The organism is Microbacterium sp. NPDC055665, assembly GCF_053618035.1.
Genome location: NZ_JBSHGY010000002.1, coordinates 571,542 through 627,846, shown reverse-complemented (window position 1 = coordinate 627,846; position 56,305 = coordinate 571,542). Strand labels below are relative to the sequence as shown.

Genomic DNA, 56,305 nt, shown 5'->3' with positions numbered 1-56,305 from the left:
TTCCGCCCGCGGCGAGGATGCGGTTCGCGATGCCGTCGAGGCCGCCACCGGGCTGCACCTGCGCGCCGCCGATGCCGTTGTCCTCCACCCGCGCCCAGAGGGTGTTCCCCTCGCGGAGCCGCACGATGACGCGGGCCTCGCTGGCCCTCGAGTGCTTCGCGGCGTTGGTCAGGGACTCGGCGATCGAGAAGTACACGGCGGCCTCGGCCTCTCTTCCAGGCCGCTGGGTCCCTGAGCCTGTCGAAGGGTCCATGCGCACATCGAGGTGCACGGGGATGTGCGACCGGCCGGCGAGTGCCGACAGCGCCGCGTCGAGGCCGCGGTCGTCGAGCACGGAGGCGTGGATGCCGCGGGCGAGCTGCCGCAGTTCGGTGATGGCCGCCTTGGTGGAGGTGTGCGCCTCGTTGATGAGTTCCTTCGCGGTCTCCGGGTCGCTGTCGATCTTCTGCTGCGCGAGCCCGAGCGTCATACCGACCGAGACGAGCCGCGGCTGCACGCCGTCATGCAGGTCGCGCTCGATGCGCGTGCGCTCCACGTCGGCGGCACGCACCGCTCCCTCTCGCTGTGCGGTCGAGGTGCGGACGCGTTCGGTGAGCTCCGTCTCCTTGCTGCGGACCACGATCGCCAGAGAGAGCGTGCGGTGCAGCAGGGCCAGCCCGATCATCCCGACCACCGAGGCCGCGATGCCGAGGATGCCGACCAGCGGCGCCCAGGCGACGGGGATGCCTCCGCCGCCGAAGGGTCCCATCACCGCGTCCGCTGCCGTGAGCGGGGCGAAGGAGATGATGATCGACCATACGAGGCTCCAGGCGAGCCGCAGCACGATGAAGCCGAGCACGGCCGAGATCGCGAAGTTCGCGACCGCGCGCCACATGCGGGGGTCGATCGCCTGGCGTCCGAGGGAGCGCAGCCAGCCGCCGAATCCGGGGCGATCACGCCGCTGCGGTCGCAACGGACTGATGGGCGCACGGTAGAGGGCACCGACACGGGCGACCTCGAACCAGCCGAGCCCGTACAGGGCGTACACGAGGCCGACGAGGAGCACGAGGCCGATGCCGGCGACGAAGAGGAGTCCGAGTCCGGTGCCGAGAAGCCCGCCGAGCATGCCGAAGATGGCGCCGCCGAGCGCGCCGACGCCTGCGAGATGCAGGATCGTGAGGAAGATGCGCAACGGCGGCTTCACCGCCGTTGCGGGAGCCGGGGTCGCTGTCTGAGTGGTCATGGTTCCAAGGTACGGCGGGGCCGACACGCACGACACCGAGTCAACCGGACACTGCGCTTCGGGTTTTCCGTAAACGAACGCGGGTGCTTTCCGCCCCATCGAACGCAGTGTCTGGTTCACTGGCTGCATGACAGCCCACGAAGGAGAACCTCACGGCGCAGGTCTCGGCCAGCGACTGAACTGGTTGCGTGCCGGAGTGCTCGGCGCGAACGACGGAATCGTCTCGGTCGCCTCGCTCGTCGTGGGCGTGGCCGGCGCGACGACCGACAACGCGGCACTCCTCACCGCGGGGATCGCCGGACTCGTCGGCGGGGCGATCTCGATGGCGCTCGGTGAGTACGTGTCGGTGAGCAGCCAGCGCGACAGCGAACGCGCTCTGATCGCGAAGGAGAGGGAAGAGCTGCGCACGATGCCGACCGCGGAACTCGCCGAACTCACCGGGCTCTATCGCGACCGCGGCCTCTCCGAGGAGACGGCGCGTCGGGTCGCCGAGGAGCTCACCGCACACGATGCGCTCTCCGCCCACCTGGAGGTCGAACTGGGCATCGACCAGAACGACCTGGTCAATCCGTGGCACGCGGCGATCTCCTCGGCGGTCGCCTTCACCCTCGGCGCGCTGCTCCCGCTGCTCGCCATCCTGCTGCCACCGCCGGAATGGCGTGTTCCGGTCACCTTCGTCGCCGTGCTCATCGCCCTCGCGATCACCGGCGCGGTGTCTGCCAGGATCGGCGGATCACCCCCGCTGCGGGCATCGATCCGGCTGGTCATCGGCGGGGCGCTCGCTCTCGCCGCGACCTGGCTGATCGGCACGCTCCTCGGAACGACCGGCGTCGTCTGATCCCGAGGGTTCCGAAGGACGACGAAGGGCGGATGCCGCAGCATCCGCCCTTCGTGAATCCGGTTCGAAGACCGAGGATCAGTTCGACATGAAACCGACGAGCAGTCCGCCGGTCACCTTCACTGCGAGGTTGTAGATGCCTGCGACGACGGCGCCGAGCACCGTGAAGACGATCAGGTTCAGAATCGCCACGACGGCGGCGAACGCCATGACCTGCGGCAGGCCGACGACCTCCGACAGCACGAACTCGTTGCCGGTGATGCCGAGCAGGAAGCCCTCGGCGGTCTTCATGATCCCGGTCGCCTGGAGCACCAGGAAGATCAGGAAGAACGCCACCATCGTGACCACGGCGAGAGCGACCGCTCCGAGGAACGAGAGCTTCACGGCCGACCAGAAGTCGACGTAGACCAGACGCAGGCGGACCTGCTTGCCACTGGTCTTGCGTGTCGACTTCTTCGCCAGCTTGTCGGCCACTGTACTCATGCGTCTGTATCCTCGGGGGTCTCTGTCGTCTCAGGTGCCTGGGTCTCGGCATCCTCCGCATCCGCCTCGTCTTCAGCGAGGCCACGCTCGCCATTACGGGCGATGGCGAGGATGCGGTCGGCCTCCGTCGTCCGGGCGAACACCACTCCCATGGTGTCTCGACCCTTCGCAGGGACCTCGGCCACGGCAGAGCGTACCACCTTGCCGCTGGAGAGAACCACCAAGACCTCGTCGTCCTCGGCGACGATCAGACCACCCGCGAGAGTGCCCCGATCGTCGTTCAACTTGGCGACCTTGATGCCTGTTCCCCCGCGTCCCTGGACCCGGTATTCCTCGACCGCGGTGCGCTTCGCGTAACCGCCGTCGGTGACGATGAACACGAACTTCCCCGGGGCGGCGACCGACGCCGACAGCAGGCAGTCCTCGTCGATCTTGAACTTCATGCCCCGCACACCGGCTGTGGCTCGCCCCATCGGACGCAGCGCCTCGTCGGTCGCCTCGAAGCGCACCGACATGCCGCGACGGCTGATGAGGAGGATGTCGTCCTCGGCGTTCACGAGGAGCGCACTGACCAGCTCGTCCTCGTCGTTCAGACGGATCGCGATGACGCCGCCCTGGCGGTTGGTGTCGTACGCCTCGAGGCGGGTCTTCTTGACCAGGCCCTCTCGCGTGGCCAGCACCAGGTACTCGGCGACCTCGTAGTCGCGGATGTCGAGCACCTGGGCGATGCTCTCGTCCGGCTGCAGCGCCAGCAGGTTCGCGACGTGCATGCCCTTGGCGTCGCGCCCGGCCTCCGGCACCTCATAGGTCTTCGCGCGATAGACGCGACCCTTGTCGGTGAAGAACAGCAGCCAGTGGTGCGTCGTCGTCACGAAGAAGTGCTCGACGATGTCGTTCGCACGAAGCTGCGCGCCCTTGACGCCCTTGCCGCCGCGGTGCTGGGAGCGGTAGTTGTCGCTGCGCGTGCGCTTGATGTAGCCCTCGCGCGTGACGGTGACGACCATCTCCTCCTCGGCGATGAGGTCTTCCATCGAGACGTCGCCGTCGAAGCCGTGCAGGATGTGCGTGCGCCGCTCGTCGCCGAAGCGGTCGACGATCCCTGTCAGCTCTTCACGGATGATGGTGCGCTGGCGGCCCTCGTCGGCGAGGATCGACTTGTAGTCGGTGATCTGAGCCTCGAGCTCGTTCGCCTGGTCGATGATCTTCTGACGCTCGAGCGCAGCCAGTCGGCGCAGCTGCATCTGCAGGATCGCCTCGGCCTGGATCTCGTCGATATCGAGGAGCTTCTGGAGTCCCTCGTTCGCATCCGCCGTGGTCTGCGACCGGCGGATGAGCGCGATGACCTCGTCGAGCGCGTCGAGCGCCTTCAGGTATCCGCGCAGGATGTGCATGCGCTTCTCGGCCTCACGCAGACGGAACTCCGTGCGCCGGACGATCACCTCGATCTGGTGGGTGATCCAGTGCGTGATGAAACCGTCGATCGCGAGCGTGCGCGGCACGCCGTCGACGATCGCGAGCATGTTCGCGCCGAAGTTCTCCTGCAGCTGCGTGTGCTTGTAGAGGTTGTTGAGCACGACCTTCGCGACCGCGTCGCGCTTGAGCACGACGACCAGGCGCTGACCCGTGCGGTCGGACGACTCGTCGCGGATGTCGGCGATGCCGGTGATCTTGCCGTCGCGGGCGAGGTCGCCGATCTTCACCGCGACGTTGTCGGGGTTGACCTGGTAGGGCAGCTCGGTGATGACGAGGCAGGTGCGGCCCTGGATCTCTTCGACGTTGACGACGGCGCGCATCGTGATCGAGCCGCGGCCGGTGCGGTACGCCTCGTGGATGCCCTTGGTGCCGAGGATCTGCGCACCGGTCGGGAAGTCCGGGCCGGGCACGCGCTGGATCAGACCGTCGAGCAGCTCCTCACGGGAGATCCCGGGGTTGTCGAGCGCCCAGAGCGCGGCGGCCGAGACCTCACGCAGGTTGTGCGGCGGGATGTTCGTGGCCATACCGACCGCGATGCCGACCGATCCGTTGACGAGCAGGTTCGGGAAGCGGGCCGGGAGGACCGTCGGCTCCTGGGTCTGACCGTCGTAGTTGTCGGTGAAGTCGACCGTGTCCTCTTCGATGTCGCGCACCATCTCGAGCGCGAGCGGGGCCATCTTGGTCTCGGTGTATCGCGGAGCCGCGGCCCCCATGTTGCCGGGGGAGCCGAAGTTGCCCTGGCCGAGAGCCAGCGGGTACCGCAGCGACCACGGCTGCACCAGTCGCACGAGGGCGTCGTAGATCGCCGAGTCGCCGTGCGGGTGGTACTGACCCATGACCTCGCCCACCACACGGGCGCACTTCGAGAACGACTTGTCGGGGCGGAACCCGCCGTCGTACATGCCGTAGATCACACGACGGTGCACGGGCTTGAGGCCATCGCGCACGTCGGGGAGGGCACGCCCGACGATGACCGCCATGGCGTAGTCGAGGTAGCTGCGCTGCATCTCGAACTGGAGGTCGACCTGGTCGATCTTGCCGTGGTCGTGTTCCGGCTCGGTGCGTTCTTCGTCAGTCATCAATCAATCTCTCTGTCACACATCTGGTCTGAGCCCGTGGGGCGTCAGATGTCGAGGAAGCGGACGTCCTTGGCGTTGCGCTGGATGAAGCTGCGTCGGGACTCGACGTCTTCACCCATCAGCACGCTGAAGATCTCGTCGGCGGCGGCGGCGTCCTCGATGGTGATCTGCTGCAGGGTGCGCGTGGTGTGATCCATCGTCGTCTCCCACAGCTCCTTCGGGTTCATCTCACCGAGACCCTTGTAGCGCTGGATGCCGGCATCCTTCGGGATGCGCTTGCCGTTGTCGAGACCGTGCTTGAGCAGAGCGTCGCGCTCGGCGTCGCTGAACACGTACTCGTGCGCGGAGTTCGACCACTTCAGGCGATACAGCGGCGGCATCGCGAGGTATACGAAACCGGCCTCGATGAGTCCACGCATGTAGCGGAACAGCAGCGTGAGCAGCAGCGTGGTGATGTGCTGGCCGTCGACGTCGGCATCCGCCATCAGCACGATCTTGTGATAGCGCGCCTTCTCGATGTCGAACTCTTCGCCGATACCCGTGCCGAAGGCCTGGATCATCGCCTGGACTTCCTTGTTGCCCAGAGCCTTGTCGAGGCGTGCGCGCTCGACGTTGAGGATCTTGCCTCGGAGAGCCAGGATCGCCTGCGTGTGCGGGTCGCGACCCTGCACCGCGGAACCACCGGCCGAGTCACCCTCGACGAGGAAGATCTCGCTGATCGAAGGATCCTTGCTCGTGCAGTCCTTGAGCTTGTCGGGCATGGCTGCCGACTCGAACACGCTCTTGCGGCGCGCGGTCTCACGGGCCTTGCGGGCGGCGAGGCGAGCGGTCGCCGCATCGAGAGCCTTGCGGATGATGTTCTTCGCCTGGACCGGGTTGCGCTCGAACCAGTCTCCGAGCTGGTCGCCTACAACCTTCTGCACGAAGGCCTTGGCCTCGGTGTTGCCGAGCTTGGTCTTGGTCTGACCCTCGAACTGCGGCTCGCCCAGCTTGATCGAGATGACTGCCGTCAGCCCCTCGCGCACGTCGTCGCCGGAGAGGTTGTCGTCCTTCTCCTTGAGGATGTTGTTCGCCCTGGCGTATCTGTTCACCAGAGTGGTCAGGGCGGCACGGAATCCCTCTTCGTGCGTTCCACCCTCGTGGGTGTTGATCGTGTTCGCGTAGGTGAAGACGTTCTCGGTGTACGAGGTGGTCCACTGCATCGCGATCTCGAGAGAGATCTTGCGCTGCGTGTCCTCGGACTCGAACGCGATGATCTCGTCGTTCACGACCTCGGCGTGACGCACCTTGTTGAGGTACTCGACGTAGTCGACGAGGCCGCGCTCGTAGAAGAACACATCGCCGGGCTGCTTCGTGACGGTCGAGCCGTCTTCCTCCACCTCGTAGGCGGAGGACTCGCGCTCGTCCCGCAGCTCGATGCGCAGTCCCTTGTTGAGGAACGCCATCTGCTGGAAGCGCGTGCGCAGCGTGTCGTAATCGAAGTCGATCGATTCGGTGAAGATCGACGCATCGGGCCAGAACGTGATGCTGGTTCCGGTCTCGTCGGTCGCCTCGCCCTTCTCGAGCTTCTGCTGCGGGATGCCGCCCTCGGCGAAGGAGTGCCGCCAGACGAAGCCCTTCTGCTTGACCTCCACGTCGAACCGGGTCGACAGCGCGTTCACCACAGAGGAGCCGACGCCGTGCAGACCACCGGAGACGGCGTAGGCGCCGCCGCCGAACTTTCCACCGGCGTGCAGGATCGTCAGCACGACCTCGACCGTCGACTTGTTCGGGTCGGAGGAGTGCGGGTCGACCGGGATGCCGCGACCGTTGTCGACCACGCGGACGCCGCCGTCGGCGAGCATCGTCACGAGGATCGTGTCGGCATAACCGGCGAGTGCTTCATCGACCGAGTTGTCGACGATCTCGTAGACCAGGTGGTGCAGACCGCGCGGACCCGTGGAGCCGATGTACATACCGGGGCGCTTGCGCACGGCCTCGAGGCCCTCGAGGATCTGGATCGAGTCGGCGCCGTACTCGCCGGGCTGCTTGATCTTGGGGGAGATCGTGTTGCTCGTGGTCTCGGACCCGTCGACGGGGTCGGGGGTGCCCCCGGTGTTGGATTCCGTCTCGTCAGCAGGGGATTCAGGCGTCATCAGAGGGCATTCTCCACATCGATATCACGAACTCCCATTCTAGCGGGGTTTCGTCGGGAAATGCCGCTCAACGGCCGTGTGTGGCCCTCTGAGCGTTGCGGACCCCATTCGTGGTGTCCTACCCGTAGGTGTCGCGCGGGCCCCGCCCTGGAACGACTCTGGGACCCCATTTCCAGGAGGGGACGTCCGGTCCGATGAAGCGGAGGTTCTCGACACCCGCATCCGGATAGCGACGACCGATCTCCGTGAGAATGGTCGCGCGCATGAACTGGAGGTTCTTCGCCCACGCCGTCGAGTCGCACTTCACCGTGAGCAATCCGCGCTCCAGAGACACCGGCTCGGAGTGCTTCGCAGTGTCGGCGCCGGCCAGATCGGCCCACTGCCTGACCAGGTCCTCGCGGGCCAGCGTGATCTGCCAGCCGGAATCCCGACTCAGCTTGTCGAGCACCGCGCCGAGAGCACCCGGGTCGCGTCCGGGGGTGAACGGAGCGTTGTCGTCGTCGGAGACGATGCGGCGCTTACGCTTCCAGCTCTTCGAGCTCGGCTGCAGCCCGCGCAGGCGCAGGTATGTGCCCACGGTCTCCGGCACGTCGGCCGGCGGAGTCGGCGCGGCGTCACTCATCCGCTGCCTCCCGTTCGTCGCTGATCGTCCCGGCGCTGATCCGCACGACGTGAGCGTGCAGCACCTCGGGGATATCCTCCTCCACGGCGGCCGTAACCACGACCTGCTCATATCCGGCAGTGAGGGCGGCGAGCCGCTGCCGCCGGTCGGCATCGAGTTCGGCGAACACGTCGTCGAGGATCAGTACCGGATCGCCGGCGGGGGATTCGCTGCGCAGCAGCTCGGCCGACGCCAGCCGGAGCGCGAGTGCCACCGACCACGATTCACCGTGCGAGGCATACCCCTTCACGGGGAGATCGCGCACGCGCAGCACCAGGTCGTCGCGGTGCGGGCCCGTGAGTGTGAGACCGCGATCGATCTCCTTCGACCGCTTCGCCGCCAGCGATGCGCGGAACACCTCGGCGATGCGCTGTGTGTCGCCGAGTTTGCCGAGGGAGGACGCCTCATCGGCACCCGTCATGTCGTCGTCCTCCTCCGGATCCCCGCCGCTGACCGAAAGCGCCCACTCCAACTGCGGACGATGGTCGGCGCCGGCGATGGCCTCGTACGCGTCGGCCACCGGTTGCTGAAGATCCGCTGCCAGCCGCTGCCGCGCCGTGATGATCTCGGAACCGAGGGCGACGAGCTTGTCGTCCCAGACATCGAGCGTGCTCAGGCCCTCCCCACGGATGCCGCGCGCTCGCGCCGACTTCAGCAGAGCGTTGCGCTGCTTGAGCACACGGTCGTAGTCCGCGAGCACCGCCGAGATTCGAGGAATGCGCTGGATGAGGAGCTGATCCACGAATCGACGACGAGCCGACGGATCGCCCCGCACGATCTGCAGATCCTCCGGGGCGAAGAGCACGACATGCGCGTAGCGCGGAAGCTCGTTCGGCTTCGACGGCGATCCGTTGATGCGGGCCTTATTCGACCCCTGCCGGTTCACCTGGACCTCGGCGAGCACGCGACGCTCGCCATGAGAAAGCCGTGCTCGGATGACAGCGAACTCCTGACCGTCGCGCACCATCGGCGCATCCGACGACACCCGGTGCGAGCCGAGAGTGGCGAGGAAGACCACGGCCTCGGCCAGATTCGTCTTGCCCTGCCCGTTCCGACCGACCAGCACATTGGGACCGCGGTGAAGCGCCAGTTCGGCGGTCGCGTAATTGCGGAAATCGACCAGACTCAGGTGCTCCACAATCACGGAGTCAGCCTACCTTCGGGGTCTGACACTTGTTCTTCTCGGTTTGGTGCTTGTGGGTCGCAGGCGGCGACGCACCCTTCGCTCGCAGAGCGGGTTCCCTCCCACTTCGTGGGCCCCTCCCGATGCTCGCTCCGGGAGCATCGTCCCCTGCGACGGTTCCGTGGATCGTCTTACGGCTCGAGCTCCGGGACCGTCACGGAAGAGGGGGGACGGCGTCTCGCTGCGCTCGACGACTGCGTGCCTTGCCGATCAGCGGAGGAGGAGGTTCGGCTGAAGAAGGTACTTGAACGAATCGAGACCGGCCTGATCGACCGAAGTCTGGCTCGTGATGAGCACCGGGCTGAGCTTGTTCGCGTTGTCGCTCGATGTGAAGGTCACGCGGACGAACTCGCTCTTCACCGCACCGAGCGCCTCGATCAAGTACTGCGGGTTCAGGCCGAGCGTGACCTCTTCGCCGCCCGAGAGGATCGCATCGACCGACTCGGAGGCCCTGGCGTGCTCGCTGCCTGACGCATCCATCGTCACGCTGTCGTTCGAGAACGTGAAACGCAGCGGTGCCGCGCGGTCGAGCACGAGCGACACACGCCGCACGGCCTCGACCAGATCAGCGGTGTTGACGACCGCGTAGTGATCGGTCTGCTCGGGGAAGAGTCGGCGGACCGGCGGGAAGTTGCCCTTGATCAGCAACGACGTGACGGTCTTGTTGCCGGCGGTGAAGGCGATGATCTCGCGATCCCCCGCCCCGGAGAAGGCGATCTGGATGGTGCCGGCGTGGCCGAAGGTCTTGCCGACTTCGAGCAGCGTGCGCGCCGGAACCAGTGCGGTCGCCTCGACGGATTCGCCGTCCCACGGCACGTCGCGGAGCGATACGCGGTAGCGGTCGGTGGCGACCAGGCTCAGGCTGTGACCGGAGACCTCGAGCTGCACACCCGTGAGGACGGGGGTGACGTCGTCGCGCGATGCGGCAAAACCGACCTGCGAGATCGCCGTTCCGAAGTCATCGGCGGGAACGACGCCGGATGATCCGCTCACCTCGGGGATCGACGGGTATTCCTCGACCGGCATGGCAGCCAGGGTGAAGCGGGCGGAGCCGCAGGTGACGGCGATGCCGCCGTCTTCCTCGACCGCGATCTCGATTGGGGCGTTCGGGAGGCGGCTGGCGATGTCGGAGAGAAGCCGACCGTGCACGAGGATCGTGCCCGGTGTGTCGACGGTGGCTTCGATCGTGGTGCGGGCAGAAGCCTCGTAGTCGAATGCCGAGAGCGTGAGTCCGGAACCGTCTGCCTCGATCAGCACTCCGGCCAGGATCGGCTGCGGATTGCGCTGCGGCAGAAGCTTGACGACGAACGAGACAGCCTCGCTGAAGACATCGCGGTTGACCTGAAACCTCACTGGTGCTCCCTTGTCGTCGAACTGTGACGCGTTGTCGTCGGCCCTGCCGGTGCAGGGCTTCCCATGCTAGCCCCCAGTCCGGCTTGTTCCCTACGCCGGAGTTCTTGTCATTCGTTCGACGGTTCTCCCCACCGTCTGGTGATGGGATCGCGCCTTGAAAGACTTAACTCCTTAACGGTGTTAACAGCTGTGGATACTGTGGATAACTCGGTGGATAGCAAGAGCGAGTAGGGAACTACAAGCTTGTCAGTTGTGGAATCCCTGAGGAATCCGGGGGCTAGCGCCTGCTGGGGGTGCGGTGGCTCCTCCACAGTTATCCACAGGTTTGCCCGATTGACCCACATCCGTCCCGATCTGAGTGCCGGTCATCCACAAGTTATCCACATGTGCATAGAAGCATTTATCGGACGCCTCGCCGCCCTGTCAAGACGCGAAAAAGGGACTCGGCACCCCTTCGGATGTCGGGTCCCCCTCGTGCGCGTGATTGCGGCGTCAGCGACGACCGAGCTGCGTGGTGATCTCGGTGACCTGGTTGTAGATCGAGCGGCGCTCCTTCATGAGCTCGCTGATCTTCTTGTACGCGTACATGACGGTGGTGTGGTCACGGTTGCCGAACAGCTGACCGATCTTCGGCAAGGACAGGCTGGTGCGCTCTCGACAGAGGTACATGGCGATCTGACGAGCGGTGGCGATCTGCTGCGACCGACTGGAGCCGTAGAGGTCGTCGACCGTGAGCTTGAAGTACTGTGCGGTGGCCGTGATGATGTCGGTCGGCGAGATGATGTTGTCCTCGGCCGTGTCGATGATGTCGCGGAGCACGGTCTGAGCGAGCGAGATGTCAAGCGCCGACCGGTTCAGGCTGGCGAAGGCCGACACCCGGATGAGGGCGCCCTCGAGCTCGCGGATGTTCGACGAGACGACGGTCGCGATGTACTCCAGGACCTCGTCCGGGATGTGCAGTGCCTCGCTCTGCGCCTTCTTCCGAAGGATGGCGATGCGTGTCTCCAAGTCGGGCGCCTGCACGTCGGTGATCAGACCCCATTCGAAGCGGCTCCGCATCCGATCCTCGAAGCCGGTCAGGTGCTTCGGGGCCACGTCGCTCGTGATCACGACCTGCTTGTTGTGATCGTGCAGCGTGTTGAAGGTGTGGAAGAAGGCTTCCTGCGTCTCCGCACGGCCCTGGAGGAACTGGATGTCGTCGATCAGGAGGATGTCGACGTCGCGGTACCTGGCCTGGAACGCGGCGCCACGGTTGTTCGCGATCGAGTTGATGAAGTCGTTGGTGAACTCCTCACTCGATACGTAACGAACCTTGACCCCGGCGTAGAGGGACTGCGCATAGTCTCCGATCGCGTGGAGGAGGTGCGTCTTCCCGAGTCCGGAGTCGCCGTAGATGAAGAGCGGGTTGTAGGCCTTCGCCGGGGCTTCGGCCACAGCGACGGCCGCGGCGTGTGCGAAGCGGTTGGACTGGCCGATCACGAAGTTGTCGAAGGTGTACTTCGGGTTGAGCCGCGATTCGTGGCGCAGCTGCGTCGGCTGCTCCATGGGGGATTCGACGCGGACCTGCTCGTGCCGCCCGAAGTCGCCGACCGCGATCGGAGCCGCCTGCTGCTCGGCGAGCTCGTGGTTGACCACGACCCGATACGAGGTGACCTCATCGCCGATGTGGGAGAGGGCTTCCATGATCGGCAGCCGGAGACGCTTGTTGATCTGCGCAGCGGTCAGATCGTTCGGCACCTCGAGGTACAGCGTCGCGGACATGACGCCGGCGGGGACGGCCAGACTCAGGAATCCCTGCAGCTGGGGAGTGACGCGATCATCATCGACCAGAAGCTCCTGCACCGTGGTCCAGATCGGGACGTCGGGCTGGGCAGGTGATGACATGACGCTCCGGACGAGGAATCGAGGCGGGGTCGACGTACCGTGCCCCTGTGGATAACTTAGGATGCCACGGTAGTCATCGCGGCTGTGAACGGCAACCTGCCCTTGAAAATACGCGCGCGTGTTGTACTCGCCGGGCGCGCCCCGGTTGTGGATAATGGCTGTGCGGTTCGTGCCGGTGTCCCACCACGGAAGCGCGCAGATTTGCTCTGCGCGCCGGTAAGACGTACCCTAAGTCGGTTGACTTATGCCTTTTTCGGCAGTTCCCCATGTCTCCGGTCGAAGTGAATCCGGTGGCAGCATTCCCGGAGTGATTCCATGAGCAAGCGCACTTTCCAGCCCAACAACCGTCGTCGCGCCAAGAAGCACGGCTTCCGTGCCCGCATGCGCACGCGTGCCGGCCGCGGCATTCTCGCTGCCCGCCGTGCGAAGGGCCGCACCGAGCTCTCTGCGTAGTCCACTGTGCTCGCCCGCCCGTATCGGCTGACCCGCGGGAGCGACTACCGTCTGGTCGTTCGACGCGGATCCCGTTGTGGCGGGGCGCGCGTCATCACCTCGATGCTGACGACGGGCGAGAGCAGAGCCGCAAGGTTCGGATTCATCATCAGCAAGCAGGTGGGCACCGCTGTGGTCCGCAACACCGTGCGTCGGCGACTCAAAGCCGTGTGCGCGGAGGCGCTGCAGCGCGTTCCCGAGGGCACGGATGTCGTCATCCGTGCCCTTCCTGCGTCGGCGACCGCGTCGTTCGCGGAACTCCGCGCCGATGTCGATCGGTGTCTGAGCAGACTCGCGCCCGTGCAGCCCGCGGTGTCGGCATGACCGCGCTGCCCGCCTCTTCCGTCGGGAACGCACACCTGCACACACGAGACCTCGTTCGCAGCATCCCCGTGATCCCCCGCAATCTGGTGCTGGGGTTCCTCACGGCGTACCGCAAGGTCATCTCCCCGATGTACGGAGATGTCTGTGCGTACTACCCCAGCTGTTCCGCCTACGCTGTAGGTGCGGTGCAGCAGCACGGCGCGGTGAAGGGGGCGGTGCTCTCGGCATGGCGCATCCTCCGCTGCAATCCCTGGACCAGCGGTGGCGTCGACGACGTCCGTCCGCATGAACACTTCCGCTACGACCTGACTGCACACGGTTTCGTCGTCCCTTCCCGAAAGGACTGATCGGTGGGTCTTGACCTTCTGCTAGCCAGCTCCACTCCCAGCGATGCCCCTGCTGCGGGTGGCTTCGATCTGATCGGCACCATCCTGTGGCCGCTGAAGTGGGTCGTCGAGCTCATCCTCGTCGCCTGGCACTGGCTCTTCACGGCGGTCGGCCTTCCGGCGGCTTCGGGTATCACCTGGGTGCTGTCGATCGTGGGACTCGTGATCGTCGTGCGCGCTGCGCTGATCCCGCTCTTCGTGAAGCAGATCAAGAGCCAGCGAAAGATGATGGAAATCGCTCCTGAACTGCGAAAAGTTCAGGAGAAGTACCGAGGCAAGAAGGATCAGCTCTCTCGCGAGGCCATGAGCCGCGAGACCATGGCCCTGTACAAGAAGCACGGCACCACGCCGATGTCGAGCTGCCTGCCGCTGCTCGTGCAGATGCCGATCTTCTTCTCGCTCTACAGTGTGCTGAGCGACGTCAGCAAGCACGCGAAGGACGGCATCGGCGGCGTCGGCCTGCTCAGCCCGGAGCTCACGAAGGAGTTCTACGACGCGAAGCTCTTCGGTGTCGCATCGCTGCACGAGACTCTGGGCAACGCCGTCGACGCCCAGAACACCACGGCGATCATCATCCTGGTGACTCTCGTCGTCCTCATGATCGCGTCGCAGTTCTTCACGCAGTTGCAGATCATCTCGAAGAACCTGTCGCCCGAGGCCAAGACCGGCCAGGCGTACCAGATGCAGAAGATCATGCTCTACGTGCTGCCGTTGGGCTTCATCTTCTCCGGTGTCTTCTTCCCGCTGGGCGTCGTCGTGTACTGGTTCATCTCGAACCTCTGGACCATGGGACAGCAGTTCCTCGTCATCCGCGAGATGCCGACTCCCGGCTCTGAAGCCGCGAAGGCCCGTGAGGAGCGACTGGCTCGCAAGGGCAAGGCGATCGACTCCTCGGGCAAGGTCGTTCCGATGGCCGCTTACGAGGCGGAGCAGCAGCGTCTGCTCGAAGAGGCCGAGAAGGCCAAGGCCGAAGCACCGAAGCGTCAGCAGCCGGTGGGCAAGAAGCGTGCGAAGAAGAAGGGGAGCGGTTCATGAGCGAGACCATGACCGAGAACACCGAGCCGACCGTTGCTCAGCTCGAGAACGAAGGCGACGTCGCGGCGGACTACCTCGAGGAGCTCCTCGACATCGCCGACATCGACGGAGACCTGAATCTCGACGTTCGTCAGGGGCGTGCGTACGTCTCGATCGAAGCGGAGGGCGATGGGCTCTCCCTGCTCTCCGCACCCGACACCGTGCAGGCACTGCAGGAGTTGACGCGTTTGGCGGTGCAGAGCAAGACCGGTTCGTTCTCACGACTCATCCTCGACATCGCCGGCTCGCGGGACACTCGCCGCCGTCAGCTCGAGACTCTCGTTGACGCGGCTGCCGCCAAGCTCGACGAGGGTTCCTCGCAGGCATCTCTGCCCTCGATGTCCAGTTATGAGCGCAAGCTCGTGCATGACATCGCGGCGGAGCGCGGGCTCGTCTCCGAGTCGTACGGCGAGGGCGCCGACCGTCACACGGTTCTTCGCCGTCGTTGATGTTTCACGTGAAACATCGGTGCTTCCCGGACGATCATGAGTGAGCTCGAGCAGGAACCGGCGGTCTCTGCGGAACTGTTCGGAGACCGCATCGATGTCGCACGCGCCTTCACGGACGCACTCGCGCGCGAGGGTGAGGAGCGAGGACTCATCGGTCCTCTGGAGCTTCCTCGTCTGTGGACTCGGCACATCCTCAACAGTGTGATCGCCGCGCCGCTCTTCCACGGAGCTGTTGCCGACATCGGGTCCGGCGCCGGTCTGCCCGGGATCGTGTTGGCTATCGCCCGCCCTGATGTGCAGTGGACACTCGTCGAACCGATGGAACGTCGGGTCACCTGGCTGAACGAACAGGTTTCCGCGTTGGGTCTCACCAACACCACTGTGTTGCGTGCGCGGGCTGAAGACGCTCCTGCCGGTGAATTCGATGTCGTCACCGCCCGCGCGGTGAGTGCGCTGCGGACTCTGATCCCGATCACCGCGCCGCTGGTGCGCGACGGGGGAGAGCTCACCCTGCTCAAGGGCATGAACGCAGCGAATGAGATCGAGGCCGCCCAGAAGCAGGTCAAGAAGTTCCGTCTCTCTGACGTGCGGGTCGAGGTACTTGGGGATGGAGTGCTCCCTGAGACGACGCGCGTGGTGCGGGCTCGCGTTCGCTGAACTTCGCAGGAATTGCAGACGGGGTGTTTCACGTGAAACACCCCGTTTGTCGTATGCGGAGGTTTCCGGCGTCGACGTTTCACGTGAAACATCGGTGATGCGGAGTCTCGCGGCCGGATTCCCGAACTGTTCATGACCCGGCGATCGGGCTATGACACCGAAGGCGATGGAGATGGGGTCACAGACATTCGCCGGATAGAAGACCAGGTGATGGCTCCCGTGGCGACTGCGCGTCGAACACTTGATGTATCGAAGCGATGCCTGCAAACCGTTCGGATCGGGACTGATGTGGAAGTGGACTACCCGCCGTCCCCTCCGAGCGCTCCCGAAGCGCTGTGAGTCATTCACGCCGCCAGCTTCGTGTGGTGCGTAATCGCGATGTTTCACGTGAAACGGAGGGGTGCTGACCGGTGGGGTACTGAAGGCGCCCCGTGTCGCGGATGCGGGTGCGGATGCCCGATTGTCGCTGAGGATGTCAGACGCCTCGTGGGGCTGCGTAGACGGTGGCACCGGCGACAAGCACCCAGCGTATGCGAGTGATTCTCGGTGGGGGCGTTCCGCTTCGGGGGCTCGGTGCTGAGTTGTCCCGGGGACATCTTCGAGCACGCGACTGCCGCTGGAGGGCAGGGGAGGGGGGCCGAGCAACGCTTCAGCGTGGGTTCGCGGACGCGGTGACGCGGGGATCAGCTCGACTGCGTGCGGGCCGAAGCGAGTCGGGTGAGGGGTACACGGTCAATTCCTGTGGGCGTTTGCTGATGCGTCTTTCTCATCTGGGGATCGAGGCATCGGGTTGAGGTGGCGAAACCCGCTCTCACCGATCGACATCTGTGGGTAGGGGTGGGGCTGAGCACGATCTCCCTGTCACGATCGTGGATGCGATGGCGCGGAGGAGGGACTGACGATGAAAGCCGTGAGTTGGTCCGAGTGTGTGGGGTGTGTGGCCACGGGGCGAGATGTGCACCGGGGTGCGGGGTGCGACGTCGGATCGCGTGACGATCGGGCATTCGATGCCGATCGACGACCGGGGAACCGACACCTCTGCCGACCTGGGACCGTCGGCCGCGGCGACCAGACATGATGAAGTCGGGCTCACACCGCGGCCGGCGCTTTGTTTCACGTGAAACAGGGGCCTTCCTCGGCGGCCGCGCGCGGGAGCGGCACACGGAGTAGCTCGGAGGGAGTGCGGTGTGCGGGAGCACTCCGTGCGGAGTGCGCCGTGGAGCGTGCCGTGGGGGATTGGGCGTGCCGAGGGGATTGTGCCACGGCGATGCGGCCCGGGGATGCCGCGGGGAGTGCGCTACCGACGTGCGACGGGCTGTTTGCCAGGGGGGTTGTGTCGTGGGGGGCGCCACGGGCATGCTGCGGAGTGCGCCACGGGCGGTGTGCAACCGGCTGTTTGCCAGGGGGTTGTGTCGTGGGAGTCCGCCACACGGACGGTGCGTCGCGGAGGCGTGTCGTGGGGAGTGTGCGCCGCGGCAAGTGTGCCGTGCGGCAGTGCTTCGCGGGGGAGGGTGGGGCATGTTTCGTGGGGGACTCTGTCGGGGCGACGGTGAGTGGACACGCTGCGGACGTCAGAAGATGACGCCAGCGTCGCAGGAGCAGCGACATCCTCCTATCGCTTCGGTGCGCTCGGTGGATAGGAGCTCGGAGAGCCGGCACACGGCTGGGGCTGCTCTGACACCGGTCACCTCTCGGCATGTCGTCCCGGTCAGGCAACCAGCAAACGCAGACAACGTTTCACGTGAAACATGGTGCCCCGGCCGTCCGTGTGCCGGTGGGCCGACGGCCGCACCGATATGCCGCGGTCCCTTTACTCGACGGGTGCGCAGCGTATTACTGGGGCGTTGCGAGATCCGCACTGTGCCCACGTAAGCCGGTGTCGCCCGCAGCGATTAGAGTGGAACGCGGCCCCGAAAGGAGTGGATGTTTCACGTGAAACAATCCGAGAAGACATCGTCGAACGAATCGTTCGGGATGGATACGCCGCTCGCGCGGGAGATCGCCGACCTTTCCGCTCGGAGGCGTGCGCTGGAAGCCACGTCGGTGGAGTTCAGCGGCCAGACGCGCGTCCTGACGGTGTCGAACCAGAAGGGCGGCGTGGGAAAGACCACGACGGCCGTGAACATCGCCTCCGCCCTTGCCGGCTTGGGTGCGAAGGTCCTCGTCATCGATCTCGACCCGCAGGGCAATGCCTCGACGGCGTTGGGTGTTCCCCACAGCGCCGACATTCCCAGCGTCTACGACGTCCTCATCGAGGAATTCCCCCTCGCGGACATCGTGCAGCAGAGTCCGGAAGACCCCAATCTCTTCTGCGCGCCCAGCACGATCCACCTCGCAGGCGCGGAGATCGAGCTCGTCGCACAGGTGGCGCGTGAACACCGCCTGCGCCGCGCGCTCGTGGACTACCTCGCCGACAATCCGATGGACTTCGTGATCATCGACTGCCCGCCGTCGCTGGGGCTGCTCACAATCAACGCGTTCACGGCGGCGTCCGAGGTGTTCATCCCGATTCAGTGCGAGTACTACGCACTGGAAGGGTTGAGCCAGTTGCTCGGCAGCATCCAGATGATCCAGAAGCATCTGAATCCCGACCTGCATCTCTCCACGATCCTGCTGACGATGTTCGACGGCCGGACCCGCCTCGCCCAGCAGGTGGCGGAAGAGGTGCGCACGCACTTCCCCGATCAGGTGCTGGAGACGGTGATTCCGCGCTCGGTCCGAGTGTCGGAGGCGCCGAGCTTCGGGCAGACCGTGATCGCCTATGACGGACAGTCGGCCGGCGCCATCGCCTACCGCGAGGCCGCTGTCGAGATCGCGTCGCGGACTGCGACGCAGAGCAAGGAGAAATGATGGCCAAGCGCACTGGACTGGGTCGGGGTATCGGAGCCCTGATCCCCACGGCTGATCAGGCGGAGCGTCCCGTCGACGTCTTCTTCCCCGGTGCGAGCCTGCGGCCGAGTGCCGCCGAGGCGACCGTCGGACCCGACGCCGAGGTGCCGGCACTGGAAGAGGTTCCCGGGATTCATCTGATCCAGGTCGACCCCAACGCGATCGTTCCGAACCCTCGTCAGCCGCGGACGCACTTCAACCCGGAAGACCTCGCGGAGCTGGTGCACAGCGTGCGCGAGTTCGGCGTGCTGCAGCCCGTGGTCGTTCGCAAGAACACCGAGGGTGAGTACGAGCTGATCATGGGGGAGCGGCGCACCCGGGCCGCTCGCGAGGCAGGCCTCGACACGATTCCGGCCATCGTCCGCGAGACGGCCGATGAGGATCTCCTCCGCGACGCCCTGCTCGAGAACCTGCACCGGTCTGAGCTCAACCCGTTGGAAGAGGCTTCCGCCTACCAGCAGCTTCTTGAGGACTTCGGCATCACGCAGGAGGAGCTGGCCACGCGTATCGGCCGCTCGCGTCCCCAGATCAGCAACACGATCCGCTTGCTGAAGCTGCCTGTCCCCGTGCAGCAGCGAGTAGCCGCCGGCGTGCTCACGGCCGGCCACGCCCGCGCGATCCTCAGCCTCGAGAATCCCGAGTCGATGCAGCGTCTCGCCGACAAGGTCGTGAACGAAGACCTGTCCGTGCGCGCCACGGAAGAGGCCGCCAAGTCGCAGCCCTCGGCCGGAAAGACGACGAAGGCGACTCCCGGCGCACGTCGGGCGTACCTCGACGAGGTCGCCGGAAAGCTCGGAGATCGTTTGAACACCCGCGTCAAGATCGCTCTCGGCGCTCGAAAAGGCCAGGTCACGATTGATTTCGCCTCAATCCAGGATCTCAATCGCATTCTCGAGGAGCTCGGCGAGAGCGGTTACGGCTCCGCCAGGTAACACCCACCGTCGTCCACCCTTCATCTAGACTCGCGTCATCTTGACGTCGAGGGGGAGTCAGTTATGTCCAGACCTGCAAATCCGGCTGCCATCAAACGCCGCGTGATCGCGGTGAGCATCGCGGCCGCGTTGGGTGGTTTCCTCTTCGGATTCGACACCGCCGTGATCAACGGAGCCGTCGACGCTCTCGCCGGTGACGTCTCCGGGTTCGACCTCGGCACCGCACTGAAGGGATTCGCCGTCTCCTCAGCGCTCATCGGCTGCGCCGTGGGCGCCTGGTTCGCGGGACCGGTGTCCAACAAGTACGGGCGCATCCCGGTGATGGTGGTCGCCGCGGCGATGTTCTTCATCTCTGCGATCGGTTCCGGACTCGCGTTCGGCGTCATCGATCTGATCGTCTGGCGAGTGATCGGCGGACTGGGTGTCGGGGCGGCGTCGGTCATCGCTCCCGCGTACATCGCTGAAGTCTCTCCTGCCGCCGTGCGCGGGCGCCTCGGATCCCTGCAGCAGCTGGCGATCGTAACCGGTATCTTCGCGGCGCTGCTCTCCGACGCGCTGCTCGCGAACATCGCGGGCGCCGCCGATCAGCCGCTCTGGGGGCTCACAGCCTGGCGATGGATGTTCATGGTCGCGGCGATCCCCGCCCTCATCTACGGGCTCGTGTCGCTGCGGCTGCCGGAATCGCCGCGCTATCTGGTGCGAAAAGGTGAGCTGGAACGGGCAGCCGAGGTTCTGGAGACCGTCACGGGGACGGTCGACACCGACGCGAAGATCAAGGAGATCACCGGGACGATCAACACGGAGCGGTCCGAGTCCCTGCGGGACCTCCGTGGAAACCGCCTGGGTCTGAAGCCGATCGTCTGGATCGGCATCCTGCTCTCGGTGTTCCAGCAGTTCGTCGGCATCAACGTGATCTTCTACTACTCGACGACCCTGTGGCAGTCGGTCGGATTCGACGAGTCGAGCGCACTGCTCACGTCCGTCATCACCTCGGTCACGAACATCGTCGTCACGATCGTGGCGATCCTCCTGGTCGACAGGATCGGCCGACGGATCATGCTCCTCGTGGGATCCGTCGGCATGACGGTGACGCTGGGGCTCATGGCGGTCGCGTTCTCGTTCGGAACCCTCGATGCCCAGGGGACGGCGACGCTTCCCGACCCATGGGCGACCATCGCCCTGATCTGCGCGAACGGTTTCGTGGTGTTCTTCGGTGCGAGCTGGGGCCCCTTGGTGTGGGTGCTGCTGGGCGAGATCTTCCCGAACTCCATTCGCGCCGGGGCTCTCGCGGTCGCTGCGGCCGCACAGTGGGTCGCGAACTTCTTCATCTCGACCACGTTCCCGGCCTTCGCCGAGATCGGACTCACGTTCGCCTACGGCTTCTACGCGTTCTTCGCCCTCCTGTCGTTCTTCTTCGTGTTCTTCAAGGTCCCCGAGACCAAGGGCAAGGAGCTCGAGGACATGACCGAGAACATGAAGGTCGTGCGCCGCGGGGGTGCACAGCAGACGTAGGCTGGATGCATGACCGAGTCCGTACAGCGCCGAGCCAGCTTGGAAGTGCTGCGCGCGGAGGCGGCGGACGAACTCGCGGTTCTCATCCAGGAGCGCCTCCTCGGTGGGGAGGACCCCTGGGAGTTCATGGAGGAGCTTCCGAGTGTCGACGAGTTGGTCGTCTACCTCCTGCGCGCTGACAACATCAACGCGAACGACGGAGTGCGCCCGAACGCCGCTCGGCACTACCGTGTGCTGCGCCAGATCGCGCTGGAGTATCCCGAACTGACCTCGGCCGTCTGGGGGCTCCTCGACGAGAAGCAGCGCCACCGTCGCTGGGACCCCAGCGTCGCAGACGCGTCCTGACCGCCCGAGAACACGAAAAGGCCGCCACCCCCGGGGGATGGCGGCCTTTCGACGTCAGAGGATCAGCCGATGAACGCGGCGAGGTCCTTCTCGAGCGCGAACTTCGGCTTCGCACCGATGATGGTCGTCTTGACCTCACCACCCTGGAAGACCTTCATCGCCGGGATCGACGTGATCTGATACTTCATCGCCAGCTCGGGGTTCTCGTCGACGTTGAGCTTGACGATGGTGATCTTGTCGGGGTTGTCGGCCTGGATCTCGTCCAGAACCGGCGCGACCATGCGACACGGACCACACCACTCAGCCCAGAAGTCCACCAGCACCGGACCGTCGGCCTGCAGAACGTCCTGCTCCCAGGTCGCCTGGCTCGTAGCCTTTGCACTCATCAGAGTTCTCCTTGATTGGGGTTCGCCTGCTACAACAGCGGACGAGGGAAAAGTGTTCCCGCCGCCTCAGGCGACGATGATCTCGGCGGCCTCCGCCGCCGGAACCTCCACGGAGGCATCCTCGAGATCCGCGAGGAAGTGCTCTGCATCCAGCGCCGCGATCGTTCCGGTGCCGGCAGCCGTGATGGCCTGGCGGTAGGTCGGGTCGATCACGTCGCCGGCGGCGAACACACCGGGAACCGAGGTCTTCGACGAGCGGCCGTCGACCCAGATGGTGCCCTCTGCGGTCAGCTCGAGCTTGTCGTGCACCAGGTGCGTGCGCGGGTCGTTGCCGATCGCGATGAAGAGTCCGTCGATGGGCAGGTCGCTGAGCGTGCCGTCGACCGTGTTGCGCAGCTGCACACCGGAGACGGAGTCGCCACCGAGGACCTCGGCGACCTCGCTGTTCCACACGAACTCGATCTTCTCGTTCGCGAACGCGCGCTCCTGCATGATCTTGGAGGCCCGCAGCGTCTCCTTGCGGTGGATCACGTAGACCTTCTCGGCGAAACGGGTGAGGAACGTAGCCTCTTCCATGGCCGAGTCACCGCCGCCGACGACCGCGATCGTCTTCTCGCGGAAGAAGAACCCGTCGCAGGTCGCGCACCAGGAGACGCCGTAGCCGGAGAGGCGCTCTTCGCCCTCGATCTGCAGCTTGCGGTATGCCGAGCCTGTCGCGTAGATCAGCGACTGGGCCTCGTGCTCTGCACCGCTGCCGAGGACGACCTTCTTGACGGGACCGTCGAGATGCAGCTCGGTGACGTCGTCGTACAGGACCTCGGTGCCGAACTTCTCGGCCTGCTCCTGGAACTTCGCCATCAGCTCGGGACCCTGGATGCCCTCGGGGAAGCCCGGGTAGTTCTCGACCTCGGTGGTGTTCATGAGCTCGCCGCCCACCTCGACCGAACTCGCGATGAGCAGCGGCTTGAGGTTCGCCCTGGCCGCGTAGATGGCAGCCGTGAATCCGGCGGGGCCGGAGCCGATGATGATGACCTGACGCATGTGCTCTCCGTCTTAGAAACTGCGGTCGAATGACCTTCGACTGCTTCAACCCATGGTAACCGCGCGGCATTCCCTCGCCAGTGTGCGCCACCGGGCTGGGAGACGCCTCCGCGCGCGGATCAGCGACCGGGAAGGAAACGACGGACGAGGGAGCCTGCCGCCTTGAGCTCGGGCGCGCGCATGAGGGCGAGGATCGCGACGTAGACGACCACGACGGTGAGGCCGATGATGGCGGTGCCGATGGCTCCCTGGATCTTGTCTTCCATCGTCCATCCCGCGGTGCCGCCCAGGAGTGCGAAAGCGCCCCATCCGGCCAGACCCGCGGGGATGCCGGCGATCGCGAAGCGACCGATGGCAGACATCCAGGAGCGGATCCGCAGGCCGCCGATCTTTCGGTGCAGCAGGTAGGTGGCGACGATCGTCTGCAGGATGCTGGCGATGGACTGTCCGAGTGCGACGGCAGCGGCGAGAGCGGTGAGCGGGATGATGCCCGCCTCGCGCATCCCGAGAGCGATGAGGGCGGTGACCACGATGAGGACGCACTGGAAGATCGTGAACCAGAACGGGGTGCGCGTGTCGTCGTACGCGTAGAACGTGCGCTGGACGATGAACAGGATCGTGAGCGGGATGAGTCCGACGAGGTAGGCGATCAGCACCAGGGCGGCAGCCTGGGCGTCTGGGGCCGAGTCAGTGAACACCCGCGACGCGGGGATAGCCGCGGCCGCGACGGCGGCGGTGGCTGCGACGATGAAGAACAGCAGGGTGCGGATGCTCCGTGCGATGTCGGCGCGGACCTCGTCATCGCGCCCGGCGGCGGCGTGACCGCTGATCTGGGTGAAGTAAGGAGTGCCGATCGAGAGCACGATCACCGAGTAGGGGAGCATGAAGATGAGCCAGGCGTTCGCCGTCACCGTGGCGGAGGCACCGAGACCGGCGACCTCACTGACGATGTAACCCTGGAGGACTCCGGCGGAGAGGCTTGCGAAAGCCATGAGGAACGTCCAGCCCGCCAGGCGTCCGACGTTGCCGAGACCCACGCCGCGCCAGTGGAAGTCGGGCTTCAGGGCGAGGCCTGTGCGACGCCAGAAAACCAGCAGTACGACGGCCTGGAGCGCGATGCCCAGAGTGGCCGTGGCACCGAGCAGGGTGATCATCTCCGGCGTCCAGTCAGCGGCCTTCGTGGACACGGGGCCGAAGAGGGCGCCGAGTGCGAGGAAGCCGGCGATCGACACGATGTTGTTGACGACAGGTGCCCACGTGAACGGACCGAAGATCTTCCGTGCGTTGAGGGCCTCGCCGAGCATCGCGTAGAGACCGTAGAGAAGGATCTGTGGCAGGCACCAATAGGCGAGTGCCGTGGCGAGGGCGAGAGTGGACTCGTTCGCCTTGCCGGCGACCAGATGCACCAGCCATGGCGCCGCCGCGGTCGCGATTCCCGTCACCACGACCAGAACGACGGTGCCGAGGGTGAACAACTTGGAGATGAACGCGTTGCCGCCGTCAGCGTCCGCCGTCGCCTTGACGATCTGGGGGACGATGACGGCTGTAAGGATTCCGACCGAGATCAGAGAGAAAACGCTGTTCGGCAGCTGGTTCGCGTAGGTGAACGCATCTGCCGCTTCGGATGCGACGGACCCGATCACGCCGACCAGGACGATGCTGCGCAGGAGGCCGGTGAGGCGCGAGACGAGTGTGCCGGCGCCGATGACGGCGCTGGCGCGGCCGAGGCTACTCACGCGGGTCTTCTGTCGTGGCGGCATCCGGGCGGGCTTCCACGGCTTCCTCTTCCTCCAGGGCTTCGATCTGCGCTTCGACGGCCGATTCCTCGGCCGCCTCACGGCGCTTGCGACGCACGGTGCGGATCACGCCGAGCGCGATCAGCAGCACGATGATGCCGCCGAGGACGACAAGACCGATCGTCTCCCACTCCGCACGCACCGCGACCCTGAGCGTCTGATCCCCCTGGATCTGCACGCCCGTGGGGCTGTAGAGACTGAGTCGGAGGTCGACCTCGCCACTGCCGACCCGCGCCGACACCGGCACCTTGATGCGGGTCGTGGACTGAGCCTGCACGACCGTCTCGTCCGGGGACCTGACCTCGAGACGCGGATCCGTCGGCGAGACGAAGAGCTGCACCGTCACGGGCCACGGCAGATCGTTGCGCACCGCGATCGGCAGATCGGCATTCGCCGTGAGCAGCTGGATCGTGCTGGACTGAGGGATGTTGACCGCGTTGAGAGTGGCGGTCGTCTGTGCCTGATGATCGGCAAGACGCTCGGCGAAAGCGTCAGCCGACGTTCCGACGGAGAGCGTGCGCAGGATCCGGATACGCTCGGGGCTGAGCAGCACCTGCGGGTCGGCGAGGATCGACGAGAAGGCGGTGAGCCGGGACTCATCCGCGAGGAGCGTCGTGACGGCGTTGGCTCGCGCGGCATCCGGCTCCCCGGCGACGGTCGCCGCGACGGGTGCGGTTGCCCGGAGCGTCGCGAGCTCGAACCCGGCCGAATCGGCTGCGGTGATCGCGTCGCGGAGAGCGTCGGAGGTGCGGTTCTCGTCCCGGTCGAGTCCGATGAGCAGAGGAGCCGCGGGCGCGCTGCCCTGTGCCAACTGGAGGAGTGCCGCGGCTTCGGCGAGAAGACGCTGACGCTCGGCGGGATTCCGCTCTGCCGCCACCCGCGAGAACACGTCGGACGTCGCAGCATCCGTGACCAGGAGGTCGTTGCCGCCGGCCGTTGCATGAGCAGTGCTCTGACCGCCGACCGTCGCCGACGAGACGATCGTCGTGGTGTCGTCGCCCACGTAGCCGGCGAAGGCGGTCAGGTCGGCTGAGGTGAGCGGGCTCTGCGGCCACAGGATGTGCGGCAGCGCTCCGTCGATCGCGGCGAGCTCGTCGTCGCTGGGAAGTGCCGGGGACTCCGTGACACTCGGAGTTGGACCGGGCGTCGCATCGGTCGCATCGGTCGGTGTGGCCGTGACCGGCACGCGCGGGAAGTTCGCGGGATCGAGCAACGGGGCGAGAGCCCGGGGCTGGAGCAGCTCGGGCAGACCCGCCTGCGCCTGCGCCGTCGCATCCGCATCACCGAACTGCAGCGCGAAACGCGCGTTCGGCAGGTTGTCGAGTCGTGTGATCCAGTCACGGGCGGTCTCCGGGGCGGCGGTGCCGAGCGCCCGGATCGCAGCGGGGATGGACGGGTCGATGGCCAGCACGGCGGTCGTCCCGGCGACGCCGTCGAGCTGGGCGGTCAGGGCTCCGTCGGGACCGGTGAGCTCCGAGAGCTCAGCACTCGACAGCAGGGCGCCGCCTTCCGGCGTCGCCGTGAGGGGAACGAGCACTCCGACCTGCGAGGTCTGGGGGGCCGCGACGACCAGCACGCTCGTCGCGGTCGCGTCGACGGTCTCGGTGTCTTCGGCTGCGGGGTCACCGGTCGATGCGCTGAGCTCCGCGCGCAGCGGGTAGACACCGGGCGCGAGGTCGCCCAGGGTGGCCTCGGACACGAAGACGGTGGTCGTCGCCGACGCATCGCCGTCGATCGGGTCGGTGTCATCCGCGCCGATGGAGGCGAAATCGCCTGCGGCGTCGCCGTCGTCGAGCCACGTGGACACGGCCGCCGCATCGGTGAGCGGCGTGCGATTGAGTTCGACCTCGACCTGACCCGCGCTGAGCGCCGAGTCGGCACCGTTCTGCACCGTGACGATCGCCGACGTGGAGGATCCCGGTGCGACGAGGCCGCGAAGACCGGCCGACACATGCAGCTCGACGCTTGGCTCGTCGCCGGTCTGCGCCTGATCGGCGGCGACGGCCACGCTCGGCGCGACCAACGCGCAGCCGCCGAGTGCGATCGCGAGAACAGCCGTCCTGCCTGCGAGCCGTCGCAGGCGCGCACGGAGGCCGATGTCGGGGGTGATCGCGGTCATGAAGGTCTTCCTCGAACGCCCGGGACGGGGCTGCTCGTGAGTACTGACCTAGTGATTCTAGGAGGCTCCACGAAAGAGAACCCTGAAGACGCGTAGAGTGACGGCCGTGTCCGACACCCCCGCTCCCGTCCCCGACCCGCTCCGCACGGCCGCGCTCGCCGCGGATCTCGACGCCGCGGACCTCCGCTCCGAGCCGCTGCGGCGCCTGTGGGGCGAGGAGGCGGACGACGCACTCGCCCGCGGGATGCGGGAGCCGATCCTACGAGCCATCGACGGGGACTCCGGCACGCTCGCGACGCTCGGTCGTCTGCTCGTGCTGGGGATGCCGCAACCGCGCACGCACGTGGTCGAGGCCCTGCCGCAGCTGGGCGTGGACGGACTCGTGGCGCTGGGTCTCGCCGAGACCGACGCCGACACCGTGACACCGACGGCCCTGCTGCGACCGCAGTCGTTCGTGGATGCCGACGGGATCGGCGAATGGTGGATCGCGAGCGACCTCGACGAGGTCGCTCTCGACGGACCGCTGCCCGCGGACCACGTGCTCGGTGTCGGCGGAGCGTCGCGCACGCTCGCCGAGACCGTCGTCCCGATCGAAGTGGACCGCGCGCTCGACCTCGGCACCGGCTGCGGCATCCAGGCGCTCCTCGTCGCGCGACGGGCGGGCACCGTGGTCGCCACAGACATCTCGACGAGGGCGCTCGCGTTCGCCGAGCTCAATGCGCGCCTCAACGGGGTGACGAACATCGAGTTCCGTCACGGCAGCATGTTCGAGCCGGTAGCTGGGGAGGCGTTCGACCTGATCGTCTCGAATCCTCCGTTCGTGATCACCCCGCGCGTCGAGGGGGTTCCGGCGTACGAATACCGTGACGGCGGGCTCGTGGGGGATGCGCTGGTCGAGCAGTTCGTGCGCAGCGCCCCCGCCCATCTGACGCGGAACGGCATCGCGCAGCTGCTCGGCAACTGGGAGTCGAGGGCCGCCGTCACCGGGCTCGCACGCCTCGAGGCCTGGGTGCCCGCCGACCTCGACCTGTGGGTGATCGAGCGGGAGGAACTCACGCCCCTGGGCTATGCGGAGCTGTGGATCCGCGATGGCGGCACCACGCCGCGCGACCCCGCTTTCACGCCGCTGCTGACCGCGTGGCTCGACGACTTCGCCGCCCGCGGAGTGACCTCGATCGGCTTCGGCTACGTGCTGATGCGTCGGGGAACGTCCGGCGAACCGCTGCGGCGCACCGAGCGCATCGCCCAGCACATCTCGAACGTCGGCGCCGCGCTCGCCACCGGTCTCGCGGCACAGGACGTGCTCGCCGACGGGCTGCCGACGACGCTGGTGGTGGCTGCAGATGTCACCGAGGCGCGGCACCTGATGCCGGGCGACGACGATCCGAGCGTGATCGAGCTGCGTCAGGGCGGCGGCTTCGGGCGCACGATCTCGGTCGATCCTGCGCTCGCCGGCTTCGTGGGCGCGTGCGACGGCGAACTCACCGTGGTGCAGATCGCGGCCGCGCTGGCGGACCTGTTCGAGGTACCGCTCGCCGACCTGTGGGCGGACCTCGAGCCCCGCATCCGCTCCCTCATCCTCGACGGCATCCTGCTGCCGGGGGAATAGTCCTCCGATTCATGCGTTGGAATAGATCATGAAGGCTTTCGGATTCCTCTCTTTCGGTCACTACGCCGACGTTCCCGGATCGGCGACCCGCACTGCGGGCGACATGTTGAAGCAGACGATCGAGATCACCGAAGGCGCCGACGAGATCGGCGTGAACGGCGCCTCGGTGCGCGTGCATCACTGGGCACGTCAGGCCGCGTCGCCGATGCCGTTGCTGTCGGCCATGGCCGCGCGCACGAAGCGCATCGAAGTCGGCACGGGCGTGATCGACATGCGCTACGAGAACCCGTTCCAGTTCGCCGAAGAGGCAGCCGCCCTCGACCTGATCGCTGACGGCAGGATCGCGCTCGGCGTGAGCCGTGGTTCACCCGAGACGGCTCTGCGCGGTTACGAGACGTTCGGCTACGTCGACGAGGAGGACCCGGAGCGCGGCAGCGTGCTCGCGCGGGAGAAGTTCGACCTGTTCCTGCGGGCGATCGACGGCGAGGGCATCGCTCCCGGCGACCCGCGCATGGTGGGTGCCGGTCGGTACCTCGCGATCGAGCCCCAGTCGCCGACCCTCCGCGACCACATCTGGTGGGGCTCGGGTTCGCGCGCCACAGCCGAGGAGACGGGGCGCAAGGGGCTCAACATGATGAGCTCGACCCTCGTGACCGAGGCTACCGGGCAGCCGTTCCACGAGTTGCAGCGCGAGCAGATCGAACTGTTCCGCTCCGCCTACAAAGCGGCAGGGCACACCGGCCGCCCTCGGATCTCGGTGAGCCGCAGCGTCTTCCCGCTCGTCTCCGACATGGACCGGGCGTACTTCGGGCTGCGCAGCGAGGAGAACGCCGATCAGATCGGTGTCATCGATGGCTTTCGCTCGACCTTCGGCAAGACGTACGCCGCCGAGCCGGATGTGCTCATCGAGCAGCTGAAGCAGGACGAGGCCGTGATGGCCGCCGACACCCTTCTTCTGACGATCCCGAACCAGCTCGGCCCGGAGTACAACCTGCACGTGCTGGAGGCGTTCGCGACGCACGTCGCCCCGGCGCTCGGCTGGAAGCCCAACACGGAGGGACCCGTTCAGGGCGACGCCGTTTGAGTGAGGCTCGCGCGGTCACCGGGCGCCTGTCGACGGGAATTCACTTCCCCGTCGATCGGTATACCAGTACTCTGACCGCATGCGTGCCTCTCGCAGAGCGACCATCGCCGGAACCATCGTCCTCATCGCCGTGCTCGTCGGCGCCCTTCCCGCCTCGGCCGCGACCGTCGCCTCCTGGGCGACCTGGCAGCCGCTCGTCGGTGTGGGCGGAGCCTTCACGACGTCGGTCCAGGTGGCGGCGAAGCCCGCGATCACCGCGACGGTCACCAGCGATTCACGCGGCGGACAGGTGGGAGTGATCAGCGGTGCCTCGACCTGGCTGTCGGAGGGCACCGCGATCGGGGCGAAGTACGGCTCGAGCAGGGACCAGCCGTACCTGAACCTGCGCCCCCGGGCCGACAACGCCACGAGTCCCTCGACGACGACCTACTCCTTCGCGACGCCGACCCCGACCTCGGGATGGGCCTTCGCGGTCGGAGACATCGACGCGGACTCGGTGCGCATCCACGCCGTCGCCCCCGACGGACACGTGCTCGACGCGACGGAGATCGGGCTGCGGGACCGGTTCAATTACTGCGCCCCGGGGATCGTGGGCAAGCCGTCGTGCACGGGTGCTGCCGATGACGTGCCGAGCTGGGATGCCACCACCCTCACCCTCACCGGCAACGCGGCGGCCCTGGACACCAGTGGCGCGGCGGCATGGTTCGAGCCGAGCACGCCGATCAGCTCCCTCAGCCTGATCTTCACGCGCCGCTCGGGACTGCCGGTCTATCAGACCTGGTTCGCGTCGATCGCCCAGGACGTCACCGGCACGGTCACCGACACCGGCGCCCCGGTGGGGGGGATCCCGCTCACGCTGACTGATGCGAACGGCACGGTTGTAGGAACCACGACGACCGCTGCGGACGGAACGTACTCCTTCCCCGGGTTCGTCGCCGCTGACGGCTACACCGTGCGCGTGACTCCGCCCGCGGGCAAGATCTCGACCGGGCCGACCACGGTCGCCGCGAACCTGAGCGGCGGGGACGCCGTCGCCGACTTCGGACTGCGCGACATCGTGCCCGTCGCGGTCTCCGGAACTGTGACCGACACCTCCGGCGCCCCGATCCCCGGGGCGACCGTGACGATCGACGGGCAGACCACCACGACGGATGCCGACGGGAGCTACCTGTTCGACCAGGTGGCGGTCGGGACGCATCCGGTTTCGCTCACGACCCCGCCCGGGTACACCATCGCCACCCAGCCGTCTCCCGTGACGGTTCCGGGCGGCAGCGAGGTCCCGATCACGGACGTCGACTTCGTGGTCGCCGAGAACGCCGACCTGCGAGGCACGGTTCGGTTCGACGGGACGGGTGTGGCCGGTGTGACCGTCACTGCGGTCGCTCCGGGAGGGGCAACCCTCACGCGCGTGACGGATGGATCGGGGGCGTACTCGTTCCCCCGCCTCGCTGCCGGTGACTACGCGATCACGATGACGACGCCCGCAGGGTTCGTCGCGACGTCTCCCGTCACGCGGAACGAACAGGTGGCCGCGGTCGACGTGGAGAACGTGGACTTCGAGCTGGCGCGCCTCGGCGCCATCGACGGAACCGTGCGCGACGACGACGGTGCCCCCGTCGCGGGAGTGGTGGTGACGCTCACCGGACCCGGCGCCCCGCAGCAGCTCACGTCCGACGCGGACGGCGCGTTCGGGCTGGGCGCCCTGCCGCCCGGGACCTACACCCTCACGGTGGTTCCCCCGACGGGCACGAGCGTCGTCGGCTCGCCGACGCGCACGGTCGTGATCACCGCCGCCGGTGACGTCATCGCCGAGCAGGACTTCACGCTCGCCGCGGATGTCGTCGTGGTGCCGCCGGACCCCACAGACCCGCCGGACCCGAGCACTCCGCCGGCCGGCGGAGGGAACGATGCGTTGCCCGCCACCGGGTTGGGGCCCGAGACGCTGGCCTGGGCCGCAGGCGGTGCTGCCGTTCTCGTGCTCGGCGCGACACTCCTGATCCTCGGCCGCCGGCGCTCCGCGCGGAAGTAGCCACGACGGAGAACCGCACCCGCGTCGCACATTTCCCGGGGAATCGTGCGACCGCAGGCGAAGAGTGCGACCGCAGGCGAGGAGTGCGACCGCGGTCAGCTGCCCTTCGCCGGGCCGAAGAGCTCTTCGCCGTGCTCGTGGAGGAGCCTGTACGCGTCGGCGAACGTCTCCGGCTCCTTCTCCCCGGGTTTGCCGTAGCGCGCCAGAAGCAGCCCGAGCAGCCCGCGAGCCGGCGGCGTCAGCGGCTTGAGGTGCTCCTTGAGATCGGGCTGCGGCACCCCTTCCTCCGGGTTCGGCGGCGTGTAGGAGGGCTTCGTCGTCGGCCAATCGGCCGGATGCCGGGGCTGATCCAGATTCACCACGTTGAACAGCGTGTTGGCCGAGGCATCCCGGTCGTTGAGCGGCTTCAGGCCGTGCAGACGCGAGAGCGTCGCCGTGACCGAGCCGTGGTGCATCTCGTCGTGGATGATGGTGCCGCGCTTCGTGTACGCAGACACCGCGATGGCCGGGACGCGGCATCCGAGTCGATCGAAGGTGAACCCCATCTCGCCGGCTTTCGTATCCTTGGTCGGCCTCGTCGCGGCGGGCGGCGGTACGTGGTCGTAGCATCCGCCGTGTTCGTCGAAAGTGATCAGCAGCAGGGTGTTGACGGCGTTCGACCCCGATGGAGACGCGCTCGTGCGCACCGCCTCGTAGATCTCGTGGATCAGCAGATCACCCGCGCGCACGTCGGAGATCGCACTGTCGAAGACCTCCTCGCCCTCGACGAAGCTCTCGCGGGGTGAACCGAACGGCGGGTGGAAGTCGTTGTGGTCATAGACCATCCGCGGCTCGATGAACGCGTAGGCGGGGAGCTTCCCGTCCTTCACATCGGCGTAGAAGTCCTCCATCGTGCCGAAGTGGTCCGTGCGCCAGTACTTCTCCAGCACGGGCGCGTGCAGCATGCCCGTGAAGGAGACGAGCTGGAGCTTGTCGATGTAGATCTTCCAGTCGAGCTTCTTCTCCTCGAGCCGGTTGAACACGGTCGGGGCTGCGGGCGCATCGATCCACTTGTCGTAGCCGCCGCCGGCCTGGTTCGTCACGAAGCCGTGCGAGGTGGAGGCGTGGAAGAACGAGCGATTGCAGAACGTCTGCGACGGGACGGCGGCGTACCAGTGGTCGAAAACCGCGAACTCGGCAGCGAGCGTCGACAGCACGGGCAGCATCGCGGGGGAGAAGGAGCCCATGATGTGCTTCGCCTCGTCGACGGTCGGCTCCTTGCCCTTGCGCAGGCGGCGGAAGTTGATGATGTAGTCCTGGAGGAATCCCGACATCGACGCCTTCTCGCCGTTGGTCGGCGCGTTGTACGGCGCCTCCATCTGGTCGACGAAGAGCTCGGCGTTCGACTTCGGGTCCACGGTTCCGAAGATCTGGGTGTTGACGTGCGGATACTCCTCACCCGGATCGGGGTCGGGGTGGCTCATGATGCGATCGGTCTCACCCTCGTAGACGTGCGCCTCGACCACCGTGCCGTCGGAAGCCGTGTTGCTGTGCGTGCCGAACGCCAGGCCCTCGAACTTCTCACCCGCCGGGAGGTTCTCCTTCGAGTACAGATACCCGAGGAGGTTGTCGAACGAGCGGTTCTCGCCCATCACGACCACGATGTGGTCGAACCCGGGTTCGCTGCGCGGGGTCAGCGCGGCGAAGGGGTCCGGCTCGTCGGCGAACCCGTCGCGAGCACCGGCCGCGACCGACGCTCCGATCGCCGCACCCCCCGCGCCGCCGACGACCGCGCCCGCGAGGGCCGCACCGCCGATCTTGAAGAAACCTCGGCGCGAGGTGTCGGGTGCGGGGGAGGCATGCACGTCATCGTCGGCCATGCCGCGATCCTATGGCTGTGCCGCCCCGCGCGCCCAGGCTCCCGAGCTCCCGACACAGCTTCGGAGATCGCGGCCGACACGCCGCACCGAGCCGGCCGCCTGCGGCGTGTCGCGGTGGAACTCCGAAGTTGTGTCGGGACGGGGGTCGGGTCGGATGCGGCCAGATTACGCGGCGGCGATCCAGAGCACAGCGCCCTCGCGCCAGCCGAGACCGGCGGTCCCTTCGGGGATCGGATCCTCATGCCGCGGTCGCACGACTTTCATCCGCTTGCCGGCGAGCTCGACGATATAGACGATGTCCGCTCCGCGATAGACATGGGCGACGACCTCGACGCGCACCGGGGCGTCGGCGCCGACGGTGGGGAAAAGGCGCAGGTCCTCCTGACGGAGCACCACCTCGCCTACGCCATCCGGCCCGGCACCGGACAGAGGCACGCGCATTTCGGTGCCGTCGATCGTGGCGACGGCGCCCGAGCGGACTCCGTGGAAGGCTATCTCAGTGGAGGATCGGCCGGAGCGTCGGCGAAACTGCCGATGCGGGTCAGATGTCGCTGAAGTCGTTGCCGCCAGTGCTGAGACGGGAGACGGCGTCTTCGGTGATCTTCAGGTCGATGTACTCCACACCGACCTCACCGGGATTCACGAGGGACGACGTGCCAGGAACCTCTCGGACGCCGATACTGAGATAGTCGGCGGTGCCGTCGCCGTCCTCATCCCACCCGTCCACGGCTCCCGCGGCAATCGCCTCGGCGCGCGTCGAACCGATGCCGATGCCCTCCGGGGTGCGGAACGTGACGCCGGGGGCATCCGCCGACACGACGAGATCGATACGGGGCTCTCGGACCGTCGCTTTCGTTCCTTCCCAATCGAACCCGGCGTACACGCTGCCATAGGGACCCTCGACCGGACCTTCGATCGGTGCCGATCCGAAGGCGTCGGTGAGGACGGCGACAGCACCATCCGAGTCGTCGTATGCGATCACGGGTCCGCCGTCGACCGAAAGCCCGTCGACGGAGATCTCGACGATGCGGTCAGTCGGCGTGGGGGTGGCGGAAGGAGAATCGGCGGGCGATGACGTCGGTGACGGGGAGGCTGATCCGTCCGTGCTCGCGGGGGTGCAGGCGGTGAGCGAGAATCCCAGCAGCACGGCGGCAGCGGAAGCGAGGACGAGGGGGGAGCGACGGTGCATGGCACGAGCCTAGGGTGAGCGCGGGGGAGGGGGCTGACCCGCAGCGGGCGCAATCTGCATCGTTACCGATGGGAGATCTGCGCGCGGTGAACGGGCGCCGCCGGGGTCGAAACCCCGACGGCGCCCGTGGATGCTGCGGACTACTCCGCGTCGATGACCTCCACCGTGGCGTGTTGTCGACGGCGCCGCAGCGCGAACAGGCCGAGGCCCGCCGCGAGGAGCACGACGGCCGCGACGATGTACGGCATGCTGTCGGCGCCGGTCGTGGCGAGGTCACCGTCCGTCGCGCCGGAACCGCCCGAGCCGTCGCCCGGGGTGACCGCCCCACCGCCGGACACTGCGGTGACGGTGACCGAGGCCGTGACCTCGGTGCCGTCCGGCAGGATCGCGGCGAGCGTGTGCGTCCCGGCCGGGGTATTCGCCGGGATGGTCACCGTGCGCTGGAACGACCCATCGGCGTCGGCGGTCGCCGTGCCCAGCTGCACCGGGTCGGAACGCAGTTCGAGCCGCAGCTCAGCGCCCTCCGCGAAGCCGCTGCCCGACACGTTCACGGTGCCGCCGGCCTTGACCGATGCCGCGCCCAGCTCGATTTCAGCCGGAACCTCGGGCTCCGGCGTGACGGGAGGCGTGACGCCCTTCTCGGTGACCCACTTCTCGCCGGCATCCGACTTCGTCACCGTGAACGTGTCGTACACGGCTCCGACAGGAAGGTCGGTGGTGGCATCCGGCTGCTTCTCCGCCAGGTACGAGCGGTAGACGAGCTGGTTCTTCGACACGTCGATCACCTGGTAGGTCGTGACGCCCTGGCCGCGCAGCACCTGGGTGGCGCCGTTGTTGGTCCAGACGTTCTTCTCCGGCGTCTCGAGCTCGTAGTGCTTCGCTCCCGAGTTCGACACGACGTATACCGGGCCCGTGGTGATGCCGGGCGTCTCGGTCGCGTCGGTGTTCACGTAGCCGCGGGCGTACGTGTGGTCGTGGCCCATGAGCACCAGGTCGATGTCGTTGCGCTGGAACACGGGGACCCAGTCGGCGCGGAGCTTCGGCTCGTCGCGACCCTCGGATGCCGAGAAGACCGGCTGGTGGAAGGTGACGACGTTCCACTTCGACGGGCTGTTCTGCAGCAGCAGGTCGAGCCAGGCGCCCTGGAAGCGGATCCACAGTTCTTCGCCCTTCGCGATCGGGCAGTCGGCGCCCGAGCACGACGGCAGTGCCGGCGGGGTGAGGAAGGTCGCGTCGCGCGTCGCGTTGAGCGTGATGAAACGCACGCCCTGGTAGTCGGTGTAGTACGCGGTCTCGGCGGCGAATGCGCTCCAGTGCTCGAACAGCGAGCGGTACTGGGCCGCGACCTCGGTGTCGCCCTTGGCGAGATCGGCCAGTTCACCGATCGAGCTCATCGAGGGGTTGTTGTGCGGGTACTCGAATGCGGCCTTCCAGGCGGTGAGCAGCTTGTCACCGGAGTACTCGTGGTTGCCAGGGGCGGCCATCACATTGGTACGCACGGCCGAGTCCTTCATGCCCTTGAACCAGTTGACCCACTCGTTCTCGTTGCTGGACGTGTTGATGAGGTCACCCGCATGCACCGAGCCGATGGAGCGCGGAGCGTTGGCCTCGGCCTGCTTCACGACGCTCGGCCACGTGGTGTCGAGGCCGATCTGCGCGTCGCCGTAGTAGATGAACTGGAAGTCGGTGGCTTTCGGGTCGGCCGTGCGGAACTCGTACCAGTCGCTCCAGCTGCCGGGAAGGCCCACGCGGTAGCGGTACTCGGTCGCGGCGGTCAGCCCCGTGACGGTCGCCGAGAAGTGCTTGTTCGGGTTGCCGTTGACCACGCCGGCGTCGTAGGCGTCGACGGTGCGGACGTCGCCACCCGCCGTCGGGGCGATCTCGACCTGTCCGACCGTGTGCGAGGCGTCGCCGGCGAGCCACGAGAACGCCTGCGAGACGGCGGGCTGCTCGGTGGGGGTCAGGATGACCCGGGTCGGCGGGGCGATCACGGGCGTGCCGGGGTCGGATGCCTCGACCAGGGTCAGCGACGACATGTCGAAGTAGATGTCCGAGCTGGTCTCGCGGTCCTGGAACAGCGACACGGCGATCGTGTTCGTGCCGTCGTGCAGCAGCTCGCCCTCGGCGCTGAACGTGCTCGTGAGCGGGTCGCCGTTGGAGTCGCCGGCGTACTCGAGGTTCTTCGTGTCGGTGATGCGGCCGTCGACGTAGCGGGCGACCTCCTCGCCGTTGATCCACACGATCACGGCGTCGTCGTAGGTGATCGTGCTCTGCAGCGCCGCGACCTTCTCGGCCACGCCCGCTTCCAGCTCGAACGTCGTGCGGAAGAAGTACGTCGGCACGGTCGGCGCCTTCGCACCGTCGAGGTAGTGGTTCAGGAGCGTCTTCGGCGTCTGCGGGCCCACGGCGCCGAGCTTGCCGTTCTTCGCGCCGAACGAGCCGGGGGCACTCTTCCAGCTGCCGTCGTCGAACGTCGGTTGCGTCCAGTCGCGGATCGCGGCCGGTGCGGGCGACGGGTCTGATCCGTCGTCGAGATAGTGCCAGGCGGTGTCGCCGGTGACCAGCGAGCCGGTCGGCACCTCGGGCTCGGGGGCGGCGAGGGCCGCGGGGGCGACGACGGCGCCGCCGAGCAGGGCGAGGAGCGCGACGGACGTCAGTCCGTGACGCCGCCACCGCACCGCAGGGGTGGGGGAGGTCATGTCAGTCCTTCGTGGGGGTGGGGTTCCGTGCTCAGCCGCACGGGGCTCCTCCACCCCATCGGTGTCGGGTGACGGGAGGCTGGCCCCCGGGCGACGGGGAGGTGAACAGCGCGTCGGTGGGGATGTCGTCCGGGATGGGCGCACAACTTCGGAGATCGCAGCCGACATGCCGACGGAGGAGCGGCAGCAGCCGGCGTGTCGCGGCTGATCTCCGAAGTTGTGCGCAGCAGCAGGCCCCGAAGCCGCACCTGCCCACCCGGGTACGCTGGAAACCATGCTCAACATGGCCGACGGCCTCGCCCGTCTCGGCGCGCTCGCCGAGAACCCGGTCGTCCGCACCCTCGCGACGGCGTTCGCGGATGCCGGCTTCGATCTGGCCGTGGTCGGTGGTCCGGTGCGCGATGCGCTGCTGGGCCGGGCGACGCACGACCTCGACTTCACGACGAACGCCTCTCCTGACGAGATCCTCGCGATCGTCACGCCGATCTCGACCGCGCAGTGGGACATCGGCCGCGCGTTCGGCACGATCGGCGCGCGCGTGCAGGGCGAGCAGGTCGAGATCACGACCTACCGCGCCGACAGCTACGACGGCGTGACCCGCAAGCCCACGGTCGAGTTCGGCGACACGATCGACGGCGACCTCGTGCGCCGCGACTTCACCGTCAACTCCATGGCGCTGCAGGTGCCGTCCGTCAAGCTCGTCGACCCGACCGGTGGGGTGGAAGACCTCGTCGCCGGCACCCTGCGCACTCCCGCCGACCCTCGGATCTCGTTCGGCGACGACCCGCTGCGGATGCTGCGGGCAGCCCGCTTCAGCGCTCAACTCGGATTCCGCGTCGAGGAGGCCACGGCCGAGGCGATCGCCGAACTGCGCGAGACCCTCAAGATCGTGAGCCCGGAGCGCATTCAGTCCGAGCTCGTGCGTCTCATGCAGACCGACGACCCGGTGCGCGGCATCCGCGTGCTGGTCGACACGGGCCTGATCGACGAGTTCCTCCCCGAGGTCACCGAACTGCGTCTCGAAGTCGACGAGCACCACCACCACAAAGACGTCTACGAGCACTCGCTCACCGTGCTCAGCCAGGCGATCGAGCTCGAGCACTCCCGGCATCCGGGTGCCGCCCCCGATGTGCCGCTGCGCCTCGCCGCGCTGCTGCACGACATCGGCAAGCCGCGCACGCGCAAACTCGAGCCCGGGGGAGTGGTGACCTTCCACCACCACGACGTCGTCGGATCGCGCATGGCTCGCAAGCGCCTGCAGTCCCTGCGGTTCGACACCGCCACGACGGATGCCGTGGCCACCCTGATCGAACTGCACCTGCGCTTCTTCGGCTATGCCGAGGGAGCGTGGACGGATGCCGCGGTGCGGCGCTACGTGCGCGACGCGGGTGACCTGCTGGAACGCCTGCACATCCTCACCCGCGCTGACGTGACCACGCGCAACAAGCGCAAGGCCGGTCGCCTGGCAAGCGCCTACGACGACATCGAGTCGCGCATCGCAGCGCTGCGCGAGCAGGAGGAACTCGACTCCATCCGTCCGGAGATCGACGGCAACCGCATCCAGGAGGTGCTCGGCATCTCGCCCGGCCGTGAGGTGGGCGAGGCGTACAAGTTCCTGCTCGATCTGCGTCTGGACGAGGGTGTTCTCGGCCCCGAAGTCGCCGAGCAGCGGCTTCGGGAGTGGTGGGCCGCGCGCGACTGACGCCTCAACGCAGCTCGGGGACGATGATCTCGACTTCGTCGGACACGAGCTCGAAATCCTTCGGGTTGAAGGTGAGGAATGCCGCGCCGAGCGCGTAGGCGTGACCTGCCAGCATGATGTCCGTGCTTCGGGCGTGGGCGGGACGTCTTGTGGCTACGTGCGCCGCGAGTCTGGCATACGAATCGGCGGCGGCGGTGTCGAAGGGCAGCCAGTCGCTGTGGAACATGGTCGTGACCCGAGCGAGGTCCATCTGGCGCTCGCGGCGGACGTCGGGTTCGGTCGCACGCTCGATACCGAATCGAAGTTCTGCGAAAGAGAGCGCGCTCAAGGCGACTTCGTCCGCCGGAAGGCGTACGTACCGGATGCGGATGAGCACATTCGTGTCAAGAAGAATCACGGTTCTCCCACGGGTCACGGATGGACTCGTCGAACAGCGGGTTCTTCCGATCGGCCTCGAGTTCCGCCGCCCATTCCTCCCGCATCTTGTCCTGTTCCGGAGTCGAGGGATTCGCGTCGATCCATGCCATGATCTCGCTCGACGGAACGGACCACCGCCGTGGACGCGGCACCCGCTGCTCGAGTTGCGCCTCGAGCCCGCTCTCGTCGCCCTGTGCCAAGCGCGTCAGCACATCGCGCACCTCGGCCTCCATCGAGCGGGAGTTTCGCCGGGCGCGTTCCTTGAGCGCGACGACGACGTCATCGCTGAGGTTGCGGATGGTCACGGTTGCCATGTCTGCCTCCTGACAGCACAATGCTAGCACTCGTCCCGCGTTGCGTCACCCCTCGCGTCGGCGCTCCAATTCGGTGAACACGACCCCGCTTTCGTACGCGATGGTCTCGACCGGGTCGAAGCGTTCGGGGCGATACGGGCGCTCGCCGAAGAGCGGGATGCCCGATCCGAACAGCAGGGGCTGCCGCTTCAGCACGAGCCGGTCGATCTCGTCGGCGAGCGATGCGGCGAGAGCCCCGCCTCCGCAGAGCCAGATGTCGGCGCCGTCCTCCTGCTTCAGTCGGCGCACGACGTCGACCGGGTTCTCTGCGGTGACCTCGAGGTTCTCGGCCTCGGCGGTCTTCGTGCGACTGAACACGATCTGGCGCAGGTGCGAGTACGGACTGGGCAGCCCGCCCACCTGGTAGGTGTTCCAGCCCATCAGCACCGTGTCGAACACGTCGCGCTTCTGGGGGATGCCGAGCGCTTCGGCCGCGACGGTCGGGAGCGTGTCGGCGAAGCGGGCGTTGATGCCGTCCATGTGGTCGCCCTCGATGAGGAAGGCGTCGAACTCGCCGTTCGGGCCGGCGATGTAGCCGTCGAGGGTGACGGCGGCGTAATACACGAGTTCTCGCATGATTCTCCAATAACTACAGATGTAGCAGTTACAGTACAACAGGTGTAGTGATTGCGCTAGTCTCTTCTCATGGTCAAGAACGATTCACGCCGGAGGACGATCGCGGATGCCGGGCTCACGGTCCTCGCACGAGAGGGTTCCCGGGGCCTCACCCACCGCGCGGTCGACATCGCCGCGCAGGTTCCGACGGGCACGACCTCGAACTACTTCCGCAGTCGTGATGCGCTGATCGAGGGCCTCGTCGAGCGGATCGGGGAGCGCCTCGCACCCACCCCCGACGATATGGAGCGGCGTGCGACGGCCACGCCCGGCCCCGCTCTGTTCGCCGACTACATCCGCGACATCGTGCGGCGGCTGACCGAGGATCGAGACGTGACCCTCGCTCTGTTCGAACTGCGACTCGAAGGAGGGCGGCGGCCCGAGGTCGCTGCGGTCCTCGGCGCCTGGCAACGGGCCGGTTTCGACGGCGATGTCGCCTTCAACACCGCGGCCGGCCTCCCCGGCGGACGCCGCGAGATCGCCCTGTTCCACTACGCGATCGATGGATTGCTTCTCGACCGGCTCACCACGCCGATCGATCCGGACACCTCCACCGACGAGGTGATCGACGACCTGGTCGCCGGGCTCATCCGCTGACGGGGCAGGTGTTCCCTCGGGCACGCGCGGCTCGTACACTGAGGCAACGCATGCTCTCGACGATCGGAGACCGCTGTGTCTGCGCCGTGGCAGGTACCCGGCGAGTCGCTTCCGGCGACATCGCGACTGCTCATCGAGCGTGCGCATGAGGAGCTCCTCGCCGGCAACCTCGACGACCGGCGTCTGCAGGAGGTGCGGCCCCTGGTCCGCGAGTCGTGGGAGAGGTCGTGGCGGCGCAGGGTCGGGCCCGAGGCGCCTCCTCCGCTCGAACTGGTCAGCGACGAGCTCGACGAGTACCGCCTCGCCCACCCGCTCGCGTCGGCCATGGACATGATCCGTGCACTGCTGCTGCCCGGCGACACCGAGGACACGGGGGTGATCATCGCGGTGGGGGACCAGGCCGGGCGTCTGCTCTGGATCGAGGGCGATCATCGACTCCGCACGCTCACCGACGACATGGGTTTCGTCGCCGGAGCGAACTGGTCGGAGGATGCCGTCGGCACGAGTGCACCGGGAACCGCCCTCGAACTCGGACAGTCGGTGCAGATCCGCGGCGCCGAGCATTACAACAGGCTCGTGCATCCGTGGTCCTGCACGGCCGCGCCGGTGCGCGACCCGGAGACGAAGCGCGTGCTGGGTGTGATCGACATCACCGGCGGTTCGGATGTCGTCTCGCCGCAGGCTCGGCTGCTGGTCGACGCGACCGCCCGTGCCGTGGAGTCGGAGCTGATGGTGGCGCGCCTACGGGAACGGGGCGAGGTGCCACGGAGCAAGCCCACGACCTCGAAGCCGCGCACGCCGGTGACCGCTCGCGCGACGCTGCATGTGCTCGGCCGCGACCGTGCTCGGCTGGAGACGGAGTCGGAGCACGGCGAATCGGTGATCGAGCTCAGTGCGAGGCACGCCGCCATCCTGCTGATGCTCGCCGTGCATCGTCAGGGCCTCTCCGCAGAGCGGCTGTCCGAGCTCGTCTACGGCCCCTCCGTCTCACCCGATACGCTGCGGCCGGAGATGGTGCGTCTGCGCAAGGTGCTCGAGCGCACGGCCCCGGACCTGGTGCCGGAGTCGCGCCCGTATCGACTGCCCGTCGCGCTCGACACGGATGCGCACGATGTGCTCTCCCTGCTCGACCGCGGAGCTCACCGTGTGGCGCTCACCGCCTATCGGGGACCGGTGCTGCCCGAGTCGACGTCGCCCGGAGTCGAGGACTTCCGCGAATCGGTGCGGGCGGCGCTGCACGAGGCGATGCTGTCCGAGGCCAGCCTCGACGTGCTGCTGTCCTATGCGGAGATCCCGGAGGGCCAGGCTGACGCCGAAGCTCTGCGCCTCGCTCTGGAGATGCTCCCGGCGCGATCGCCGAAGCGCGCGGGAGTGGTCGCCCGCATCGAGCGCCTCGCCGCCGACTGAGGGCTCGATTCCAACGGAAGCCACTCGTGTCGGTGGCGAGGAGTACCGTGCTCGCATGTCCGAGATCCGGCCGTTCCGACTCCACGTCCCCGACGAAGTGCTCGACGACCTGCGAGCGCGACTCCGAAAGACCAGGATCCTCGAGGATTCTCCGAGGCGGATGCCATCGGGGATGAATGCCCGGTGGCTGCGGGAGCTGGTGGAGACCTGGGCCGATTGGGACTGGAGGGCACGCGAGGAGTGGCTGGCCGGGTTCCCGCAGTTCCTGGTCGACATCGACGGCACCGACATCCATTTCGCTCACGTGAGATCGGAGCGCGCCGATGCCCCGGTGCTGCTGATCATGCACGGCTGGCCGCACACCTTCGCCCTGCAGCTGGACATCACGAAGATGCTGCCCGACTTCGACGTGGTCGTCGCCAGCCTCCCGGGCTTCGCCTTCTCCGAGCCGTATGCCGACGGACCGATGAGCGAGCGGCGGATCGCCGAGACCATGCACCGGCTCATGACCGATGTGCTCGGCTACGAGAGCTACATCACCTACGGCGAAGACGTCACGGCCAATGTCAGCGACCTCATCGCCGGCGCGTATCCGAGCCAGGTCGCCGGCATCGTCGCGACGCACGCCCACTTCGGCACGCCCGCCGAGCGTGAGGCATCGGACGACCCGGAGGTCCGGGCGTTCTTCGCGCGGCTCGAGGCGGAGCACGGCCCGAACGGATCGTACGGGCATGTGCAGTGGGCACGCCCCGACACACTCGCCACCGCTCTCAACGACTCTCCGGCCGGGCTCCTCGCCTGGATCGCCGAGAAGCTGGCCGAGTGGTCGGACACACCGAGCGACGATCCTGCATCCGTCGAGGCGGTCATCTCGCGCGATCGCATCCTCACCGAGGCGATGATCTACTGGGTCACGCAGAGCATCGCGACCTCTTTCCGCCCCTACTACGAGGGGGCCGACACCCCGGATGCGATGCCGCCGGTCGACGTTCCGGCCGTCGTCTACGTGCAGCGCCATGAGCACGACTACCCGGAGTCGCTCGCCCGGCGCTTCTACACGGACCTGCGCGTCTTCGAGCGGCTCGATCGGGGCGGGCACTTCACCGTGGCAGAAGTACCGGAGGCCATGGCCGAGCGCTTTCGGGCCTTCGCCGCCGCCCTCCGTGAGTGACGCAATATATTGCAACGTTGCGCATCCGGGTGCAACCTCGCACGACCTACCTTCGGAGCACAGCCGCGAACCGAAGCGCGGCTCCGTCGAAGGAGACCCCATGAGCATCGTCGAAGAAGACGTGTCCCTCGCCTACGCCGCTCCCGGTCAGCCGGGCGCCGTCGCGAATTATCGCCCGCAGTACGGCCACTACATCGGGGGCGAGTTCGTCGCGCCCGTCAAGGGACAGTACTTCGAGAACGTCAGCCCGGTGAACGGCAAGCCCTTCACCGAGGTCGGCCGTGGCACCGCGGAAGACATCGACCGCGCGGTCGACGTCGCCTGGAAGGCCTTCGCGAGTTGGGGCAAGACCAGCCCGGCGGAGCGATCGGTGATCCTCAACCGCATCGCCGACCGCATCGAGCAGCACCTCGAGGAGATCGCGGTCGCCGAGACCTGGGAGAACGGCAAGCCTGTGCGCGAGACGCTCGCCGCCGACATCCCGCTCGCCGTCGACCACTTCCGCTACTTCGCCGGGGTGCTCCGCGCGCAGGAGGGCGGCATCAGCCAGCTGGATGAGAACACCGTCGCGTACCACTTCCACGAGCCGCTCGGGGTGGTCGGACAGATCATCCCGTGGAACTTCCCGATCCTCATGGCGGTGTGGAAGCTGGCGCCGGCGCTCGCCGCGGGCAACTGCGTGGTGATCAAGCCGGCCGAGCAGACCCCGGCATCCCTCCTCTTCCTGTTCGACATCATCGGCGACCTGCTGCCCGCCGGTGTCGTCAACATCGTCAATGGATTCGGCATCGAAGCGGGGGCTCCGCTCGCGCAGCACAAGCGCATCCGCAAGGTCGCCTTCACGGGAGAGACCACGACCGGGCGGCTCATCATGCAGTACGCCTCGCAGAACCTCATCCCCGTGACTCTGGAGCTCGGAGGCAAGAGCCCGAACGTGTTCTTCGAAGACGTCGCGCGGTCGACAAGCGACCCGTTCTACGACAAGGCGCTCGAGGGCTTCACGATGTTCGCGCTGAACCAGGGCGAGGTCTGCACCTGCCCGTCGCGCGCACTGATCCAGCGGTCGATCTACGACGGCTTCCTCGCCGACGGGCTGGAGCGGGTCGGCAAGGTCCTACAGGGCAACCCGCTCGACCCGGCGACCATGATCGGGGCGCAGGCCTCGAACGATCAGCTGGAGAAGATCCTCAGCTACATCGATATCGGCAAGCAGGGCGGGGCGCGGCTGCTCACTGGCGGCGAGCGGGTCGACCTCGGCGGCGATCTGAGCGAGGGCTTCTACGTCGCTCCGACCGTGTTCGAGGGCACGAACGACATGCGCATCTTCCAGGAGGAGATCTTCGGGCCCGTACTGTCGGTCACCTCGTTCGACAATTTCGACGATGCGATCTCGATCGCCAACGACACCCTCTACGGGCTCGGCGCCGGAGTCTGGAGCCGCAGCGGCGACACCGCGTACCGCGCGGGCCGGGCGATCGAGGCCGGACGCGTGTGGACGAACACGTACCACCAGTACCCGGCACACGCCGCGTTCGGCGGGTACAAGCAGTCGGGTGTGGGTCGCGAGAACCACAAGATGATGCTCGACCACTACCAGCAGACGAAGAACCTCCTCGTCTCGTACGCGGAAGGGCCGATGGGCTTCTTCTGAGTTCGGGCCTCTCCGGGCGGGCGCTTCGGCGTCCGCCCGGACCATCCGCACGAAAGGTCGGGATCATGGTCAGCATCGGCACGTATCAGCGAGTGGACGTGACGGATGCCGCGGCATCCCTCGTCCGTGATCTCACCGTGCAGCACGGTCCGCTCATGTTTCACCAGTCGGGTGGATGCTGCGACGGGTCCGCACCCATGTGCTTCCCGGTCGGCATGTACCTCACCGGCCCGGGCGACGTGCTGCTCGGGCGACTCGACGTCGGGCTGGAAGCGCCCGTCGAGGTCTACATGTCGGAGTCGCAGTTCGAGTACTGGAAGTACACGCACCTCACGATCGACGTCGTGCCGGGGCGGGGCGCCGGCTTCTCGGTCGAGGGTCCGACCGGGATGCGGTTCCTGATCCGCTCGCGGATGCTGAACGATGCGGAGCTGGCGTACTTCGGGTTGGCGGTGCCGGAGGCCTGAGGGACGTATGGCCTGAAGCTTGAGGCCACGTGTTCCGGAATGCAAGCTGCCTGAGCCGACGAGCGACGCTCAGGCTGCGTAGAATGTAGATGCAGGCCCGCCCCACTCTCGTGGATAAGCGGGTCTTGCTGCTTGTCAGGCCAGTTCGATCGGATCCCCGAGCGGATTCAAGTCCCTGAGGTAGTGGTCGTACCAGGTCCATGCAAACTCGTTGCCCGCATGAGGGTTCAGATGGGTGAACCCCGACCAGGCCACGATGTCCGCGATCTGAGTCCATTGAGATCGCCGCGAGCTGTGGAACATCGGATCCTCGATGATCCGACGTGTGGAAAGGCTCAGCGCCCGGTGCGCGCTGTAATAGATGGGATCGGAGCCATCCCCATCCATTCCGACTATCCCGTATTCGCGGGACCTGTGTAGTTGGGAATCCCAGAGAGCGACGAGCGACGAGTAGACCGCTTCACGGTCGCGGTTGATCTTCTTGTTCCGGAGAGAGGACTTTCTGAAGCACACTCCGATCTCGATGTGCGGGCACTCCCGTACTGCTTCGAGACAGCGCACCGCCACTTCGCGTCCGAGAGGCTTCCAGAGAGTTTCCCCTCCCCTGACGAAACGAGAGGGCGGCGCCGTCGAGACGTGGCCGCGTCCGTTGACGAGCGCAGTCATGTGCAATTCCTGTGCGGTCGGAATTCCGTAGTCTGCGACAAGCCGCTTCCGAAACGTGAGCCAGTGAGTGAGCACCGCATCCCAGTCCTCGACCGCGAGCTCGACCCAGCCGTAGACGATCCATCCCTCCTCGAGGTTTCCGGAGTCGTCTGCGTAGAACATGTGAGAGATCGGCCCGGCCACTCCGACACCGTATTCCCGGCACGCCCGGCGATGAATCGTCGAGCGAGAGGCAGTGGACGAAACATCGGAATACGATTCCTGATGCAGGTAGCCGCGACCCGCGGCTCCACCCTGCCTTCGCCTGAGCCGGGGGACGATCAGCGCGGCAGTCGCGGAACCGCGTCGACCAGCGCCCGGGTGTACGGGTCCTGGGGATCGTGCAGCACATCCGCCGTCGCGCCCTGCTCGACGACGCGACCGTCCTGCAGCACGACCGTGCGGTCGCATGCTGCGGCGATCGCGGTCAGGTCGTGCGACACCATCACGAGCGACAGACCGTTCTCGCGGCGCAGCCGGTCGAGCAGCTCGAGCACCTGCACCCGTGTCGTGACATCGAGAGCGCTGACCGGCTCATCGGCCAGGAGCACTCGGGGGCGCGACACCACGGCCCGCGCGATCGCGATGCGCTGACGCTGTCCGCCGGAGAACTCATGCGGGTACCGGCGCGCGGTGTCGGCGGGAAGGCCGACCGAATCGAGGGCTTCCGCGATGCGGCGCTGGGCGTCGGCACCGGATGCCAGTCCCAGTGAGCGGAGCGGTTCGCCGATGATCCGGTCGATGCGCTGCCGGGGGTCGAGTGACGAGTAGGGGTCTTGGAAGACGGGCTGCACGCTCGCCCGGAACCGCCGCATCTGGGCGCGGTCGCGCAGCGTCAGGGATGCGCCGTCGAACAGCACCTGGCCATGACGCGGTGCGGCGAGCCCGAGCATCAGCCGCAGGATCGTCGACTTGCCCGCACCCGACTCGCCCACGAGGCCGAGCGAGTCGCCGTCGGAGAGGCTCAGCGACACATCGTCCAGCACCCGGTGAGAGCCATAGGCGAAGCCTGCGCCCCGCAGTTCGAGGATCGTCATCGCGTGCCCTCCTCGGCGTCGAGGTAGGCATCGAGAGCACGGGCGCTGTCGACCAGCATCCGCGTGTACGGCTCGGCCGGCTCCCTCAGCACCTGTGCCACCGGCCCTGCCTCGACGACACCTCCGTCGCGCAGCACCACGATGCGATCGACCATGCGCGAGACCACGGCCAGGTCGTGGCTGATGAACAGCAGCGCCATGCCCCGTTCGGCGATCAGCCGCTCCAGCAGCGCGAGCACACCGTCCTGCACGGTCACGTCGAGCGCCGTGGTCGGCTCGTCGGCGATGAGCAGCTGCGGTTCGGCGGCGAGGGCGATCGCGATCGCCACGCGCTGACGCTGGCCACCCGACAGCTCGTGTGGGTAGGCGCGGGCGATGCGGGGATCGGTGAGGGCGACCTCGTCGAGCGCCGCCGCGACAGCCGCGCGCAGTTCGGCACCGCGCAGGCCGAGATGCCGGCGCAGGGGCTCGGCGACCTGCCGGCTGACCTTCATCAGCGGGTCGAGCGCGGTCAGCGGCTCCTGGAACACGATCTGCGCGACGGGTCCGCGCAACGGCCGAAGGTCGGCATCCCGCGCGCCGACGACCTGATGCCCGCTGAGCAGCACCGAGCCCGACGCGACGAGGGCATCCGGCAGCAGCCCGGTGACCGCGAGCGAGGTGAGCGACTTGCCGGAGCCGGACTCGCCGATCAGCCCCAGGCGCTCGCCGGGCTCCAGCGAGAACGACACGTCTCGCACGAGCACACCGGATGCCGAGCGCACCGTGAGGCCGGCGACATCGAGAAGACTCATCGGCTCCTCCTGCGGGTCGGGTCGGCGAGGTCGCGCAGACCGTCGGCGAGGAAGTTCACGCCGAGCACGAGCGCGATGATCGCGATGCCGGGAGCGATGGCGCCGACGGGCGCCGTGAGCACGGTGCCCTGCGCCTCCTGAAGCATCCGTCCCCACGACGCGTTGGGCGGCGGTGCGCCGAGGCCCAGGTACGAGAGGCTCGCCTCGGCGAGCACGGCAGCGCCGAACTGCAGCGCGAGGCTCACGGCGAGCGTCGGCGCGATGTTCGGCAGCACATGCTGGAACACGATGCCGAGCACGCCGGTGCCGCTGGTGCGGGCGGCCGTGACGAACTGCTCCTGCAGCACGCGACGCGCGAGGATGCGGGTGAGCCGCGCGACCACCGCCGACATCGCCAGCCCGATCGCGAGCACCGCCGACCACAGCGATGCCCCCTGCACGGCGACCACGAGCATCGCGAGCAACAGCACCGGGAACGCGATCACGACGTCGAGTCCGGCTGAGAGCGTGTCATCGACCCACGGCCGGGCGAACGCAGCGAGGAGTCCGACGATCGTGCCGAGGACGGCGGCGATCGCGACTGAGCAGGTTCCGACGATGAGGGCGATCCGCGCGCCCCACATCAACTGCGAGAGCAGGTCGCGGCCGAGTCGATCGGTGCCGAGCAGGTGCGGGGCGCTCGGGCCCTCCAGGCGGCTGCCGCTGGTGTCGGCGAGCGGATACGGGAGCCAGAACAGGGAGACCAGAGCGATCAGCACGATGACGCCGGTGAGCACGATCCCGATGAGCAGCGTCGCCTTCGGGCGCCTCCGCGCAGGCACGGATCCGGTGATCAGCTGTTCGGCGACGCGGCTCATCGGTTCCCCGAGACGCTCGTGCGCAGGCGTGGATCGATCAGGCGCTGCACGATATCGGCGGCGAATCCGACGAGCAGCACGAAGAGGGTGCTGACGACGAGAACGCCCTGGATGACCTGGAAGTCGTGCTGCTCGATCGCCGACAGCAGCAGGCTGCCGAGACCGGGGAGCGTGAACACGCTCTCGACGACCACCGCGCCGAGCAGAGTCGTCGACAGCTCGATGCCGAGGACCGCGACGACCGGCACCGCGCCGTTGCGCACACCATGACGCAGCAGCGCCTCACCCACGCCGGAGCCTCCGGCGCGAGCGGTGCGCAGATAGTCGCTGCCGAGCACGTCGAGCGTGGCGGAGCGCACGTAACGGCTGAGGGAGGCGCTCATGACGATCACGATCGTGATGATCGGCAGGGCGAGCGATCGCAGCGCGTCGGCGGGGTCCTCCCAGTCGTCACGGGGAAAGCCCCCGGAGGGCAGTGCGCCGAGCCCGAGCGCGAACACCCAGACGAGCACGACGCCGACCCAGAACACCGGGACGGCGACGCCGAGCTGCGCGAAGCCGGAGAGGGCTATGCCGTACCAGCGGTCGGACTTCACGGCGGCGGTGATGCCGATCACGAGGGAGACCAGGAGGGCGATCGTGAACGCGATGAGCGTGAGCGGAAGCGTCACGGCGAGGCGGTCGGCGATGTCGGGTCCGACCGGGCGTGAGCTCAGGAACGACTCACCGAGGTCGAAGCGGATCAGTTGCCCCGCCCAGGTCGTGAACTGCTGCAGCAGCGGCTGGTCGGAGCCGACCTGCGCGCGGGCGGCGGCGATCTGCTCGGGGGTCGCATTCACCGAGAGCAGGGCGTTCGCCGGGTCGCCGGGCAGCAGCCGCAGCAGCACGAAGATCGCGATCATCGCGACGACGAGCGACACCACGAGGAAGGCGAGACGGCGGATCAGGTAAGCGAGCATGACTGTTCAGGATGACGAGGGGGATGCCGACGCGCGGCATCCCCCTCGCGCGTCAGGACTTGACGATGTCGTAGGCGAAGAACTGGGAGTTCAGGCCGTTGACCGGGTATCCGCTGAGGTCGCTCGAGGCGACCACGATCTGCGGGTAGAGGTACAACCATACGCTCGCCGCGTCCTCGGCGATCTTCTCGTTGACCTGCTTCAGCAGGGCGGTCTGCTCGTCGGTCGTGGTGGCCTGTTCGGCGTCGGCGACCCACTTCTGCACGTCGGCGTCGTCGTAGCCCCAGTAGAAGTCGGGGTTGCCGTACCAGACCACATCACGGTCGTTCACGTGCTCCTGGAGGGTGGCCTCGAAGTCCTGCTCCTTGAAGACCTTCGTGTACCACTCGTCGGCGCTGATCGTGTTGATCTCTACCGTGATGCCGACCTCGGCGAGCTGCGACTGCAGGAACTCCGCGACGGCGGGGTGCGGGTCGTAGCTCGGCGTGTCGAGCGTAAACGTGAATCCGTCGGCGTAGCCGGCCTGCGCGAGCAGGTCCTTCGACAGCTCGACGTCGTACGGGTTCACCTTCGTGAGGTCCTCGTACCAGGGGTCGGTCGGCGGAACCATCGAGCCGATGAGCGTGCCGTAGTCGCCCCAGATGGACTCGAGGAGCTTCTGGGTGTCGATCGCCGAGTAGATCGCCTTGCGCACGAGTGCGTCGTCGAAGGGGGCGACGCGGTCGTTGAACGCGAGCAACTCCTTCGTGGTCGAGGTGCCCTCGCTCACGACGTAGTCGTCGGAGTCGAACTGCGAGAGGGAGTCGGGGCTCTGCACGCTCGTGATCACGTCGATCTCACCCGTGAGGAGGGCGTTGTTCTCGGCCGTCGCGTCGGTGAAGTACGTGTAGACGACCTCGCCGTTCTTGGCGGGCTCGCCCCAGTAGTCGTCCCAGCGGTCGAGAGTGAGGGTCGAACCCTTCTTCCACTCGTCGAGCGTGTACGGGCCGGTGCCGTCTTCGGCGCTGGTGATGTCGCCGGCCTCGTCGTTCACGATCCACACGTAGCTGAGGTTGTAGAGGAACGAGATCGACCGCTGCGACAGCGTGAACACGACCGTGGTGTCGTTCGGCGTGGCGATGTCGGAGATCACTCCGAAGCTCGACTTGCGCGCCGAGACCGAGTCCTCGGCGGTGACGGCTTCGACGCTCGACTTCACGTCGGCGGAGGTGAGCGGGTCGCCCGAGTGGAAGGTCACGTCGTCGCGCAGCGTGATCGTGTAGGTCAGGCCGTCGTCGGACACCTGGGCGTCTTCGGCGAGGAGCGGCTCGACCTCGCCGTCGTCCGTGAGCCGGTAAAGGCCCTCGTAGACGTTGCCGGTGAGGGCTTCGGTCACGCCCTGGCCGCCACCCTGGGTGTTGCTCAGGTTGGTGGGCTCGTACAGCGAACCGACGAAGATGGTGGCGTCTTCGCTCGGGGCGTCGTCGGTCGTGCCCGACGCGCAGCCGGCCACGAGGGCGAGCGTGGCGACGGCGCCGAGCGCGCCGAGGATGCGAGTTCTTCTCATGGGTACTCCAGGGTGAGAGTGCGCGGCTCAGGCCGCGTAGATGTCGAAGCCGTCGCGGAAGACGACGTTCTTCTCGCCTGCTCGGATAGGCAGGGGGAAGCGGTTGGATGCCGGCGGCAGCGGGCAGTTGTACTGGGCGCTGAACCCGCAGGGCGGCACGAACGCGCGGTTGAAGTCGAGGGTGACGGAGCCCTCGTCGTCGCGCAGCTGGACGAACAGGAAGCGGCCGGACCCGTAGGTCTCCGAGCCGTTGGTCTCGTCGCCGAAGACGAGCAGCAGCGTGCCGCCGTCGTCGAACGCGGCGAGGTCGTACTCGCGACCGTCGAGCTCGAGGCGGATGTCGCCGGGAACGACGAGGTCGCGGGTGCCGCCGTTGTCGCGGATGTGCTCGAACGAGACCCGGCGGTCGCCGGAGACGGGAGTGAAGTGGCCCTCGAGCACCCACGCCGGGTCGTACTCGTAGGTGTCGATGTGATCGAAGGCCCGGATGGCGGGGGCGTCGGCATCCCAGACCCGCAGGCCGTGCTCCGCCTGGCCGGTCTCGTTGTCCGTGCGCTGGATCGGCGTCACGGTCTCGGTGGGAGACGCTGCGCGCTGCGCGGCATCCAGGTCGGGACTCTCACCGGTCCAGCGGGTCTCGACCAGGGCGAGGTTGCCGGTGGCAGACGTGACGGAGGCGCGGCGCTCGGCCTGCCACTGGGTGTGCTCTTCGCGTTCAGACATCACTTTCGATTCTCCTGCATGGAGAAGGGGGCGGGGCCGGGTTCGTCACTCGGGGTAACGAGTTCCGACGCTCAGTCGCCGGCGCCGTCCAGCATCACCTTCGACGCTCGCGTCTGCGCGCGCAGGGCCTCGGCGAGGGCGGCGACGGCGGGAAGCCGGAGCGATTCCGGGCGGGCGACCAGGTAGTAGGGCAGCTTCTCGGCGAAAACCGACGGCAGCAGCCGCACGAGGTCGCCATGCCGGTCGGCGGCGAAGCAGGGCAGCAGCCCGATCCCGGCCCCGGCGCGTGTGGCCTCGACGTGTACGAACACGTTGGTGGAGGTCAGCCCGTCCTGCATGCGGGGCACGAGGCGGCGGGGGAGGTCGAGCGCGTCGACCTGCAGCATGGAGTCGACGAAGTACACCAGGCGGTGCTGCTCCAGCTCCTCCCGCGTCTGGGGCCGACCCGCTCGGGCGAGGTAGTCGCGCGACGCGTACATGCCGAGCGTGTAGGTGCCGAGCTTGACCGCGTGGGCGCGGTGGGTCTGCGGCGCTCCCACCACGACCTCGAGGTCGAGGCCTGCCCGATGCTCGGCCGCGCGCCGGGTCGCGGCCACGATCTCGACCGTGAGCCGGGGGTGCTCGATGCGCAGCGCGGCGATGGCGGGCGCGGCGATGTAGGCGCTGAAACCGTCGGTCGCCGACATGCGCACGACGCCGGCGATCGGGTCGGGCGCGTCCGCGCCACCGCCGTCGAGCTGGGAGAGCGCGGCTTCGATGCGTCCGGCGCTCTCCGCGGCGGCGCGTCCGCGGTCGGTGAGCTCCCATCCTGTGGCGGACTGTGCGAGCAGGCGGCCACCCAGCGCCGCCTCGAGGGCCGCGATCCGCCGGGCGACCGTCGTGTGGTCGAGCCCCAGGTGGGTGGCGGCGCTGGTGTAGCGGCCGGTGCGGGCGACGGCGAGCAGCACCAGCAGGTCGTCGGCGCGAGGGCGCTTCGTCGCATCCATTCTGCAATTATGCACATCCCGTGTGCAGCACTGGGCGTTGATGCGATGCGGGCGATGCCCAACACTGGACCGTGGTGTCACCGTCGACACCCGAAGGAGAGACATGGCATCCTCAACCAGCGCAGCCCCCCTCGCGCCCACCTCGACGTCGAAGCTCAAGCGCGTCGTCGCCGCCTCCATGGCCGGCACGGTCGTCGAGTGGTACGAGTTCTTCCTCTACGCCACGGCCGCGAGCCTGGTGTTCGGCACCTACTTCTTCCCGCCGACCGGTTCGCCGCTCGACGGCATCATCGCGGCCTTCGTGACCTACGCGGTCGGATTCGTCGCCCGGCCGCTCGGTGGCATCGTCTTCGGCCAGATCGGCGACCGGTTCGGCCGCAAGCCCACGCTGCAGGCCACGATCATCATCGTCGGCGCCGCGACGTTCCTGATGGGCTGCCTCCCCGGGTTCCAGAGCATCGGCTACTGGGCGCCGGCGCTGCTCGTGGCCCTGCGGTTCATCCAGGGCTTCGCGGTCGGCGGCGAGTGGGGCGGTGCCGTGCTGCTGGTCGCCGAGCAGAGCCCGGACCGTTCGCGCTCGTTCTGGTCGAGTTGGCCGCAGGCCGCCGTTCCCGTGGGCAACCTGCTCGCGACGCTCGTGCTGCTCGTGAGCTCGTGGGCCATGAGTTCGGCGGCCTTCCTCGAATGGGGTTGGCGCATCGCCTTCTGGCTCTCGGCCGTGATCGTCCTGGTCGGCTACTACATCCGCCGCAACGTCGAGGAGGCACCGATCTTCCTCGAGGCCAAGGCGCACGTGGAGGCCGAGAAGGCCATCTCCTACGGGGTCGTCGAGGTGCTGCGCCGGTATCCGAAGGGCATCGTGCAGGCGATGGGCATCCGCTTCGCCGAGAACATCGTCTACTACATCGTGGTGAGCTTCACGATCGTGTACCTCAAGACCGTGCACGAGTACGACACCAGCCAGCTGCTGCTCGCGCTGCTCATCGCGCACGTCGTGCACTTCGCGATCATCCCGCAGCTGGGTCGTCTCGCCGACCGCTGGGGGCGCAAGCCGGTCTACCTGACCGGGGCTGTGCTCAGCGCCACGTGGGCCTTCTTCGCCTTCCCGATGTTCGACACCCTCAACCCGGTGCTGATTGTGCTCGCCGTGACGATCGGGCTCTGCTTCCACGCCTTCATGTACGCGCCGCAGCCGGCCGTGATGGCCGAGCTCTTCCCCACGCGGATGCGGTACTCCGGTGTCTCGCTGGGCTCACAGGTCACGGCGATCCTCGCCGGCTCGCTCGCGCCGATCCTCGCGATCCAGTGGCTGCGCGACTTCGGCTCGTGGCTGCCCATCGCCATCTACATCGTCATCGCCTGCGTGGTGACCGCGGTCGCAGTGCTTTCGTTGCGCGAGACCAAGGGCGTCTCGCTGCAGGCGATCGACGATGCGGATGCCGCGCGCTTCGCGACTGCCTGAACGACCAGAGGAGCACGACATGACGGATCTACGAGGCCGCCGGGCGCTAGTCACCGGGGGAGCGAGCGGGATCGGCGCGGCCTGTGCCCGTGAATTCGCGACGGCGGGCGCCCACGTCACGGTCGCCGACATCGATCGCGAGGCGGCGGAAGCGCTCGCCGCGGAGATCGACGGAACGGCGTGGCATGTCGACCTGGCCGACGTCGGGGCGCTGTCCGAGATGCGCCTCGACGTCGACATCCTCGTCAACAACGCGGGCGTCCAGCATGTGAGCCCGATCGAGGACTTCGACCCGGAGCGGTTCTCGTTCATCCTGCGACTCATGCTCGAGGCGCCGTTCCTGCTGATCCGGGCCGCGTTGCCCGCGATGTACGAACGCGGTTTCGGCCGTGTGATCAACGTGTCGAGCGTGCACGGGCTGCGCGCCTCCGCCTACAAGTCGGCCTACGTCGCGGCGAAGCACGGGCTCGAGGGGCTGTCCAAAGTGACAGCGCTGGAGGGCGGATCGCGGGGAGTGACGAGCAACTGCATCGACCCCGGCTATGTGCGCACACCACTCGTCGAGAAGCAGATCGCCGATCAGGCGCGGCTCCACGGCATCCCCGAGAGCGAGGTGCTCGAGAACGTGATGCTCACCGAGGCGGCCATCAAGCGGCTGGTCGAGCCGGAAGAGGTGGCGTCTCTCGCGCTGTGGCTCGCCGGCGACACCGCGGGGATGGTCACCGGAGCCGGTTACACGATGGACGGCGGCTGGTCAGCCCGCTGAGCTGCAAGTCGTCGCTCAGCCTGTGATCTCGGCATCGACCGCCGCGCGCAGCCACGCGGCGTAACGGTCGGCCGTCCACCCGGATTGCGCGACGAGCTGCTGGTAGCTCTCGGGCGAGAGCAGGAACGACAGGGCGTCGGCCGTCGCCGCCTCGTCGATGCCGGGGGCGGCGATGCCGCGCCGCCGAAGTTCCGAGACGAGCGCGCGGTAGTCGGCGCCGCGACGCTCCAGGATGCGGTGCAGGGCGGCGTCGACGACGGGGTCGGACAGCGCGGCGCCCAACAGCACCGTCCACAGCCCGTGACCTCGCGCGTTCGCGGTGGTGATCTGGGTCAGCACCAGGTCGAGGAAGACCTCGTCGGGCAGCTCGAGGAGTCCTGCCGCGACCTCGGTGTCGGTGAGCGAGTCCGCGCCCTCCGAGCCCGAGAACGTGACCTCGAAGGCGGCGATCAGCAGCTCGGCCTTCGCGGCAGTCGTCTTCACGGTCTCGGCGGACACTCCCGCCTCGCGTCCGATCGCGGCGATCGTGGTGGCCTGGTATCCCTGCGTCGCGAACAGGCGTGCGGATGCGGCGACGATGCGTGCGCGGGTCTCCTGCGCCTGGCGGGCGCGCAGTTCCGATCGATAGGCACGGGGAGCGGCCTCAACCATTGACTTTCCTAACGAGGTGATGAATACTACGACGGTACATTCGATCTTAGGGAAAGAACCCGTCATGTCCAGTTACCTCATCACCTGCACACCCGCGCACGGCCACGTCGTGCCACTGCTGCAGATCGCTCGCCATCTCCTCTCCCGCGGCCACGACGTGAGCTTCCTCACGAGCAGCCGCTATGCCGAACGCGTGCAGGCCGCCGGCGCCCGCTTCCTCCCGCTGCCCGACGACGCCGATGTCGACCTCGACGACG

The 56,305-nt window shown here is 67.4% G+C and carries 51 protein-coding genes (2 of these 51 only partly in view); 23 read left to right on the top strand and 28 right to left on the bottom strand.

The window, feature by feature from the left end; genetic code table 11:
• Nucleotides 1–1,222, bottom strand: partial view of a histidine kinase gene (locus ACWGO6_RS08720; RefSeq protein WP_452326472.1) — the 5' portion only. Its footprint begins 68 nt before the window's first position; the window shows 1,222 of its 1,290 coding nt (coding positions 1–1,222); the start codon lies at nt 1,220–1,222; its stop codon lies beyond the left edge, outside the window.
• 127 nt (nt 1,223–1,349) lie between these two features.
• Here ACWGO6_RS08720 and ACWGO6_RS08715 point away from each other — a divergent pair, with 127 nt between their 5' ends.
• Entirely contained in the window at nt 1,350–2,060 is a 711-nt protein-coding gene (locus tag ACWGO6_RS08715; protein WP_452326471.1) for a VIT1/CCC1 transporter family protein, read from the top strand.
• Nucleotides 2,061–2,138: 78 nt separating this feature from the next.
• Here the strand turns inward: ACWGO6_RS08715 and ACWGO6_RS08710 are convergent, their stop codons facing one another.
• The 7 genes from ACWGO6_RS08710 to dnaA form a co-directional block, all read right to left on the bottom strand.
• Nucleotides 2,139–2,543: a DUF3566 domain-containing protein gene (locus ACWGO6_RS08710; protein WP_029264201.1), complete on the bottom strand. Its 405-nt coding sequence runs from the start codon at nt 2,541–2,543 to the stop codon at nt 2,139–2,141.
• The gene (gyrA, locus tag ACWGO6_RS08705; protein WP_136042564.1) at nt 2,540–5,095 is read right to left on the bottom strand and encodes a DNA gyrase subunit A; all 2,556 of its coding nucleotides are present in this window, start codon (nt 5,093–5,095) and stop codon (nt 2,540–2,542) included. Before gyrA ends, ACWGO6_RS08710 begins: the two co-directional genes overlap by 4 nt.
• Before the next feature lie 44 nt (nt 5,096–5,139).
• A complete protein-coding gene (gene gyrB / locus ACWGO6_RS08700) occupies nt 5,140–7,230 on the bottom strand; it encodes a DNA topoisomerase (ATP-hydrolyzing) subunit B (protein WP_452326470.1) in 2,091 nt (696 codons plus the stop codon).
• Between the two features lie 118 nt (nt 7,231–7,348).
• Nucleotides 7,349–7,852 carry a DUF721 domain-containing protein gene (locus ACWGO6_RS08695; RefSeq protein ID WP_452326469.1) on the bottom strand — a complete coding sequence of 168 codons (504 nt, stop codon included), beginning with the start codon at nt 7,850–7,852 and terminating at the stop codon, nt 7,349–7,351.
• Nucleotides 7,845–9,035 carry a DNA replication/repair protein RecF gene (gene recF / locus ACWGO6_RS08690; RefSeq protein WP_452326468.1) on the bottom strand — a complete coding sequence of 397 codons (1,191 nt, stop codon included), beginning with the start codon at nt 9,033–9,035 and terminating at the stop codon, nt 7,845–7,847. The genes ACWGO6_RS08695 and recF overlap by 8 nt, the downstream gene beginning before the upstream one ends.
• Nucleotides 9,036–9,284: 249 nt before the next feature.
• Nucleotides 9,285–10,427 (bottom strand): DNA polymerase III subunit beta, encoded by a 1,143-nt coding sequence (gene dnaN / locus ACWGO6_RS08685; RefSeq protein ID WP_376101720.1) that lies wholly within the window; start codon nt 10,425–10,427, stop codon nt 9,285–9,287.
• Nucleotides 10,428–10,919: 492 nt separating this feature from the next.
• On the bottom strand, nt 10,920–12,188 hold the full coding sequence (dnaA, locus tag ACWGO6_RS08680) for a chromosomal replication initiator protein DnaA (RefSeq protein ID WP_376107113.1): 1,269 nt from the start codon (nt 12,186–12,188) through the stop codon (nt 10,920–10,922).
• A gap of 438 nt (nt 12,189–12,626) precedes the next feature.
• Between dnaA and rpmH the strand changes: the two genes are divergently transcribed.
• The 10 genes from rpmH to ACWGO6_RS08630 all read left to right on the top strand — a co-directional run bounded on the left by rpmH (nt 12,627) and on the right by ACWGO6_RS08630 (nt 21,371).
• Nucleotides 12,627–12,764 (top strand): 50S ribosomal protein L34, encoded by a 138-nt coding sequence (gene rpmH, locus ACWGO6_RS08675; protein WP_013584598.1) that lies wholly within the window; start codon nt 12,627–12,629, stop codon nt 12,762–12,764.
• Between the two features lie 6 nt (nt 12,765–12,770).
• A complete protein-coding gene (gene rnpA / locus ACWGO6_RS08670) occupies nt 12,771–13,127 on the top strand; it encodes a ribonuclease P protein component (RefSeq protein ID WP_136042558.1) in 357 nt (118 codons plus the stop codon).
• Nucleotides 13,124–13,474 carry a membrane protein insertion efficiency factor YidD gene (gene yidD / locus ACWGO6_RS08665; RefSeq protein ID WP_136042557.1) on the top strand — a complete coding sequence of 117 codons (351 nt, stop codon included), beginning with the start codon at nt 13,124–13,126 and terminating at the stop codon, nt 13,472–13,474. Before rnpA ends, yidD begins: the two co-directional genes overlap by 4 nt.
• 3 nt (nt 13,475–13,477) lie before the next feature.
• Nucleotides 13,478–14,548, top strand: coding sequence for a membrane protein insertase YidC (gene yidC, locus ACWGO6_RS08660; RefSeq protein ID WP_136042556.1), 1,071 nt, complete (start codon nt 13,478–13,480; stop codon nt 14,546–14,548).
• Entirely contained in the window at nt 14,545–15,036 is a 492-nt protein-coding gene (locus tag ACWGO6_RS08655; protein WP_091028043.1) for a Jag family protein, read from the top strand. The genes yidC and ACWGO6_RS08655 overlap by 4 nt, the downstream gene beginning before the upstream one ends.
• A 36-nt stretch (nt 15,037–15,072) precedes the next feature.
• Complete coding sequence (gene rsmG / locus ACWGO6_RS08650; protein ID WP_136042555.1) at nt 15,073–15,693, top strand: 16S rRNA (guanine(527)-N(7))-methyltransferase RsmG; 621 nt, start codon at nt 15,073–15,075, stop codon at nt 15,691–15,693.
• A gap of 1,974 nt (nt 15,694–17,667) precedes the next feature.
• Complete coding sequence (locus tag ACWGO6_RS08645) at nt 17,668–18,543, top strand: ParA family protein (RefSeq protein ID WP_240747425.1); 876 nt, start codon at nt 17,668–17,670, stop codon at nt 18,541–18,543.
• The gene (locus ACWGO6_RS08640; protein WP_136042553.1) at nt 18,543–19,514 is read left to right on the top strand and encodes a ParB/RepB/Spo0J family partition protein; all 972 of its coding nucleotides are present in this window, start codon (nt 18,543–18,545) and stop codon (nt 19,512–19,514) included. The genes ACWGO6_RS08645 and ACWGO6_RS08640 overlap by 1 nt, the downstream gene beginning before the upstream one ends.
• Nucleotides 19,515–19,577: 63 nt before the next feature.
• Complete coding sequence (locus ACWGO6_RS08635) at nt 19,578–21,026, top strand: sugar porter family MFS transporter (RefSeq protein WP_452326467.1); 1,449 nt, start codon at nt 19,578–19,580, stop codon at nt 21,024–21,026.
• 9 nt (nt 21,027–21,035) lie between these two features.
• Nucleotides 21,036–21,371 (top strand): hypothetical protein, encoded by a 336-nt coding sequence (locus ACWGO6_RS08630; protein ID WP_017829903.1) that lies wholly within the window; start codon nt 21,036–21,038, stop codon nt 21,369–21,371.
• Between the two features lie 62 nt (nt 21,372–21,433).
• On the opposite strand, the gene trxA is transcribed toward ACWGO6_RS08630, so the two are convergent.
• From trxA to ACWGO6_RS08610, 4 genes are all read right to left on the bottom strand, one after another.
• The gene (gene trxA / locus ACWGO6_RS08625; protein ID WP_136042550.1) at nt 21,434–21,757 is read right to left on the bottom strand and encodes a thioredoxin; all 324 of its coding nucleotides are present in this window, start codon (nt 21,755–21,757) and stop codon (nt 21,434–21,436) included.
• Nucleotides 21,758–21,823: 66 nt separating this feature from the next.
• Nucleotides 21,824–22,798, bottom strand: coding sequence for a thioredoxin-disulfide reductase (gene trxB / locus ACWGO6_RS08620; RefSeq protein ID WP_452326466.1), 975 nt, complete (start codon nt 22,796–22,798; stop codon nt 21,824–21,826).
• A 119-nt stretch (nt 22,799–22,917) separates the two neighbouring features.
• Nucleotides 22,918–24,534 (bottom strand): murein biosynthesis integral membrane protein MurJ, encoded by a 1,617-nt coding sequence (gene murJ / locus ACWGO6_RS08615; protein WP_452326465.1) that lies wholly within the window; start codon nt 24,532–24,534, stop codon nt 22,918–22,920.
• On the bottom strand, nt 24,527–26,713 hold the full coding sequence (locus tag ACWGO6_RS08610; protein ID WP_452326464.1) for a DUF6049 family protein: 2,187 nt from the start codon (nt 26,711–26,713) through the stop codon (nt 24,527–24,529). The genes murJ and ACWGO6_RS08610 overlap by 8 nt, the downstream gene beginning before the upstream one ends.
• A 97-nt stretch (nt 26,714–26,810) precedes the next feature.
• Here ACWGO6_RS08610 and ACWGO6_RS08605 point away from each other — a divergent pair, with 97 nt between their 5' ends.
• From ACWGO6_RS08605 to ACWGO6_RS08595, 3 genes are all read left to right on the top strand, one after another.
• Nucleotides 26,811–28,322: a class I SAM-dependent methyltransferase gene (locus tag ACWGO6_RS08605; protein ID WP_452326463.1), complete on the top strand. Its 1,512-nt coding sequence runs from the start codon at nt 26,811–26,813 to the stop codon at nt 28,320–28,322.
• A 28-nt stretch (nt 28,323–28,350) separates the two neighbouring features.
• Nucleotides 28,351–29,406, top strand: coding sequence for an LLM class flavin-dependent oxidoreductase (locus ACWGO6_RS08600; RefSeq protein WP_452326462.1), 1,056 nt, complete (start codon nt 28,351–28,353; stop codon nt 29,404–29,406).
• Nucleotides 29,407–29,485: 79 nt separating this feature from the next.
• Nucleotides 29,486–31,435 (top strand): MSCRAMM family protein, encoded by a 1,950-nt coding sequence (locus tag ACWGO6_RS08595; RefSeq protein WP_452326461.1) that lies wholly within the window; start codon nt 29,486–29,488, stop codon nt 31,433–31,435.
• Between the two features lie 95 nt (nt 31,436–31,530).
• Here the strand turns inward: ACWGO6_RS08595 and ACWGO6_RS08590 are convergent, their stop codons facing one another.
• The 4 genes from ACWGO6_RS08590 to ACWGO6_RS08575 all read right to left on the bottom strand — a co-directional run bounded on the left by ACWGO6_RS08590 (nt 31,531) and on the right by ACWGO6_RS08575 (nt 37,182).
• Nucleotides 31,531–33,294, bottom strand: coding sequence for an alkaline phosphatase family protein (locus ACWGO6_RS08590; RefSeq protein WP_452326460.1), 1,764 nt, complete (start codon nt 33,292–33,294; stop codon nt 31,531–31,533).
• Between the two features lie 165 nt (nt 33,295–33,459).
• A complete protein-coding gene (locus tag ACWGO6_RS08585; protein ID WP_452326459.1) occupies nt 33,460–33,735 on the bottom strand; it encodes a TOBE domain-containing protein in 276 nt (91 codons plus the stop codon).
• A 100-nt stretch (nt 33,736–33,835) separates the two neighbouring features.
• Nucleotides 33,836–34,483, bottom strand: a complete 648-nt coding sequence (locus ACWGO6_RS08580; RefSeq protein WP_452326458.1) for a hypothetical protein — start codon at nt 34,481–34,483, stop codon at nt 33,836–33,838.
• 140 nt (nt 34,484–34,623) lie between these two features.
• Complete coding sequence (locus tag ACWGO6_RS08575) at nt 34,624–37,182, bottom strand: fibronectin type III domain-containing protein (protein ID WP_452326457.1); 2,559 nt, start codon at nt 37,180–37,182, stop codon at nt 34,624–34,626.
• Between the two features lie 274 nt (nt 37,183–37,456).
• Between ACWGO6_RS08575 and ACWGO6_RS08570 the strand changes: the two genes are divergently transcribed.
• Complete coding sequence (locus tag ACWGO6_RS08570; protein ID WP_136042534.1) at nt 37,457–38,884, top strand: CCA tRNA nucleotidyltransferase; 1,428 nt, start codon at nt 37,457–37,459, stop codon at nt 38,882–38,884.
• A 4-nt stretch (nt 38,885–38,888) separates the two neighbouring features.
• Here the strand turns inward: ACWGO6_RS08570 and ACWGO6_RS08565 are convergent, their stop codons facing one another.
• From ACWGO6_RS08565 to ACWGO6_RS08555, 3 genes are read right to left on the bottom strand one after another with little or no spacing between them, the layout of a single operon-like run.
• Nucleotides 38,889–39,281, bottom strand: coding sequence for a PIN domain-containing protein (locus ACWGO6_RS08565; RefSeq protein ID WP_452326456.1), 393 nt, complete (start codon nt 39,279–39,281; stop codon nt 38,889–38,891).
• Nucleotides 39,268–39,615, bottom strand: a complete 348-nt coding sequence (locus ACWGO6_RS08560; protein ID WP_452326455.1) for a FitA-like ribbon-helix-helix domain-containing protein — start codon at nt 39,613–39,615, stop codon at nt 39,268–39,270. Before ACWGO6_RS08560 ends, ACWGO6_RS08565 begins: the two co-directional genes overlap by 14 nt.
• A gap of 45 nt (nt 39,616–39,660) precedes the next feature.
• Complete coding sequence (locus ACWGO6_RS08555; protein WP_136042532.1) at nt 39,661–40,230, bottom strand: dihydrofolate reductase family protein; 570 nt, start codon at nt 40,228–40,230, stop codon at nt 39,661–39,663.
• Nucleotides 40,231–40,299: 69 nt separating this feature from the next.
• Here ACWGO6_RS08555 and ACWGO6_RS08550 point away from each other — a divergent pair, with 69 nt between their 5' ends.
• From ACWGO6_RS08550 to ACWGO6_RS08530, 5 genes are all read left to right on the top strand, one after another.
• Nucleotides 40,300–40,866 (top strand): TetR/AcrR family transcriptional regulator, encoded by a 567-nt coding sequence (locus tag ACWGO6_RS08550; protein WP_136042531.1) that lies wholly within the window; start codon nt 40,300–40,302, stop codon nt 40,864–40,866.
• Nucleotides 40,867–40,941: 75 nt separating this feature from the next.
• Nucleotides 40,942–42,273, top strand: coding sequence for a GAF domain-containing protein (locus ACWGO6_RS08545; RefSeq protein ID WP_452326454.1), 1,332 nt, complete (start codon nt 40,942–40,944; stop codon nt 42,271–42,273).
• A 55-nt stretch (nt 42,274–42,328) separates the two neighbouring features.
• Nucleotides 42,329–43,444 (top strand): epoxide hydrolase family protein, encoded by a 1,116-nt coding sequence (locus ACWGO6_RS08540; RefSeq protein ID WP_452326453.1) that lies wholly within the window; start codon nt 42,329–42,331, stop codon nt 43,442–43,444.
• 100 nt (nt 43,445–43,544) lie between these two features.
• Nucleotides 43,545–45,095 (top strand): acetaldehyde dehydrogenase ExaC, encoded by a 1,551-nt coding sequence (gene exaC / locus ACWGO6_RS08535; protein ID WP_452326452.1) that lies wholly within the window; start codon nt 43,545–43,547, stop codon nt 45,093–45,095.
• Between the two features lie 65 nt (nt 45,096–45,160).
• Nucleotides 45,161–45,562: a DUF779 domain-containing protein gene (locus ACWGO6_RS08530; RefSeq protein ID WP_452326451.1), complete on the top strand. Its 402-nt coding sequence runs from the start codon at nt 45,161–45,163 to the stop codon at nt 45,560–45,562.
• A gap of 135 nt (nt 45,563–45,697) precedes the next feature.
• Here the strand turns inward: ACWGO6_RS08530 and ACWGO6_RS08525 are convergent, their stop codons facing one another.
• The 8 genes from ACWGO6_RS08525 to ACWGO6_RS08490 form a co-directional block, all read right to left on the bottom strand.
• On the bottom strand, nt 45,698–46,411 hold the full coding sequence (locus ACWGO6_RS08525) for a DUF3800 domain-containing protein (RefSeq protein ID WP_452326450.1): 714 nt from the start codon (nt 46,409–46,411) through the stop codon (nt 45,698–45,700).
• A gap of 137 nt (nt 46,412–46,548) precedes the next feature.
• A complete protein-coding gene (locus ACWGO6_RS08520) occupies nt 46,549–47,304 on the bottom strand; it encodes an ABC transporter ATP-binding protein (RefSeq protein WP_452326449.1) in 756 nt (251 codons plus the stop codon).
• Nucleotides 47,301–48,098, bottom strand: coding sequence for an ABC transporter ATP-binding protein (locus tag ACWGO6_RS08515; protein WP_452326448.1), 798 nt, complete (start codon nt 48,096–48,098; stop codon nt 47,301–47,303). Before ACWGO6_RS08515 ends, ACWGO6_RS08520 begins: the two co-directional genes overlap by 4 nt.
• On the bottom strand, nt 48,095–48,955 hold the full coding sequence (locus ACWGO6_RS08510) for an ABC transporter permease (RefSeq protein WP_452326447.1): 861 nt from the start codon (nt 48,953–48,955) through the stop codon (nt 48,095–48,097). The genes ACWGO6_RS08515 and ACWGO6_RS08510 overlap by 4 nt, the downstream gene beginning before the upstream one ends.
• Entirely contained in the window at nt 48,952–49,914 is a 963-nt protein-coding gene (locus tag ACWGO6_RS08505; protein ID WP_452326446.1) for an ABC transporter permease, read from the bottom strand. Before ACWGO6_RS08505 ends, ACWGO6_RS08510 begins: the two co-directional genes overlap by 4 nt.
• 52 nt (nt 49,915–49,966) lie before the next feature.
• A complete protein-coding gene (locus ACWGO6_RS08500) occupies nt 49,967–51,460 on the bottom strand; it encodes an ABC transporter substrate-binding protein (protein ID WP_452326445.1) in 1,494 nt (497 codons plus the stop codon).
• A gap of 27 nt (nt 51,461–51,487) precedes the next feature.
• A complete protein-coding gene (locus ACWGO6_RS08495; protein WP_452326444.1) occupies nt 51,488–52,183 on the bottom strand; it encodes a DUF1684 domain-containing protein in 696 nt (231 codons plus the stop codon).
• A 71-nt stretch (nt 52,184–52,254) separates the two neighbouring features.
• The gene (locus ACWGO6_RS08490) at nt 52,255–53,169 is read right to left on the bottom strand and encodes a LysR family transcriptional regulator (RefSeq protein WP_136042519.1); all 915 of its coding nucleotides are present in this window, start codon (nt 53,167–53,169) and stop codon (nt 52,255–52,257) included.
• A 103-nt stretch (nt 53,170–53,272) separates the two neighbouring features.
• On the opposite strand from ACWGO6_RS08490, the gene ACWGO6_RS08485 reads away from it, so the two are divergent.
• Nucleotides 53,273–54,631, top strand: a complete 1,359-nt coding sequence (locus ACWGO6_RS08485) for an MFS transporter (RefSeq protein WP_452326443.1) — start codon at nt 53,273–53,275, stop codon at nt 54,629–54,631.
• A 19-nt stretch (nt 54,632–54,650) separates the two neighbouring features.
• Nucleotides 54,651–55,397, top strand: a complete 747-nt coding sequence (locus tag ACWGO6_RS08480) for a 3-hydroxybutyrate dehydrogenase (RefSeq protein WP_452326442.1) — start codon at nt 54,651–54,653, stop codon at nt 55,395–55,397.
• Nucleotides 55,398–55,412: 15 nt separating this feature from the next.
• On the opposite strand, the gene ACWGO6_RS08475 is transcribed toward ACWGO6_RS08480, so the two are convergent.
• Entirely contained in the window at nt 55,413–56,048 is a 636-nt protein-coding gene (locus tag ACWGO6_RS08475) for a TetR/AcrR family transcriptional regulator (protein WP_452326441.1), read from the bottom strand.
• Nucleotides 56,049–56,112: 64 nt separating this feature from the next.
• Between ACWGO6_RS08475 and ACWGO6_RS08470 the strand changes: the two genes are divergently transcribed.
• Nucleotides 56,113–56,305 carry the 5' end (the start) of a glycosyltransferase gene (locus ACWGO6_RS08470; protein WP_452326440.1) on the top strand. Its footprint extends 1,121 nt past the window's final position, so the window shows 193 of its 1,314 coding nt (coding positions 1–193); the start codon lies at nt 56,113–56,115; its stop codon lies beyond the right edge, outside the window.

Bases quoted from the DNA above. Each gene is read 5' to 3' on its own strand.
- ACWGO6_RS08715 (WP_452326471.1), top strand. From the start codon at position 1,350: ATGACAGCCCACGAAGGAGAACCTCACGGCGCAGGTCTCGGCCAGCGA.
- ACWGO6_RS08710 (WP_029264201.1), bottom strand. From the start codon at position 2,543: ATGAGTACAGTGGCCGACAAGCTGGCGAAGAAGTCGACACGCAAGACC.
- gyrA (WP_136042564.1), bottom strand. From the start codon at position 5,095: ATGACTGACGAAGAACGCACCGAGCCGGAACACGACCACGGCAAGATC.
- gyrB (WP_452326470.1), bottom strand. From the start codon at position 7,230: ATGACGCCTGAATCCCCTGCTGACGAGACGGAATCCAACACCGGGGGC.
- ACWGO6_RS08695 (WP_452326469.1), bottom strand. From the start codon at position 7,852: ATGAGTGACGCCGCGCCGACTCCGCCGGCCGACGTGCCGGAGACCGTG.
- dnaA (WP_376107113.1), bottom strand. From the start codon at position 12,188: ATGTCCGCGACGCTGTACCTCGAGGTGCCGAACGATCTGACCGCTGCG.
- rpmH (WP_013584598.1), top strand. From the start codon at position 12,627: ATGAGCAAGCGCACTTTCCAGCCCAACAACCGTCGTCGCGCCAAGAAG.
- yidD (WP_136042557.1), top strand. From the start codon at position 13,124: ATGACCGCGCTGCCCGCCTCTTCCGTCGGGAACGCACACCTGCACACA.
- ACWGO6_RS08655 (WP_091028043.1), top strand. From the start codon at position 14,545: ATGAGCGAGACCATGACCGAGAACACCGAGCCGACCGTTGCTCAGCTC.
- rsmG (WP_136042555.1), top strand. From the start codon at position 15,073: ATGAGTGAGCTCGAGCAGGAACCGGCGGTCTCTGCGGAACTGTTCGGA.
- ACWGO6_RS08645 (WP_240747425.1), top strand. From the start codon at position 17,668: ATGGATACGCCGCTCGCGCGGGAGATCGCCGACCTTTCCGCTCGGAGG.
- ACWGO6_RS08640 (WP_136042553.1), top strand. From the start codon at position 18,543: ATGGCCAAGCGCACTGGACTGGGTCGGGGTATCGGAGCCCTGATCCCC.
- ACWGO6_RS08635 (WP_452326467.1), top strand. From the start codon at position 19,578: ATGTCCAGACCTGCAAATCCGGCTGCCATCAAACGCCGCGTGATCGCG.
- ACWGO6_RS08630 (WP_017829903.1), top strand. From the start codon at position 21,036: ATGACCGAGTCCGTACAGCGCCGAGCCAGCTTGGAAGTGCTGCGCGCG.
- trxA (WP_136042550.1), bottom strand. From the start codon at position 21,757: ATGAGTGCAAAGGCTACGAGCCAGGCGACCTGGGAGCAGGACGTTCTG.
- trxB (WP_452326466.1), bottom strand. From the start codon at position 22,798: ATGCGTCAGGTCATCATCATCGGCTCCGGCCCCGCCGGATTCACGGCT.
- ACWGO6_RS08610 (WP_452326464.1), bottom strand. From the start codon at position 26,713: ATGACCGCGATCACCCCCGACATCGGCCTCCGTGCGCGCCTGCGACGG.
- ACWGO6_RS08600 (WP_452326462.1), top strand. From the start codon at position 28,351: ATGAAGGCTTTCGGATTCCTCTCTTTCGGTCACTACGCCGACGTTCCC.
- ACWGO6_RS08595 (WP_452326461.1), top strand. From the start codon at position 29,486: ATGCGTGCCTCTCGCAGAGCGACCATCGCCGGAACCATCGTCCTCATC.
- ACWGO6_RS08590 (WP_452326460.1), bottom strand. From the start codon at position 33,294: ATGGCCGACGATGACGTGCATGCCTCCCCCGCACCCGACACCTCGCGC.
- ACWGO6_RS08585 (WP_452326459.1), bottom strand. From the start codon at position 33,735: ATGCGCGTGCCTCTGTCCGGTGCCGGGCCGGATGGCGTAGGCGAGGTG.
- ACWGO6_RS08580 (WP_452326458.1), bottom strand. From the start codon at position 34,483: ATGCACCGTCGCTCCCCCCTCGTCCTCGCTTCCGCTGCCGCCGTGCTG.
- ACWGO6_RS08575 (WP_452326457.1), bottom strand. From the start codon at position 37,182: ATGACCTCCCCCACCCCTGCGGTGCGGTGGCGGCGTCACGGACTGACG.
- ACWGO6_RS08570 (WP_136042534.1), top strand. From the start codon at position 37,457: ATGCTCAACATGGCCGACGGCCTCGCCCGTCTCGGCGCGCTCGCCGAG.
- ACWGO6_RS08560 (WP_452326455.1), bottom strand. From the start codon at position 39,615: ATGGCAACCGTGACCATCCGCAACCTCAGCGATGACGTCGTCGTCGCG.
- ACWGO6_RS08555 (WP_136042532.1), bottom strand. From the start codon at position 40,230: ATGCGAGAACTCGTGTATTACGCCGCCGTCACCCTCGACGGCTACATC.
- ACWGO6_RS08550 (WP_136042531.1), top strand. From the start codon at position 40,300: ATGGTCAAGAACGATTCACGCCGGAGGACGATCGCGGATGCCGGGCTC.
- ACWGO6_RS08540 (WP_452326453.1), top strand. From the start codon at position 42,329: ATGTCCGAGATCCGGCCGTTCCGACTCCACGTCCCCGACGAAGTGCTC.
- exaC (WP_452326452.1), top strand. From the start codon at position 43,545: ATGAGCATCGTCGAAGAAGACGTGTCCCTCGCCTACGCCGCTCCCGGT.
- ACWGO6_RS08530 (WP_452326451.1), top strand. From the start codon at position 45,161: ATGGTCAGCATCGGCACGTATCAGCGAGTGGACGTGACGGATGCCGCG.
- ACWGO6_RS08520 (WP_452326449.1), bottom strand. From the start codon at position 47,304: ATGACGATCCTCGAACTGCGGGGCGCAGGCTTCGCCTATGGCTCTCAC.
- ACWGO6_RS08515 (WP_452326448.1), bottom strand. From the start codon at position 48,098: ATGAGTCTTCTCGATGTCGCCGGCCTCACGGTGCGCTCGGCATCCGGT.
- ACWGO6_RS08510 (WP_452326447.1), bottom strand. From the start codon at position 48,955: ATGAGCCGCGTCGCCGAACAGCTGATCACCGGATCCGTGCCTGCGCGG.
- ACWGO6_RS08505 (WP_452326446.1), bottom strand. From the start codon at position 49,914: ATGCTCGCTTACCTGATCCGCCGTCTCGCCTTCCTCGTGGTGTCGCTC.
- ACWGO6_RS08500 (WP_452326445.1), bottom strand. From the start codon at position 51,460: ATGAGAAGAACTCGCATCCTCGGCGCGCTCGGCGCCGTCGCCACGCTC.
- ACWGO6_RS08495 (WP_452326444.1), bottom strand. From the start codon at position 52,183: ATGTCTGAACGCGAAGAGCACACCCAGTGGCAGGCCGAGCGCCGCGCC.
- ACWGO6_RS08490 (WP_136042519.1), bottom strand. From the start codon at position 53,169: ATGGATGCGACGAAGCGCCCTCGCGCCGACGACCTGCTGGTGCTGCTC.
- ACWGO6_RS08485 (WP_452326443.1), top strand. From the start codon at position 53,273: ATGGCATCCTCAACCAGCGCAGCCCCCCTCGCGCCCACCTCGACGTCG.
- ACWGO6_RS08480 (WP_452326442.1), top strand. From the start codon at position 54,651: ATGACGGATCTACGAGGCCGCCGGGCGCTAGTCACCGGGGGAGCGAGC.
- ACWGO6_RS08475 (WP_452326441.1), bottom strand. From the start codon at position 56,048: ATGGTTGAGGCCGCTCCCCGTGCCTATCGATCGGAACTGCGCGCCCGC.